The organism is Pseudarthrobacter sp. ATCC 49987 (assembly GCF_009928425.1).
Lineage (GTDB): Bacteria > Actinomycetota > Actinomycetes > Actinomycetales > Micrococcaceae > Arthrobacter.
On sequence record NZ_JAABNS010000001.1, the window covers coordinates 1 to 57671 of the forward strand.

Sequence of the window (57671 nt, forward strand, 5' to 3'; positions counted from 1 at the left end):
GAACTCCTTCCGGGACGTCGCGGCAATGCTGCGCGCGATGCGCTCGGACGTTGCCTGGATCGCCACGGGCATCGCGGCCGGTGCATTCGAGGCGGCACTGCGCTACGTCACGGAACGCCGGCAGTTCGGCCGCACGCTCGGATCCTTCCAGCTGGTCCAGGAAAAACTGGCCCGGATGCTCGGAAACGTCACCTCGGCGCTGTCCCTCGTGGTGCGGCTCACCGAACAGCAATCCAAAGGCATCTACCGGGACCAGGACTCCGCCCTGGCCAAAATGCAGACATCCCTGCTGATGCGCGAAACCGTGGCCCTGGCCCGCGAAGTGGTCGGCGGCAACGGCATCACCCTCGAAACCGACGTCGCACGCTTCCACGCCGACGCCGAGGCCGTCTACTCCTACGAAGGCACCCACGAAATCAACGCCCTCATCGTCGGCCGGGCCCTGACCGGCGAAAGCGCCTTCACCCGCTGACCCCGGCACCCACCAAAACCCGCACACCCCCGCTCCGGCACCGCCGTCGGACAGTTCCCTACCCCATCCAGCCCTCCAGGAGGACACCATGCCCAATCTCGTCGTCGATTTCGACAAACTGCTCACTCTCGCCGGCACCGATCTCGGGGTCAGCGAGTACCGCGAAATCACCCAGGAACAGATCAACAAGTTCGCCGACGCCACCGGTGACGACCAGTGGATCCACGTTGACCCGGAACGCGCCAAGGACGGCCCGTTCGGCGCCCCAATCGCCCACGGCTTTTTCACCCTCTCGCTCATCATCCCTTTCTGGGGCGAGCTGTTCGACGTCGACGGCGTCACCGCGAAGGTCAACTACGGACTGGACAAGGTCCGCTTCACGTCCCCGGTCAAGGTGGGCGCGCGGATCCGGATGCGGGCCACCATCAGCGAAGTGACCGAGGTCAAGGGCGGCGCCCAGATCAAGGTCGCCAACACCATCGAGATCGAAGGCCAGGAGCGCCCCGCAGTCGTCGCGGAATTCCTCGCCCGCTTCTACAAGTAAAAACCCCTCCAGGAACCCTCCCTCTGTTCAAAGGAACAACCATGTCAGGACTCACTCAGCTTCAAGCGATGGGCACCGCCGAGCGACGCAAGGAAGCACGCACGGTCATTGCCTCCAGCTACCTGGGCAGCACCATCGAGTACTACGACTTCCTCCTCTACGCCACGGCCGCAGCGGTTGTCTTCCCGAAGGTCTTCTTCAGCGGCATGGACGACTGGGTTGGCGTTGTGGCCGCCTACGGCACGTTTGCCGCGGGCTACGTGGCCCGCCCGGTTGGCGGAATCATCTTCGGCCACTTCGGCGACAGGATGGGCCGCAAGGGCATGCTGATCATCTCCATGCTGGTCATGGGCCTGGCTTCCACCCTGATCGGGCTGGTACCAGGTGCCTCCGTGGCCGGACCCTGGGGTGCGGTGCTCCTGGTGATTCTTCGCGTCTTCCAGGGCATCGCCGTCGGCGGGGAATGGGGCGGGGCCGCCCTGATGGCGCTGGAGCACTCCGAATCGGGCAAGCGCGGGTTTGCCGCCTCGTTCGTCAACGCCGGGGCGCCCACCGGTGCCGTCCTGGGCACCCTGATCATGGGCGCGTTCTCGGCGCTGCCGAACGACCAGTTCCTCGCCTGGGGCTGGCGGGTGCCGTTCCTGCTCTCCTTCGTGCTGCTGGGCGTGGGCATGTTCGTCCGGCTCAAGGTTTCCGAAAGCCCTATCTTCAAGGCCGCACTGGAACAGGAAAAGGCCGAAAAGGCACAGGCTGACCAGGAAGCCATCCGCCAGGGCCTCACTGCCAAGCGGGATATTCCGCTGCTGCTGGTACTGCGGCGCCCCAAGACCCTGATCTTCACCATGCTGGCCGGCGCCGCCGGCTTCGCCCTCCAGGTGGTCCTGGCGACGTTCTCGGTGACCTACGCCGTCTCCAAGGGCGCGGACCGCCAGGGCGTGCTGTACGCCTTTGCTGCCGCCTCGCTGATCTCCATCGTGTTCGTGATCATGGGCGGCCGGCTTTCGGACAAGGTGGGCAGGCGGCCGGTGATGATCGGCGGCCTGGTTCTCTTCATCATTTACCTGGTGCCGATGTTCCAGCTGCTCTCCTCCAACAACATCATGCTGATCTTCGTGGCGTTCGCCATCGGCCTGATGATCCATTCCACGCTGTTCGGTCCTTTGGCGGCCTTCGTGTCCGAGCAGTTCGGCACCACCTCCCGCTACACCGGCGCGTCCCTGGGCTACCAGCTGGCAACCCTGCTCGGTGCCGGGTTCACTCCGGGCATCGTGGCCCAGATCTTCAAGGACTCAGGCCAGGACACGGCATCGGTGGTCTGGTACCTGGCGGCCATGTCGGTGGTCTCCATCGTCTTCATCCTGCTGACCCGGGAACCGAAGAACAACGACCTCCGCACCGTCCAGGCCTGACCCTTCATCGGGTCCCGTCACGCGGGCTAACCTCACAGTAGAAAGGATTCGCCGTGGAAAATTTTGGCATCGGCTCGTGGCTGCAACGTCGCCGCCCGAAGTCCGGCAGCAAAACCGCCCTGATCAGCGGAGGCCGGGAACTCAGTTATGAACAGTTCGCGGACCGGACCGTCCGGCTCGCCAACGCCCTGAGGGACCGCGGCGTGGCCAAGGGGGACAGGGTTGCCTATCTGGGCGAGAACCACCCGTCCTTCCTGGAGACCCTCTTTGCGTGCGGAACCCTCGGCGCCATCTTCGTCCCGCTCAACACGCGGCTGGCGCCCCCGGAAATCCAGTTCCAGCTGCAGGACTGCGGCGCCGGGACCCTGGTCCATGCCGGCAGCCTCGGCGACCTGGCAGCCCGCGGGTCGGCCGGCACGGCAGTGGCGAGACTCGTCGTCGTCGCCGATTCCCTTGACGGTTCCTCGGCCAGTGCGGCAGGCGGCGGCGTGCAGGCTGCCCGCGGGGCGGACGCAGCGGCGGTGGAGGACTTTGAGGACCTGGTGGCCTCCGGTTCGGACCAGCCGGTCGACGAACCGGTCACGCTGGACGACGGTGCCATGATCCTCTACACCTCCGGTACCACGGGCCGGCCAAAGGGCGCCCTGCTGACCCACGGCAACGTCACATGGAACTGCATCAACGTGATCGTTGATTTCGACTTCTCCTCGCAGGACGTGGCGCTGATGATTTCGCCGATGTTCCACGTCGCGTCCCTCGATATGGGCGTACTCCCGACGCTGCTCAAAGGCGGAACGGTCATCCTCGAATCCAGGTTTGACCCCAGCCGGGTCCTGGCCCTCATCGAGCAGTACAGCGTCACCACTATGAGCGGCGTCCCCACCACCTATCAGCTCATCTGCGAACATCCCGCGTGGGCCTCGACGGACCTTAGCTCGCTGAACAAGCTCACCTGCGGGGGGTCCGCGATCCCGATGCGGGTGCTCGACGCCTATGAGTCCCGGGGCCTGCAGATCGGCACCGGCTACGGCATGACCGAAACCGCGCCTGCAGCCACGGTCCTCCCCGCGGCGCGGTCCCGCGACAAGGCCGGTTCCGCCGGGCTTCCGCACTTCTTCACCGACGTCCGCATAGCCGACCCAATAGCCGGCACCGCGGAGCCCGGAACTGGGGGAGAGATCCAGATCAAGGGCCCAAACGTGATCCCCGAGTACTGGAACCGGACTGACGCCACCGCCGAGTCATACGCGGAGGGCGGCTGGTTCAAGTCAGGTGATATGGGCTACAAGGATGACGACGGGTTCGTCTTCGTCTCGGACCGGATCAAGGACATGATCATCTCCGGCGGCGAGAACATTTATCCCGCCGAAGTGGAGCAGGCCATCACGGAACTCGAGGCGGTGGGAAGCGTGGCCGTCATCGGCGTGCCGGATGAGAAATGGGGTGAAGTGCCCCGGGCCGTCGTTCTTCTGCGCGAGGGTGCCCAACTCACGGAAGAGCAGCTCAGGCGGTACTTGGATGGACGCCTGGCACGCTACAAAATCCCCAAGTCCGTGGTGTTTGTCGATGAGATGCCCCGGACCGCCAGCGGCAAGATCAGGAAGGCCGACCTGCGGAAGCTGAGCGCCATCCAGCCATAACTGGCCGTGGCCTGCGCCCGTCAGTGAATGAGGGCCAGCATGACGCCGACGGCCATGAACAGCACGCCGAACGTCCGGTTGAGGGTGCGCTGGCCGCGGGCATCGTGGGTAAAGCGCTGGAAGGTCTTGGCCGCGGCGGCGAAGAAGAACCACATCACTAGGACGTCGATCACGATCACGGTGGCTGACAGGGTCAGGTACTGCGGCAGGAGCGGGTTCTCCGGGCGGATGAACTGAGGCATAAAGGCGAGGAAGAACACGATCGCCTTGGGGTTCAGCAGGTTGACCCACAGGCCGCGGCGGAACATGGAAAATGCCGGCTCGTTCCGCAGCGCGGCGGCCTTTTCCTGGTCCAGATCGGGTTTGTGCCGGAACTGCTGGATGCCCAGATAGACGAGGTAGGCGGCGCCCGCGTAGCGGATCACGTTGAAGGCGACCGGAGAGCTGGCCACCAGCACCCCGACGCCGAGGGCCACGATCACGATGTGCACCACCAGCGCGGCCTGCTGCCCAAGGATCCCCCAGATGGAACGCCGGAAGCCGGAGTTCAGGGAATTGCTCATGGTGTTGATGGCGCCCGCACCGGGCGTAAAGCTGATCAGGACACCGGCGCCCGCCAGGGCCAGCCAAAGGGAGGGTTGCACTGATTCAGTTTACGGCCGCGGACGGGCCCAGCCGGCCGCCGCTTCACAACACCGTCACACGCCGGCCATTCGCCAGAAATGGCCGCTCTGGCCGTCCCCATAGCGGCCATCTCCGGCAAATGGCGGGCGTGGCCCCCGTATTCATATCCGCCAGCGAACCGGCGAGTGGGAGACAGCCCGGCTGTGGGACGCTACGATGCACTCAACCGTGCGGCATCAGTGCGTGCAGCCAGACTTGGGGAGTCTATGGACCGGATTGTCGGAACGATGCTTGCGGGAGCTGTCGTCCTGGCCACCTCGTCCTGCGCGTTGCCAGGGGCCGGACCGCCGCCAGTATCCGCCACCCAGGCCACAGCCGCAGCGGCCGCCACGCCCCGGACTGCCGGCACCCTATTTGCGGCGAATCCCGGGAGCACCGCGGGCCCGGCGGCCGTGCCGCTGCCCGAGGCGCGGTTCGCCAATCCCGACTACTACGCCATGCCCGGACAAACGATCACCTTCGACGTCTCGGCGTCGCTGCCCCGCGGCGTCAGCATCGCTCAGTACGAATGGGACTTCGACGGCGACGGTGCCATCGATCAGGTGGGGCCGCTCCCCGTGGCTCCCCACAGGTACGCCGCCGCGTTCGAGGGTAAGGCGACGGTGCGGATTACCCATGCCACGGGAGGCTTGTCGACGGCATCGACCGGGGTCCACATCGGCCGGGGGCCGCGGGACGGACTCCCCGCCGCGCCCATCAACGTGAGCGTGGTGGTGACCGCCCACTCGGGCGGCATCAGCACCGTCCAAATATCGTGGGAGCCGGGCGGGCCGGAGCCCTACCGCTGGGGTCTGACCGTTGACGGTTTTCCGGCCGGGATTGTGGAGGGCCACACACGCACCGCGACCATGACGGACGTCCACCGGCTCAAGGACGTGAAGATCGGCGTCGTCGGGTTCACTGAGAACCAAGGCATGGGGGCCTCCGCCGGCGTGACGCTTCCCGCGCTGCCGGATTAGGCGGCTCCGGCGCCAACCGCCTCACGCCCGGGCGATCACCTCGCCGTTGGGGATCAGGAACCAGCCGTCGTCCGTGGAACCCCAGCGGTGCCAGCCGGCCGAAATCCGGGCAAGGTCGGCGGCGTTGGCGAAGCCGTATTCGAGAGCCTGGTCCGCAAAGGCCGAGTGCAGCACGCGTTCGCCCCACACCCGGGCCTGCCAGCGGCGCTGCTGGCCGGTCGCGTAGAGCCAGTTGCTGCTGGAGGGTGCGACGTCGGTGAACCCGGCGGACTGGGCCCAGGAAACCAGGCGTCGGCCGGCGTCGGGCTCGGCGCCGTTCCGGCGTGCGATCCGCTGGTAGAGCTCCATCCATTCATCCAGCTCGGGGACGGCCGGGTACCAACTCATGCCGTGGAAATCTGCGTCGCGCACCGCCACGATCCCGCCGGGCTTGGCGACGCGGCGCATTTCCCGCAGGGCCGCAACAGGGTCCGTGAGATGCTGCAGGAGCTGGTGGGCGTGCACGACGTCGAATGTCTCGTCCTCGAAGTCGAGGTCGTAGATGTTGCCGGCGACGAACTCGACGTTCTGCACGCCCCGCTCGGCCGCGAGGGCGGCCGCCTGGCCGATCACCTCGGGCGAGCGGTCCAGCCCGGTGACCTTCCCGGGGGAGACGAGCCCGGCGAAATCGCACGTGATGCTGCCCGGCCCGCAGCCGACGTCGAGCACCGAAACCCCCGGGGTCAGGTGCGGGATCACAAACGCCGCGGAGTTCTCCGCCGTCCGGGAGGCGTGGGCGCGGACCACAGACTCGTGGTGGCCGTGGCTGTACACATCTTCAGGCTGCTGCGCACTCATAATGAAACGCTACCGCCCCGCACCGGCAAATCCGCGAAAGCGGGGGTAACGGCCGGGAAGACGGCAGGATTTCGCGCGCGGCCGTCCGTTTTGCCGCTTCCGGCCGGGGCGGTTCCGCGGGTGATTAGAGGAGTGAACACCAACAGCAGCAAGCAGTCAGGGCTCGGCCTGTTCCGGGCCACCGGCATCTACGTCGGGGCGATCCTGGGCTCGGGCATCCTGGTCCTCCCGGCCATCGCTGCCAAGGAGGCAGGGCCAGCGTCGCTCCTGGCCTGGACCCTGCTGCTGGTGTTCTGCACCCCCGTGTCCTTCAGTTTCGCTGAGATGAGCCGCCAGCAGCCCGACGCAGGCGGAATCGCCCACTTTGTCACGCGCGCCTACGGACGCCGTGCCGCGGTCGTGGCCGGCTACCTCTTCTACTTCGCCATTCCCTTCGGTGCCCCGGCGACAGCCGTGATCGGCGGCAACTACATCGCCCACGCGCTGGGCGGCGGGCGCGGGACGGCGTTGGTGGCCGCCGCACTGCTGCTGGCCGCCGCTTTCGCGAGCAACGCCGTCGGGATCCGGATGTCCAGCGGCATCCAGCTGGTACTGATGGTATTGCTCGTCGGACTGCTGGCACTGGCCGTCGCCCTGGCTGCACCGTTTGGACGGGCGGGGAACTTCGAGCCGTTCGCGCCGCACGGCTACTGGGCCGTGGGCGGCGCGGCCAGCCTGCTCTTTTTCTGCTTCGCCGGCTGGGAGGCGGTCACGCATATCGCCGGGGAGTTCCGCCACCCGGAACGTGACCTCAAACGGGCCACCTGGCTCACCCTGATTGTGGTCGGTGTGGTCTACCTCGGCGTCGTCTCGGCGTCGGTCGCTGTGCTGGGCCCCGCACTTCCGGGCAGCGAGGTGCCGATCGCGGAGCTGCTCGAAAAGGGACTGGGCGGATTCGCTGCGCCGCTGACCGCCGCCGCCGCGGTGCTGACCTTCGGTCCGGTCAACACCTTTGTCGCCGGCGCCAGCAGGCTGGGGGCGAGCCTGGCGTCCGACGGCGTTTTGCCGCGGGCCCTCGCGCGGGGCGCCGGTCCGGGGGAGGTGCCCACGGCCAGCCTGGGATTGCTGGGCGTGATGACGTTGCTGTCCTTCGGGGCGGCGGCAGCCGGGCTGGTCGACTTGCAGCTCCAGATCGGGGCGGCGTCGGCCTGTTTCACCGCAGTGACGGCGTTTGGCCTGCTCGCCGGGATCCGTTTGCTGCCCACCCGGACGCCGGCCTGGCTCGGAGTCATAGTGGCTGCTGCTGTGATGCTGGCCGTGCTGCTCTTCAGCGGATGGGCACTCGTGGTCCCGCTCGGGCTGGCCGTGGCCGCCATCTTGGCTGGCCGGCCGGGCGCACGGGTATGGCAGTTGGGACGCGCGAAAACGCCAACTAGTGCCGGTCGGCGGGAGCCGGTGCCGGCTGCTGCGCGGCCTCCTGCCCGGCCCTGACCGTCGCCTCGATCATCGAGGACATGAACCGCGTCGCGATGTCCAGTTCCTCCGGAGTGAATTCGGCCATCGCGGCCGCCATGTGCCGGGCCAGCGGCTGGAACATGGCGCCGCCGTCGCGGTAGGCCTTGGGGGTCATGCGGAGCTGGACCTGGCGGCGGTCCGGGCCCTCCCGCTCGCGAATCACGTGGCCGGAGCTGTGCAGCCGGTCGATCAGTGCCGTGGTGGCGGGTGAGCTCAGGTGGAGTTCCTTGCGGAGCACGCCCGGCGTGACGATCTGGTTCCTCGCGGTGTGCTGCATGATCACGGCCAGGGCATTGAGGTCCGTCCGGTGCATGTCGTTGCGGCCGCCGGCGGAATCCACGTAGCGGTTGGCCTCGAGGCTGAATTCCTGAAGCAAGCGGACCAACGGCGGCGGTCCGGAAGGCGGTCCGGAAGATTCGGGGCGTCCCGGCGGATCAACTGTCACGGCGAACCTTCCTCTCTCCTTTGCCTTGCCCACTGCTCCGCAGCAGGCGCCCTCCGGAGTTTACTTCAGCGGACCTCGGCCTCGGACCGGCCCGGCGTCGAAGTATTTCCCAAGAATTGGACCCCACCCGTTTATCTCCATAGTGGAGATAGTCTACTATGGACTCAATTCTACTCCTCCCAGGCATGCACCAGAAGGAACCATGAACAAGACACCACACGGCAGTGCCCGCGTCCCTTTCTGGCTGCGCTGGCTGATTCCCGTCCTGCTCGTCGTCACCTGGCTGGCCATCGCCGGGATCGGCGGGCCCACTTTTGGCCGGCTGAGCGAGGTCTCCTCCAATGACCAGGCGTCCTTCCTGCCGACGGGAGCCGAGGCCACGGAGGTCCGGGACTGGCAGGCCAAGTTCCGGGACACCAATGAGGTCCCAGCCGTCATTGTCATAGAGAGCGACTCGGCCTTCACCCCGGCCCAGCTCGGCGAGGTGGCAGCCCTCAAGGGCAAGCTGGAGGCGCTGGGCGCCGGCAGCACCGTCGTCGGCCCCATCCCGTCCGAGGATGCCAAGGCCGTGCAGTTTGTAGTCCCGATCGAATCGGCCGGCGAAGTGAAGGAAGTCGTCAAGGAACTCCGCGCGGAGGTGCAGGCATCCGCTCCGGCGGGAATGCAGACCTTCGTAACCGGTCCGGCCGGGCTTGCCGCGGACCTCGTCAGCGCCTTCGCGGGCATCGACGGCATCCTGCTGCTGGTGGCCCTTGCCGCGGTTTTCCTGATCCTGCTGATCGTCTACCGCTCGCTGCTGCTGCCGATCGCCGTGCTGTTCACCTCGGTCTTCGCGCTCTGCGCCGCCATCCTGCTGGTTTTCGGGATGGCCAAGCTCGGCTGGATCCAGCTCAACGGCCAGAGCCAGGGCATCCTGTCCATCCTGGTGATCGGTGCCGCCACTGACTACGCGCTGCTCTATGTGGCGCGGTTCCGTGAGGCGCTGACGCACACGACCAACCGGACGGCCGCCGCGCTCACCGCGTGGAAGGCGGCCTGGGAGCCTATCCTGGCCTCCGGCGCCACCGTCATCATCGCGCTGCTGTGCCTGCTCTTGTCCGACCTCAACTCGAACAAGGCACTCGGCCCCGTGGCGGCCGCAGGCATCCTGTGTTCCCTCTTCGCGGCCCTGACCCTGCTGCCAGCGCTGATGGCGCTGCTGGGCCGCGCCGCGTTCTGGCCGTTCCGCCCCAAGCTGCTCCCGGAGACTGAGCGCGAGCCCGAACTCGTCACCGGCCTCGAGGGCCAGAAGGGCTTGTGGCGCGCCACCGGGTCCCTCGTGTCCCGCCGGCCGCGGACTGTCTGGGTCGCCTCCGTGCTGCTGCTCCTGATGGCCTCCGCCGGCGTGCTCCAGCTCAAGGCAAACGGCGTCCCGCAGACCGACGTGATCCTCACCGCCTCCAACGCCGTCGACGGCCAGGACGCCCTGGCCCGTCACTTCGACGCGGGCTCCGGCAGTCCTGCCGTGATCGTCGCTGACGAGGCGAAGGCGCAGGACGTGCTGGCCAAGACCAAAGCGACCGACGGCGTCGGGGCCGCCTACCTGCTGGCCGAAGGCAGCGTTCCGATCGTCCCCGGCGCTCCGGCCGCACCCGGCGCCCCGGCTTCTCCCACGGCTCCTGCGGTGAGGGACGGCAAGGTCCTGATCAACGCGACGCTGGACTTCGCCGCGGACTCCAACGAGGCTGAAAACGTCGTGGTGGCCCTCCGCCAGGAACTGAAGAAAATCGACGACGGCGCCCTGGTCGGCGGAGTGACGGCGACGGCCCTGGACACGAACACCACTGCCCAGCGTGACCTCGTCACCATCATCCCTGTGGTCCTCGCGGTGATCCTGGTGATCCTGATGCTGCTGCTGCGCTCCGTGCTGGCGCCGGTGCTGCTGGTTGCCTCGGTGGTGCTGTCCTACGCCGCCGCCATGGGAGTCTCCGCCTTCGTGTTCAACAACATCTTTGGATTCCCGGGAGCCGATGCCACCGTCCCGCTCTTTGGCTTCGTCTTCCTTGTGGCGCTGGGGGTGGACTACAACATCTTCCTCATGAGCCGGGTCCGGGAGGAGTCCATTAAGCACGGCACCCGGCCCGGCATCCTGCGCGGCCTGGGCGTCACGGGCGGCGTGATCACCTCCGCCGGGGTGGTCCTCGCGGCCACGTTTGCCGCCCTGGGCGTTATCCCCATCATGTTCCTCGTGCAGCTGGCCTTCATTGTGGCCTTCGGCGTGTTGCTGGATACCGTCCTGGTCCGGTCGCTGCTGGTTCCGGCCCTGGCCTACGACATCAGCCCGCGGATCTGGTGGCCGAGCAAGTTGGGGCGCGCGCAGATGGATGCAACCGAGCGTGTCCGCCCGGCCGCCCCGGAGGCGGAATCCGCGGAGGCGGGAATCCGCTAGCCCGCACCCGCGACTGCGCACCCGCCTCGCCCCGCAGCCGCAGCCGCCGTCACTGTTCCTGGTCCCTCCACCAGGCAACGGTGGCGGCGGCTGCTTCCTTGAGCGGCGTGGGCTGCAGCCCCAGGGCCGCTTCGCTGGCGTTCGAGTCCATCACGAAGGGGCGTTCGAACTGGTACAGGGTTTCGGCCAGTTCCCGCGTTCCGGCGGAGAACATGCCCACCGTCCGCAGCACCCACCCGCGGACGGCGGCCACCCGCGGCGCCCGGACGCCGGCAGCGGCGGCGAACGCTGCAGCAATCTTCCGCTGGCTGAGCGCGGGGCCGGTCGGTGCGTGCCACACCCGGTTCCACAGCGCAGGATCCTGAGCTGCCCTGATCATGGCGGCGGCCAGGTCCGGCACATAGGTGAAGGAATGCGGCAGCCCAGCGTTGCCAATTACCATCAGGGGCTTTTCCGCCAGGACCGGCTTCACCATGCGCTCGCCGGCATGCGCGCCGCGGACCCTGGGACCGAAGAAATCGCTCGCCACCACACTCACGGTGTCCGTTGCGGACGCCGCACGGGCCGCGAGCAGGGCGGTGCGGATACCCCGTTTGCCGCCGCGGGCCTCCCGCGGGCCCTTCTCGGTCATCGGCCGTTCCGGCTCGCTGTAGGAGTACAGGCTTTCCGGAAACACGACGACGGCGCCGGCCTCGCCCGCCGCGGCAAGCACCACCTCCTCGGCGCCGGGCAGTTCCTCCGCCCAGACCTTTGCGCTGTACTGCGATCCGTGGATGCAGTGGAACACGGCTTTGGCGCCCCGGAACAGCTCGCCGAGCCGCGCAAGGTCGGACACATCGACGGCCGTCTTTTCGATCAGCGGGTTGTCCGGTCCGGTGCCGGAGCGGGTGAGCACCCGCACCCGGTGGCCCGCTGCGGCGAGCTGTTCGGCCACCGTCCAGCCGACGGGGCCGGCGCCCGTGACGACAAACAGGGCAGTGGCCGGGGCCTCGGGGGATACGGACTGGGACAAGGTGTTCTCGCTTTCGTTGTGGTCGCACGGGCCGCGGCGGCCCGGGCTGGGGCTGGATTGGCCAGGCCGCAACCTGAACCTGAGAGCACTGCTCTCTGAATTCAGGATGGATCCGGCTGGGGCGAAAGTCAAGAGCAGTGCTCACATTTGTTGACACTGCTCTGCTTTGTGGAATGCTGGAGCCATGCCGCAGACCACTGACCTGGCCGTGAAGCCTCCCACTCCCCGCGAGCGTGCCCGGGCACGGACCATCGAGGACATTGTGCGCCTCGGCCGGGAGCATCTGGCAGTGCACGGGGCTGCCGCGCTCTCCCTTCGCGCCGTGGCGCGGGATCTCGGCGTGGTCTCCTCGGCGGTCTACCGGTACGTGGAGAACCGCGAAGAGCTGCTGACCCTGCTGCTCATCGACGCGTACAACGAACTCGGAGACGAAGTCGACACCGCCGTCGCTGCCCTGCCCGTGACCGACTTTGCCGGGCGGTTCAGCGCACTGGGGTCCGCTGTGCGGCGCTGGGCGCTGCGCGAACCGGCCCGCTATGGGCTCCTCTTCGGCAGCCCTGTGCCCGGATACCAGGCGCCGGTCGAGCGGACCACGGCGCCGGGTACCCGGGTGATCTACGCCCTGATGGCGCTCCTGGACGGCGCCTACCGGGCCGGGCGGCTGGCCGCGCCTGACGGTCAGACCGTCGTCGTCCCCGCACTTTCCGCCGACCTGGAGCGGATCCGCAGCGGGATGGGACTCGCGGTGCCCGACGGGCTGCTGGCGCGCGGTGCCCTCGTCTGGACGTCCCTGTTCGGAGCCATCAGCTTCGAGGTTTTTGGCCAGTACGGCGCGGACACCTTTAGCGCCCCGGATGAACTCTTCGCCCACCATCTGACCGTGCTGGCGGACCTCGCAGGCCTTGAGCAGCCAGCGACCCAGGCCGGCCGGCAAGCCGCCGATCACCCGGAATAGCCGATGCCCCGGGGTTTTCCTTGCCCCCTGTTGTCTCCCGGTGGCGCTCGATAGACTGCCCCTGCGCCTGCCTGGGCGCGCCGAGGCTTCCAGGAAGGATCCAACCATGTCCGAAAACAGCGAGTTTGATCGAACAGCAGCGGAACCCGAAGAGCAGGCCGCGGAAGGCCAGTATGTCGAGGGGGACTACGGCACGGCCGGCACCGCCGGGGAGAACCCGCCCGAGGCCAAAGAGGGCGAATACCCCACCGGCGACTACGGGGCGGCCGGCACCAGCGGCGCCACCGCCGTCGGCGCGGAGGAAGGCGGTTACCCCGAAGGCGATTACGGCGCGGCGGGTGGCACCGCCGCGACGCCGGCTGACGCCGAGGAAGGCGAATATCCCGAAGGCGACTAAGGTACCGCCGGCGCCTCGCGCGCCGCTGGGCGGGGCGCTGATGAGGTGCCCGCACGGAACGCAGTGGAGCGGAACGCAGACACCGACGAAGCTGACCGCGGGGAGCGCTGACGGCGGACTTCGCGCACAGCGAAATACCCGGCGGCTGGCCGCACTGTTGGCCGGGTACTCCCCGGATTCCGGGGGAGAGCGACTTCCAACGAGCGGGCCGCGCCGTCCAAAATCCAAAGTTGAGCGCATGACGCTCAACTTTGGATTGACTTTAATCGGGGTCTGAGTAAAGTTGAGTGCAGATCGCTCAATCACCGTCGGATCCTTTGCCGTTAGAGGCATTGCGGTCCGCGGCCATCCCGGCGAGTTTCCACGGAAAGTAAGGACGCAACACATGTCACGTGCAGTAGGTATTGACCTCGGAACAACCAACTCCGTCGTCTCCGTTCTCGAAGGTGGCGAGCCCACCGTCATTGCCAACGCCGAGGGTGGCCGCACCACGCCGTCGGTTGTTGCATTCTCCAAGTCCGGCGAAGTGCTGGTTGGCGAAATCGCCAAGCGCCAGGCCGTCAACAACATTGACCGCACCATTGCTTCCGTCAAGCGCCACATGGGCACCGACTGGTCCGTCGCCATTGACGACAAGAAGTACACGGCGCAGGAAATCTCCGCCCGTATCCTCATGAAGCTCAAGAACGACGCCGAGTCCTACCTCGGCGAGAAGGTCACGGACGCCGTGATCACCGTCCCCGCGTACTTCAATGACGCCGAACGCCAGGCCACCAAGGAAGCCGGCGAAATCGCGGGCCTCAAGGTCCTGCGCATCGTCAACGAGCCCACCGCGGCCGCCCTGGCCTACGGCCTGGACAAGGGCAAGGAAGACGAACTCATCCTCGTCTTCGACCTCGGCGGCGGCACCTTCGACGTCTCCCTCCTCGAGGTTGGCAAGGACGAAGACAACTTCTCCACCATCCAGGTCCGCTCCACCGCGGGCGACAACCGCCTCGGCGGCGACGACTGGGACCAGCGCGTTGTCGATTACCTGCTGAACCAGCTCAAGGTCAAGGGCATTGACCTGTCCAAGGACAAGATTGCCCTGCAGCGACTGCGTGAGGCCGCGGAGCAGGCCAAGAAGGAACTCTCCTCCTCCTCGAGCACCAACGTCTCGCTCCAGTACCTCTCCGTCACCCCCGACGGCCCCGTGCACCTCGACGAGCAGCTGACCCGCGCCAAGTTCCAGGACCTCACCAAGGATCTGCTCGAGCGCACCAAGAAGCCGTTCCACGATGTCATCAAGGAAGCCGGCATCCAGTTGTCCCAGATCGACCACATCGTGCTGGTCGGCGGTTCCACCCGCATGCCTGCCGTCTACGACCTGGTCAAGGACCTCGCCGGCGGCAAGGAGCCGAACAAGGGCGTCAACCCGGATGAGGTCGTCGCCGTCGGCGCCGCACTGCAGGCCGGTGTCCTGAAGGGTGAGCGCAAGGACGTCCTCCTGATCGACGTCACCCCGCTCTCCCTCGGCATCGAGACCAAGGGCGGCATCATGACGCACCTGATCGAGCGCAACACGGCCATCCCGACCAAGCGCTCCGAGACCTTCACGACGGCGGACGACAACCAGCCGTCCGTGGCCATCCAGGTCTTCCAGGGCGAGCGCGAGTTCACCCGCGACAACAAGCCGCTGGGCACGTTCGAGCTGACCGGCATCGCGCCGGCCCCGCGTGGCGTCCCGCAGGTTGAGGTCACCTTCGACATCGACGCCAACGGCATCGTGCACGTCTCGGCGAAGGACAAGGGCACCGGCAAGGAACAGTCCATGACCATCACGGGCGGTTCCAGCCTCTCCAAGGAAGACATTGACCGCATGGTCAAGGACGCCGAGGAGCACGCAGCAGAGGACAAGGCCCGCCGCGAGGCAGCCGACACCCGCAACACTGCCGAGCAGCTTGCCTACTCCGTGGACAAGCTCATCGCTGACAACGCCGACAAGCTGCCGGAAGAGGTCAAGACCGAAGTCCAGGCCGACGTCGACGCCCTCAAGGCAGCGCTCGAAGGCACCGATGACGCAGCCGTCAAGACCGCGTTTGAGAAGCTGCAGGCTTCCCAGACCAAGCTCGGCGAGGCCATCTACGCCCAGGCAGGTTCCCCGGACGGCGCCACCGGCGCCCAGGGTGCCCCCGCCGGCGAGCAGGCAGCGGGAGCCGACGAGGACATCGTCGACGCCGAGATCGTTGACGAAGACGAGAAGAAGTAATCATGCCGCATCACGGTAACGAAGAAGACCACGGTTCTTCCGAGAGCCGTCGCGACGCCGAACAGCGGGAGAACGAGCCGCAGAAGCCGATCATCCACGACAACCGCAAGGTTGACCCGAAGACCGGCCAGGCCCGCCACCCCGACCAGGAGCGCGCCGCCGCGGCAGACTCCGACTCCGGTTCCGGGGACGCCCTGTCCCAGGCCGAGGACATCCTCAACAGTGTGGACGTTCCGGCCGCGGATTCCGTGGCCCAGGGTGCTGACGGCGCGGAGGCGGAGGAGCTCAGGAATGACCTCCGCCGCCTGCAGGCCGAGTACGTCAACTACCGCAAGCGCGTTGAACGCGACCGTGCCGTGGCAGGGGAGATGGCCGTCATCGGCGTCCTGAACTCCCTGCTGCCGGTGCTGGACGACGTCGACGCCGCCCGCCAGCATGGTGACCTCACGGACGGACCGTTCGCCGCGATCGCCGCCAAGCTGGAGAACGCGCTGAAGACGTACGGCCTGGTGCGCATCGATGAGACCGGCGTGGAGTTCGACCCGACGATCCACGAGGCCCTCATCCAGCAGCCGGGCACGGATGTCGAAATCGACACCGTCAGCCAGGTCCTGCGCTCCGGGTACAAAACCGGCGACAGGGTCCTGCGGGCAGCTCAGGTCATCGTGGCCGTCCCGGCCTAGCAGTACGCCATCGAAGTGACAGTTCGCGCCCGTGTTTCGACCAAACATTGGCGCGAACTGTCACCTCGGCACACAGATTTGAAAGGAAACGCCATTGGCTAGCCAGGACTGGGTGGACAAGGACTTTTATAAGATCCTTGGAGTCGCCAAGGACGCTTCCGACGCCGACATCAAAAAGGCCTACCGGAAGCTCGCGCGGCAGCACCACCCGGACACCAACGCGGGGAATGCCGCTTCGGAGAAGAAGTTCAAGGACATCTCCGAGGCCTACTCCGTGCTTTCCGATGCCGACGAGCGCCAGCAGTACGACGCCATCCGGGCCATGGGCGGCGGTGCACGCTTCGCCCCCGGCGGAGGCGGCGGGGCTGCCGGCGGGGCCGGGTTCGAGGACCTCTTCGGCGGGCTCTTCACCGGCGGCGGGGGACGGCACTCCGGCAGTTACAGCACGGCCGGCGGCATTCCCCCCGAGTTCGCCGACCTCTTCGGCGGCGGTGGCGGCGGCTTCGGCGGCGGGGGCCAGTCCTTCCAGCGTGCACCGCAGAAGGGCGCCGACCGGACGGCGTCCACCTCCATTTCCTTCGCCGGTTCCATCCGGGGCACCACCATCGGCCTGCGTGAACCGGACGGCGAGGTCATCGATGTCCGCATCCCGGCCGGCATCAAGGACGGCCAGAAGGTGCGCGTCCGGGGCAAGGGCCAGTACGGTCCGGCCGGCTATGGGGATCTTATGGTCACCGTCTCAGTGAAGCCGCACGATTTTTACGTCCGCGACGGCGACAACCTGCGCATCCACGTTCCGGTCACCTTCCCGGAGGCAGCCCTGGGCGCCGACATCGAGGTTCCCACGATCGACGGCGACAATGTCAAGGTGCGCGTGCCTGCCGGCACGCCGTCGGGCCGCACCCTCCGCGTCAAGGGACGCGGCGTGAAGCACACCAAGGCCACCGGGGATCTGCTGGTGACCATCGACGTCGCCGTCCCGCGGAAGCTGAGCAAGGAAGCCGAGGAGGCCGTCAAGACCTTCGCCGCGGCCACCGCCGGTGAGGACGTCCGCGCCGAACTGGCAGCCAAGGCCCGGCTCTAGGAACGGACGCCTGCCATGGCCATCGAGTACGAGCAGCCGATCTTCGTCATCTCCGTTGCCGCGGAACTGGCGGACATGCACCCCCAGACGCTCCGGCAGTATGACCGGCTGGGCATCGTCTCGCCCAGCCGGGCCCCCGGCAAGTCGCGGCGGTACTCTCAGCGGGACATCAGCATGCTCCGCGAGGTGCAGCGGCTCTCGCAGGAGGGCGTGTCCCTCGAGGGCATCAAGCGGATCCTCCAGCTGGAGAACCAGGTGGCAGCCCTGCAAAGGCGCGTCACCGAGCTGACTGAAGAACTGGACCGCCGGCCCCGCGCCCTCGATTCCCGCATCTTCGCCGCCGGAGCCGCGGGCGACGTCGTGAGCCTGGCCCGCGGCAAGCGCCCCCGGGCACGGTCCCAGGCGCTGGTGGTGTGGCGGCCGCGCGGGATCGAAGACTGAATCCTGGCTTAACGCAATGAGTGCCCGGGACCCCTGAGGGTCCCGGGCACTCATTGCGTCAGAAGCGTGAAGCGGTGGTGCTGGTGAACTTGTCGGTGGGAAGAGCGTTGCCGGCGGCATCGGTGATGCCGGAATCGGGTGTGAATGAAGGCGCGGCGGCCGGCTGGGCCGTGGTGTTCGCAGCGCCTCCTGTCGAGCGGGTTCCGAGCGTGATCGTCAGCGCCTTGGCAACGGCGTTCCAGCTCAGTGACGAGCCGTTGGAGCCGTTGCCTCCGTAGCTGAGAGTGCCCGAGCCATAGTAGGTCCCCGCCAACGCCACCGTGCCGATTCTCGACGTCGCGCAGCCCGCGCTAGTCACTGTGACGCTGAGGACGTTGCTGGAACTGACATTGACCATGACCACACCGTTCCCGCTCACGGTCCCGTCGGCCCCGGCTGTCCACTTGCTGCAGATTGTTGAGGCGTCCATGGACTCGGAGAAAGTGATAATGACTTTGTCCTTGGCATCCAGCACACCGATACTGCTTCCGCTGCCTCCGCCGTCAGCCAGCGCCACCGTTGACACCGCAGGCGCCGCGACGTCCTTGACTGAGGTCGTCGTGCCGGGCGTCGCGGGATTGCCTTGGTTGCCCGCGGTGTCGGTAGCGACCGCGCGGTAGGTGATGGTTCCGGGGTTCAGGGACGACAGGTTGACGGTGGCGTTCCAGGCACCTGAGCTGTTCGCCGTCGCGGTCGCGGGGACCGAGTGCGCTGCGCCAACGTCGGTCACAGCCAGGGCGATGGATGCCCCCGGCTCGGTGCTGCCGTTGACCGGCACCGCAGCGACATTGCCGCTGTAGACGTAAGTGGGGGCAACCACGGAAGGAGCGCCTGGCGGCGTGGTGTCCACGGCGGCACCGCCGCTGCGGACGCTCTCGGCTCCCTGCCACTGCGCGAGCACCGGGGTGACCGTGTAGTACCAGGTGCCGGTCGGGACGCCCTGGTCGGTGCAGCCCGGTCCGGCCGTGACCGTGCCTGAGCACGTACCGCCGGTAGCGACTTTGGTGCCGCCCGAGGCGGAGGCATAGCGTGCCACCGTGTATCCGGTGACAGCGCGGCCGGCGAGGGTGGTGGTGGCGTTCCATGCCAGCGTGACATTTCCGCCGGACACTGTGGCGGTCGGCGTGGCGCCGGTGCGCAGAGCGTCTGCGCTGGCTGACGCGGAACCGCCAGTTGACGCGGCCGTCCAGAAGGCATTGGCCCCGGGGCCAGCCCACGAGAGGAGGGCGGCGCCGGTAAGGATGACTGCGATGCGGCTCCGGGTTCGGGAGCGTGCCTCGCGCCTGTTGTGACGGCTCATCGTCGTGCCTCCACTTTGACGGGAATCTTGAAGGTCGCGCCCTGGCAGGCAGACTGTGACTGGGCGGACATGCTCGCCGCACCCGGGAGGGTGACAAACACCGAGGACTTCGCCGGGATGGTGACGGCGGGTGCGAGCGGTGTGGCCGGGGCCGTGAAGGAAACCCCGGTGGTGGTGCATCCGGCATGGGCGGCATCGGCCGTGGCCGCCGCGCTGGCGGCCACCGAGTACAGCGTTACCGCGAAGGCGTTGGGGTTGCTGGTCCGGAGGATGACATCTGCGGTGCCGCCCGGGACCATGCTGGTGCTGTTCGAGTCGCCTGCCACCGACGCGTCGACGCTGATTTGCATGGTGCCTGCGGCTGCGGCGCCGATACCCGAGCCCGTGCTGGCCCAGTACGCGTAGGCCGTGCCCCCGCCGGCCAGCAGGCAGAGCGCGACGGCACCGGCCGAGGCGGTTCCAGCGAGTTTGGTGCCCTGCACCAAGGATCGTGTGGATCGCATGTCAGTTTCCCTGCCCTGATCCCGAGTACGCCAGCTGGAGGACTGCGCCTTTGCAGCCGTCCTGGAGACGTGGAGTGTCGAGCATGGCGATCCGGGGCCATTGGGCCGGGGGAACGCCAAGCTGTGAGAGCGAGCTGTTGCCGGACGGGACTGTCAGGGGATAGCGCCCGCTGTACTGCGCCACGGCATAGTCCTGTGCCGTGCAGGGCAGGTTCGCCGCGATTGCCTTCGACGTGCGGACCACACCCGTGATCGAGACGGTCAGATTGCCGACGTCGATCCCCTTATCCGGGTTGTTGAATCCGAGGTCCAGGGACCGGCTCGTCCCGGGGGCGAGAAGGCCCGACACATCGCCGGCGAGCCCGAAGACGCGCAGGGGCGCCTTGACCCGGAACTGGACCTTGACGGCTGCCGACTGCAGGGAGCCGCTCTGGCCCGTAAGCGTCAGATCGTAGTCTCCAGCGGCTGTAGCGGATGCCGTGGATACGTTCATGCTGAGCTGGGCTGTGTTCCCGGCCGTCAGCTTGACGGACGACGGCGAGAAGCTGGCCGCTGCCTCCGCGGGGACACCGGTGACTCCCAGTAACACTGTGCCTGCGAATCCGCCGGTGGAACTGACGGTTGCGGAATAGCTCGTGGCCTGTCCCTGGTCCACGTTCCGGGTGGACGGCGTGACCTGCAGCAGGATTCCGGGCTTTTGCGGGGCCGACTGCTGCCCGGCGGCGTAGAGTGTGCCCGCGGGCAGGAAGATGGCCAGCAAGCCAATCATGAGGGCACGGCCGGCGAGGCCCGCATGACCCCTGGCGAGCCGGAAGAACCGCAGTGGATGCAGCATTACCTATCCTCCTTCGACCGGGCGCCTTGGGCGGGTCGTGGTGTCGGCGGTGACTGGTGGGTTGCTGTGCGGCGGCCCGAAGGCCGCCCCGGCGGGCCGGGTGTCCGGCCCGCCGGGGACACCAGCTACACGCTGCCGACAGTGACCGTGACGACGGCTGACTTGCAGGCATCCTGGTTGGCGGCGTCATTGAGGAACGCCAGCGTTCCCGACCCCACCTGGGTGCCCGTGCTGTTCGCCCCGACTGCAGTGTTCGACGTGTCGGCGCTGACTGTGAACCAAGCCGGCAGGCATCCGGCCACGCTCGTGGTCACACTTGCGGTGAGGGCGCCGACGACGGTGCCGGTGTTGGAGCTGTTATCTGCCGTGTACGTGACGGGCACCGAGTTGCCCGGGGCCAGGCCGGCGGCGAAGCTGGCATGCAGGGTCACGGTGCCGCCGCCGGTGGAGTTGGCGGCGGTGCCGGTGCCGGTGCCGGTGGTGGTCCAGTAGGCGTAGGCCGTGCCGCCGCCGACTGCCACGAGGGCAACCGAGGCTGCAACGGCGATGACCTTGCTCTTCTTGGTGAGCTTGCGCATTTGTGAGACTCCTTCTGTGGGGCACCCGGACAGAGGAGTCAACAGGCAAGAGCCGCTTTCCCCCCAATCCTGCGGTTGCCATCGCTGAATCGAATGGCCTCATCGTTTCCTCGAAGCGGGGGCTTCACAACACGTAGTGGTACCTGTCTATTGCGGCGTGGACTACTTGCCTCGACGCAGAATTACTGGAATTCAGGACACCGGGTGGTCGCGAAAGGACGTACCCGCAATCCCGGCCCGGGCGCGGCGGGAAAAAGCTTGCCGGGACCAGAAAGTGGCCCCGGACCCCGGCCACCAAGTGTTCCGGCGCACTGAAGTGAGTACATCTTCAGGTGCGCCACGTAGCAGCGCGGCTGAAACTCGAGTACCTTCCTCGCGGGACCCCGCGGACGGCCACCCTGTTGAATTGGGGTTGCCAGCCAGTTGAGCCGGCAAGTCGGACAGTGGTAGATGCCGGGGGGCACCGCATGTTGAAGCACTTCACGTTTGATCCAATGTGGCCGGGAAAGTCGGCGCCTGGACCTGCACTGATCGCGGGCAGGCCATGAACTCCGGGCTCAGTGCCCTGGCCCTTATCGCCGGATCCCTGCCCGGCTCAATCCTTTTGTCCCTGGGCCAGACCGTCGTCGTCGTGTGTGTCTGCTTCGACATGGTCCGTGCGCTCTCGGTGCCGCGGTCCCACCGCCGGTACGTGGCAAACACGGTCTTCACGACGCTGGCCTGGCCCTCGATCCTGATCAGCGCGGTCACTGTGCTCATCGATGCCGCCAGCGGGACATGGCAGGACGTCGCGGGCGGAGTCTTTGTGATGGTCATGGTGATCTTCCGGTGGCGCAACGGCGGCGATGAGGACAGCTGGTGGAAGGGCAAGGGCAAGAAACTGGCCGACTGGTTCCGCAACCAGACCGCTTCCCGGTCCGTGACTGCACCCGCCGCGGCCTAACCTAGCGTTGCTATGGCAGCCCGACGTTCCCTAGTGGCGGATCGTCAGTAGCTGGCGGGGGTGCTGGCGGCCTCAGCCACCGGGTCCGGTGGGATGAATTCGGCAGCGAGTGCTTCGGAGCCGCGGGCCAGCAGGGCGACGTCGGCTCCGACCAGGATGAAGTTGGCGCCGTTGGCCAGGTAGTGGCGGGCGGTGTCGGGGTTGAAGGCATTGACGCCGGCGGGTTTCCCGGCCGCTGTAGCGGCGGTGAGGCAGTGTTCGACGGCGGCCCGCACCTCTTCGTGTTCCTGCTGTCCCAGCAGACCCATGGACGCGGCAAGGTCGGAGGGCCCCAGGAAGATGGCGTCCACGCCGTCCACCGCCAGGATGTCCTCGACCGCGTCGACAGCGGCGGCGGATTCGATCTGGACGGTGACGCTGATGGTTTCACCGGCCCGGGCGAGGTAGTCCGGGACGCGGTTCCAGCGGGCGGCGCGGGCCAGGGCGGAGCCGACACCGCGCACCCCGTGCGGCGGGTAGCGGGTGGCGGCCACCGCGGCTTCTGCTTCGGCGGCTGAGTGGACCATTGGGATCAGCAGGTTCTGGACGCCCAGGTCCAGGTACTGCTTGATCACCACGGTGTCGTTGACCGGGGGCCGGACCAGGGTGTGGATGGGGTAGCCGTGGATGGCCTGGAGCTGGGCGAGGATGGATTCGAGCCCGTTGGGGCTGTGTTCGGCATCCACTAACAGCCAGTCCAGGCCGGACCCGGCGCAGAGTTCGGCCACCAGCGGGCTGCCCGAGCACACCCACATCCCGGCCAGCGGGCGGCCGGCAGCGCCGGTTTGGTTGCGCAGGGCGTCCCGGAAGGTGTTTTGAGGTTCTATTCGAAGCGGCATGTCACAACTCCCAGTGGTCCGTAGTCTGCGTGGACGGTGTCGCCCTTGGACACCCACATCGGCCGGGTAAAGGAACCGGCCAGGATGATGTCGCCGGCTTTCATGCTGTCCCCGTGGGCGGCGATCTTGTTGGCCAGCCAGTGCACCCCGTTGGCCGGGTGGTCCAGGACCCCGGCGGCAACACCGGTCTCCTCCACCGTCTGATTCTTGTAGAGGATGGCGGAGACCCAGCGGAGGTCCACGGCGTCGGGCTTCACCGGGTTGCCGCCGATCACCATGGCCCCCATCGCGGCGTTGTCCGAGATGGTGTCCACGATGGTCCGGCCCTCCATCTCGATCCGGGAATCCAGGATCTCCAGGGCCGGAACCACGTAGTCCGTGGCCCGCAGGACATCGAAAATGGTGCAGCCGGGGCCTTTGAGCGCGTCTTTGAGGACAAACGCCAGCTCCACCTCCACCCGCGGGTGGGTGTACTTGTCCCACTCCACCGAGCAGCCGGTCTCGAGCACCATGTCATCGAAGATGGCGCCGTAGTCCGGTTCGGTGATGCCGGTGGCAGCCTGCATGGCCTTCGACGTCAGACCGATCTTCCGCCCCACCAGGGTCCGGCCGGCTTCCTCGCTGCGGCGCCGCCACAACTGCTGGACCGCGTAGGAGTCCTCCACCGTCATATCCGGGTAGCGGGCAGTCAGGCGGGGAACAGGCTTCCGGTTGCGGCCGGCTTCGAGCAGTTCGTCCGCGATGGCCTCAATCGTTGTGGCATCCAGCATGGCTACAGCTGCGCCCCGAGCTTGAACCCGGTTTTCTCGCCGGCATGGCCGTCCTCTTCCTTGCGGGTGTAGGAGAAGCCGTCGGCACCCACGGTCACTGCCATTTCGCTCTTTTCCTCGCGGATGATGACCGGCTGCGGATTGCCGTCCAGGTCCAGGACCAGGGAGGCCTCGGTATACCAGGACGGGACGACGGGGTTGCCCCACCAGTCGCGGCGCTGGTTGTCGTGCACGTCCCAGGTGATGACGGGGTTGTCCGGGTCGCCGGTGTAGTAGTCCTGGGTGTAGATCTCGATGCGGTGGCCGTCCGGGTCCAGGATGTACAGGTAGAAGGCGTTGGAGACGCCGTGCCGGCCCGGGCCGCGCTCGATCCGGTCGGAGATGCGCAGCGCGCCCATTTTGTCGCAGATCTGGATGATGTTGTGCTTCTCATGGGTGGCGAACGCGACGTGGTGCATGCGCGGGCCGTTGCCCCCGGTCAGTGCGGTGTCGTGCACGGTCTGCTTGCGGTGCATCCAGACGGCGTAGGTGACGCCGTCGGAATCCTGGATGTCCTCCGAGACCCGGAAGCCGAGGTCCTCAAGGTACTTCCGGCCGCGCGGGACGTCCGGGGTGACCTGGTTGAAGTGATCCAGCCGGACGAGTTCGCCGGCGGAGTAGAGGTCGTAGCGCTGGGTGAGGCGTTCGACGTGCTCCACGTCGTAGAAAAACTCGTAGGGGAAGCCCAGCGGGTCCTCGACGCGGACGGAGTCGCCAATGCCCTTGGTGAAGCCTTCCTTGCGGCGTTCGGTGCGGCAGCCGAGTTCCTTATAGTAGGCCTCGGCGGCATCGACCTCGGCGGGGGACTTCACCCGGTAGGCGAACGCGGCGACGGCGGCGATGGGTCCCTTGCGCAGCACAAGGTTGTGGTGGATGAACTCCTCCAAGGAGCGCAGGTAGATGTTGTTCTCGTCTTCCTCGGTGACGTGCAGGCCAAGGAGGTCAACGTAGAACTCGCGGGACTTGGCCAGGTCCGTGACCACGATCTCCATGTAGGCGCAGCGGACGATGTCCGGTGCCGGGACGGAGGGGGTCGGGATGAAGTTGGTCATGGTCATCTCTCTTCTTTGAAAGGGGGGGCAGGACGCGGGTTAGGCGCCGAATTTGGGAGTGTGGACGGTGCCGAGGGTGATGTGGACGGCCTGCTGGTCGGTGTAGAAGTCGATGGAGCGGTAGCCGCCCTCGTGCCCCAGGCCGGAGGCCTTGACGCCGCCGAAGGGGGTGCGGAGGTCGCGGACGTTGTGGCTGTTGAGCCAGACCATGCCGGCCTCGACGTTCTGGGAGAAGTTGTGCGCCCGGGTCAGGTTCTGGGTCCAGATATACGCCGCGAGCCCGTACTTGGTGTTGTTCGCCAGGGCGAGTGCTTCGTCGTCGGTATCGAACGGGGTGATCGCCACGACCGGGCCGAAGATTTCCTCCTGGAAGATCCGGGCGTCCGGTGCGACGTCGGCGAATACGGTGGGCGCGATGTAGTTGCCCTCCGGCAGGTGGGCCGGGCGGCCGCCGCCGGCCAGCAGCCGGCCTTCGGTTTTGCCGATTTCCACGTAGGAGGCCACCTTGGCATAGTGCTCCGGGTGGACCAGGGCCCCGACCTCGGTCTTGGGGTCGTGGGGGTCGCCGACCACGATGTTCTTGGCCCGGGCGGCGTACTTGTCGCAGAATTCCTCATACACGGCACGCTCCACCAGGATCCTGGAGCCGGCCGTGCAGCGCTCGCCGTTGAGCGAGAAGACGCCGAACAAGGCGGAATCGATCGCGGCGTCGAGGTCGGCGTCGGCGAACACCACGCACGGCGACTTGCCGCCGAGCTCCATGGACAGGCCCTTGAGGTTTTCCGCGGCGTTGCGGAAGATCGTCTGGCCGGTGGTGGTTTCGCCGGTGAAGGAGATCAGCGGCACGTCCGGGTGCTTCACCAGCGCGTCGCCGGCTTCCTCGCCGAGGCCGTTGACGAGGTTGAAGACGCCGTCGGGCAGGCCGGCGTCTTTGAAGATGGTGGCCCAGAGCGAGGCGGACAGCGGGGTGAATTCGGCCGGCTTGAGGACAACGGTGTTGCCGGTTGCCAGCGCCGGGGCGAGCTTCCAGGACTCGAGCATGAACGGCGTGTTCCACGGCGTGATGAGGCCCGCGACGCCGATCGGCTTGCGGTTGACGTAGTTGATCTGGGCGCCAGGGACTTTCATGGCGTCGTCGAACTGGGCCACGATCAGGTCCGCGAAGAACCGGAAGTTCTCCGCCGCGCGCAGCGCCTGGCCCTTGGCCTGGGTGATCGGCAGGCCGGTGTCGAAGGTTTCGAGCTCGGCGAGCCGTGCCTCCTGGGCTTCGACGGCGTCGGCGATCCTGTTCAGGACCCGGGAGCGTTCCCGCGGCTTCATCCGCGGCCACGGCCCGGTGGTGAAGGCCTTCCGGGCGGCCGCGACAGCGAGGTCGATGTCCTCTTTCTGCCCGGCGGCGGCGGTGGCGTAGTTGGTGTTGGACACCGGATCCAGGACGTCGAAGGTCTTGCCGCTCAGGGAGTCGACGAATTCGCCATTGATGTAGTGCTGGATGTGGGTGGGAAGGTCCTGCGGAACGTAGTGGGTTGTAGCTTCTTCGGCAGTGAACGTCATTGTCTTTCCTTACTGCTGGGGCGTGTGCTGGTCGGTTGCAGCGGCCTGGGCGAGGTAGGCGTCCAGGGTGGCGGAGCGGTGGAGGCGGGCGGCCTTTTCGATCTCGTCGGAAGTGGCGCCCGACTCGATGAGCTTCAGGAGTGCCTCGTGTTCGTCGACCGATTCGTGGGCGCGGCGGGGGACGAAGCGGAACGTGGAGGACCGCAGCGAGGCGAGCCGGTTCCAGCCACGGTGGACGAGGTCCAGGATGTGGGGGTTGGGGCAGTGCTCGAACAGCATGCTGTGGAAGTCCTGGTTCAGCCGGGTGAACCGGACGGGGTCGAAGTGCTGCAGGCATGCGCGCATCTCGGCGTTGACGGCGCGGGCACGGGCTATGTCCGCCGGCCCGATCAGGGGAGCAGAAAGGGCCGTGGCGGCACCTTCCACGATGCTGAGGGTTTGCATCGTGTAGAGGTACTCGGTGGGGTCGATCCCGGCGACGGTGGCGCCGACGTTCCGCTCGAATGTCACCAGCCCTTCGGCCTCGAGCCGGCGGATGGCTTCGCGGACCGGCACCACACTGACGCCCAGATCCTCGGCGATCTTCGCCAGCACCAGCCGGTAGCCGGGGGAGTAGGCCCCGTCCACGATCCGGGCCTTGACGGCCGCGTAGGCCTGCTCGGACTTGCTGACTGTGTGCGCGGCGGGGTGAGTACCTGTGTTTGTGCCTGTGGCAGTCGCCGTGTCAGTCATTGGCTTTGCCTGCTTCCCATTCCTCGTACTTGGTCCGCCATGCGGTGTTCAGCGGGTAGAGGCCGTCCACGCTGTGACCCTGTGCCACCATCTCGGCGATGAAGACTTCCTCGCGTTCCTGGGCGATGGAATCGTCCGCGAGTTCTTCGGCCAGGGCCGGCGGGATCACCAGGATGCCGTCCGCGTCCGCCACGATGATGTCCCCGGGCTGCACGGTGGCGCCGCCGCAGGCGATCGTGATGTCCGTGTCCCACGGGATGTGCCGGCGCCCGAGGACTGCGGGGTGCGGGTTGGCGTAATAGGTGGGCATGTCCATCGCAGCCACGGCGGAGAAGTCACGGACGCCGCCGTCGGTGATGACGGCGGCGGCGCCTCGGACCTGGGCGCGGAGGGCCAGGATGTCGCCGATGGTGCCGGTGCCCTTTTCGCCGCGGGCCTCCATGACGAGGATTTCGCCCTCGTTGACCGAGTCGATGGCCTTCTTCTGGGCGTTGAAGCCGCCGCCGTGGGTCTTGAAGAGGTCCTCGCGGTTGGGCACGTAGCGCAGGGTCCGGGCCAGGCCCACGATCCGCCTGTCCGGGCGGGTCGAGGTCAGGCCGTCGATGCTGACGTTGTTCAGGCCGCGCTTGCGCAGCTGGGAGGACAGGGTGGCCGTGCAGACGCTTTCGAGCTTCGCCTTCAGCTCCGGCGACAGGACATGTCCGACGGCGGCGAGTCCGGCCGCTTCACGCGAGCCGTAGGCTTCCTCCCGCTGGAGGTCATCGGTCCTGGGCTGCGCGCCGAAGTCCGCGAACGGCGTCGTGCCCTCCTCGACCCGGGTGACCAGGCGGCCCGTGGAGAAGCCGGCAGCGGCGGCGCCCGCCGTCGTGCTTTCGGTGCTGACTTCAACTTCGACGACGTCGCCCGGCTTGGCCACGGAGGCCCCGGCGGGGGTGCCGGTGAGGATGATGTCGCCTTCCTCGAGGGTGAGCAGCTGGGAGAGATCAGCGACCAGGCGGGCAAACGGGAAGAGCAGGTCACCGGTGGTGTCGTCCTGGACCAGGTCGCCGTTGTGCCAGGTGCGGATCCGTAGTTGTGCCGGGTCGACGGCGTCCGCGGCGATCAGTCCCGGGCCCACCGGCGTGAAACCGTCGCCGCCCTTGGACCGGAGGTTGGAGCCCTTGTCGGCGTAGCGGAGGTCGTAGACGCCAAGGTCGTTACTGGCCGTGATCCACCCGACGTGGTTCCAGGCGTCCTCGATGGCCACGCGCCGGGCCGGCTTGCCGATGATGAGGGCGATCTCGCCTTCGTACCCGAGGAGTTCGCAGCCGGCGGGACGTTCCACCGTTGAGCCGCTGAGCGCCAGGGAGGAGGATGGCTTCAGGAAATACGACGGCTGCCCGGGTGTCCGGCCGCGCTGCGCTGCCCGGCTGGGGTAGTTGATGTGGACCGCAATGACCTTGCGCGCTGCGGCCAGGAGGTGGTCGGTGACCTGTTCCAAGAATTACTCCTCATCGAGTACGAAATCGTATACGAAAACTATTGCCCAGGAATCGTGGGACGTCAACCCCTTGCCTGGGGGAGTTTTCCGGGTACTTGTAACCCGCGTCATATCTGCCGTACAGTTTTGCCTGGAGATATGAGTTCTATTATCGAACGTCAAGTTCTAATATCGAACACCCCGACGGCGACAGTCCGCCACACCACGAAGTGCCACACAGCGAAGTGAGGAAAGCCCGTGCAGTTCCACCACCACGGTTACGTATCCGGTGACCCGCGAGTCCAGCCAGCTGCCGGCGTCGGCATCGATCGGCCCACAGAACTTCCTGACGAGGTCGACGTGCTCATTGTGGGCACCGGACCGGCGGGCGTTGTCACCGCCGCGCAGCTGTCCCAGTTCCCGGGCCTCACCACCCGGATCGTGGAGCGCCGCGACGGGCGGCTCCCCATTGGCCAGGCCGACGGCATCCAGGCCCGGAGTGTCGAGACCTTCCAGGCCTTCGGATTCGCCGAGCGGATCATCGCCGAGGCCTACCGCATCACCGAGATGGCCTTCTGGAAGCCGGACCCCGCGGACCCGTCCCGGATCGTCCGGGCCGCCCGCGCCGTGGACGACACGACAGGCATCAGCGAGTTCCCGCACCTCATCGTCAACCAGGCCCGCGTCCTGGACTACTTCGGCGAGTTCATGGCGAACGCGCCCACCCGCATGGCGCCTGACTACGGCCTGGAGTTCCGGAGCCTCGAGGTCTCCGACGCAGGCGAGTATCCCGTCACCGTCACCCTCGTCCACACTGCCGGCCCCGATGAGGGCCGGGAGCGCATTGTCCGGGCGAAGTACGTCGTCGGCGCGGATGGCGCCAGGAGCAAGGTCCGGGACTCGATCGGCTGCACCCTCGCGGGCGACCAGGCCAACCACGCCTGGGGCGTCATGGATATCCTCGCCGTCACGGACTTCCCGGACATCCGCACGAAGTGCGCGATCCAGTCCGGCACCGGCGGCAGCATCCTGCTGATCCCGCGCGAAGGCGGCTACCTGTTCCGCATGTATGTCGATCTTGGCGAGGTCGACGGGAACGACAAAGGCGCCGTGCGCAGCACCACCATCGAGCAGATCATTGCCCAGGCGAATGAGATCCTCCACCCCTATACCCTCGACGTCCGCAATGTTGCCTGGCACAGCGTGTATGAGGTCGCCCACCGCCTCACTGACCGGTTCGACGACGTCCTGCCGGACCAGCTGGGCACGCGCACGCCGCGCGTGTTCATCACCGGCGACGCATGCCACACGCACAGCGCCAAGGCCGGCCAGGGCATGAACGTTTCCATGCAGGACGGCTTCAACCTGGGCTGGAAGCTCGGGCACGTGCTCGAGGGCCGCAGCCCGGAAAGCCTGCTGTCCACGTATTCGGCCGAGCGCCAGGTCATCGCGAAGAACCTCATTGACTTCGACAAGGAGTGGTCGACGCTCATGGCGAAGAAGCCCGAGGAATTCGAAAGCCCCTCGGAGCTCGAGGACTTCTACGTGAGCACCGCCGAGTTCCCGGCCGGATTCATGACCCAGTACGCCCCGTCCATGCTCGTCGGCGAGGCCGACCACCAGGACCTGGCTGCCGGCTTCCCCATCGGCAAGCGCTTCAAGTCCGCGTCCGTTGTGAGGGTCTGCGACACCAACCCGATGCACCTGGGCCACCACGCCACGGCGGACGGGCGGTGGCGCATCTACGTCTTTGCCGACGCAGCAGCGGCCGGTGCCCCGTCACCCACCACGGACTTCGCCGACTGGATCGCGACCGCGCCGGACTCCCCGCTCGCCGCCACCCCCAGGGGGGCCGACCTCGACGCGTGGTTCGACGTGAAGGTGATCTACCAGCAGGACCACACGGGTGTCGACATCGGCGCGGTCCCCCCAGTGTTCAAGCCGCTGGTGGGCCCGTTCCAGCTCACGGACTACGAGAAGGTCTACGCCACCGATCCGACGGCGGACATCTTCGAGCTGCGCGGCCTGGACCGCGGCGGCGTCGTTGTGGTGGTCCGCCCGGACCAGTATGTGGCCAACGTCCTGCCCCTCACGGCGACGGCGGAGCTCGGCGCGTTCTTCGCGCCCCTCCTGCAGGCAGGCAACCGCACCCCCGAGCTCCAGGACCACGCGGGCTAAGCACCGGTCCGGGTACCCCTGCGCGCTGCGGGAAACGTCCCGTGACACGGCAAAGGCTGAGCGCTACGGGTATACCCGCAGCGCTCAGCCTTTTGCGCGTCGCCAGCCCGGATCCGTAGCGGATTCCTAGGCGGGTCCCGCCTGCGCGGCGAGGACCTCAGCTTGCGGCTGCTTGTCCGGTCCGGTACTCGGCTGCGGCATAGACGCCCAAAATGCGCACTTCGGTGGTGAAGAAGTCCAGCTCCTCAAGGGCCAGGCGGACGGGCAGGTCCTCGGGGTGACCTTCGACGTCGGCCATGAACATGGTGGCAGCAAACTCGTCGCCCACCATGTAGCTTTCCAGCCTTGTCATGTTCACGCCGTTCGTGGCAAACCCGCCAAGCGCCTTGAATAGGGCAGAAGGAACGTTCCGGACCCGGAACAGCAAACTGGTCACAGCCGCTTCCGGCAGCGCCTCCCGGGACGGCAATTCCTTTTCCGGCGCCAGGACCACGAACCGGGTGGTGTTGGACGGGTCATCTTCCACCCGCGAAGCCAGCACCTGCAAGCCGTAGATCCGGGCAGCGAGCGGGGGAGCGAGGGACAGCTTGGTCGGATCATTCCACTCCCGCACTTCACGGGCAGAACCGGCGGTATCGCCGGCAATAACAGGCTTCAGGCCGGCACTGCGGATCAGCTTGCGGCACTGGCCCAGGGCATGGATGTGGCTGTGGACCTCAGTGGCCCCCTCGATGGTGCTGCCCGGGATGCCCAACAGGTCAAAATGAATCGGAAGAAAGTACTCGCCCACTATCTGCAGACCGGATAGCGGCAGCAGGACGTGGATGTCAGCCACCCGGCCGGCGATCGAGTTCTCAATAGGAATCATGGCCAGGGCAGCCTCCCCGCCGGATACCAGCTCTAAGGCATCCTCGAAGCTGGCGCACGGGACGCTTTCCAGCTCGGGAAACATCTGCGCGCACGCAATATTGGAATTGGCGCCGGGCTCACCCTGGTACGCAATCTTCTTGACCATGGTCGGTATGCTGTCATGCCGGGAGCCCTAGTGCCCAAACGGTTCGCGTTCAGCGTCACAAGCCGGGGGTTCCGCGACATCGAGCCCCAGTCATCTGGGATACCCGGAGGCCGGGGCAAACTCCCCCGGCCTCCGCCGTCGCAGGTTACCCCCGGCCGGTCAGCCGTTGATGACCTGGGGTACGCCGAGGGCCTTGAGTCCTTCGACGCCGAATTCCAGGCCGTAGCCGGATTGCTTGGCGCCGCCGAAGGGGATGCGCGGGTCAACGGCGCCGTGCTTGTTGATCCAGACGGTGCCTGCCTCGAGCCGGGCCGCGACCGTGCGGGCTTCCGCCGGATCGGCGGACCAGACGGAGGCGCCGAGTCCGACGTCGAGTCCGTTGGCCATAGTGACGGCCTCGTCCACCGTGCGGTAGCGGATGATGGGCAGGGCGGGGCCGAACTGTTCCTCGGCCACCAGCGGATTGTTGTTGTCGATGTCGGCCACCAGGGTGGCGGGGTAGAAGTAGCCGGGCTGGTCCGTGGCCGGGTCGCCGCCGAGCAGGATCTTGGCCCCGGAATCGCGGGCGTCCTCTACCAGCCGGGCCACGATGTCGAACTGCTGCTTGTTCTGCAGCGGGCCCAGCACATTCCCCTCGTCGAGGCCGTTGCCCATGGGCATCGCGGCGGCGACCGCGGTGAGTTCCTCGCAGACGGCATCGTAGATGTCGCCGTGGACGTAGAGGCGCTTCAGGGCCGCGCAGGTCTGGCCGGTGTTGATGAAGGCGCCCCAGAAGAGGCCCTCCGCGATAGCCTTGGGGTCGGCGTCGGGCAGGACGATGCCTGCGTCGTTGCCGCCGAGTTCCAGGGTGAGGCGTTTGACCGTGTCCGCGGAGGACCTGATGATGGCTTTGCCCGTGGCCGTGGAGCCGGTGAACATCACCTTGCCGATCGTGGGGTGCTCGGCCAGCCTTGCGCCGACGTCGCGGCCGCCGGAGACGACGGTGAGGAGGCCTTCGGGCAGTTCCTCGTTGAGGACTTTCGCCAGGGCCAGGACGGACAGCGGGGTGTATTCGGACGGTTTGACCACCACGGCGTTGCCCATCCGGAGGGCCGGTGCGATCTGCCAGATGGTGATCATCATGGGCCAGTTCCAGGGCCCGATCGCCCCGACGACGCCGATGGGCCGGTAGTGCAGTTCGGCGCGGGTTTCGCCGTCGTCCACCACGGTCTCCGGCTCCAGGACGGTGGCGGCAGCCGTGCGGAGCCAGGCGGCGCAGGCGCCGACCTCGAACCGTGCATTGGGGCCGTTGAGGGGTTTGCCCTGCTCGCGGGAGAGCAGGCGGGCGAGTTCCTCGGCAGAGCGTTCGACGGCGTCGGCGGCCCTCAACAGTGCGGCGCTCCGCGCGTCATGGCCCAATGCCGCCCACGCGGGTTGGGCGGCGGCTGCAGCGGCAATGGCCCGCTCCAGGTCCTCCAGCGTGTGCACCGGCGCTTTGCCGACGACAGTGCCGGTGGCGGGGTCAAGGATGGTCCGGGTGTCGCCGGTGTCAGGGGTGATCGAGGCCAGAAGGGCGTCGTAAGTTTCCATGGGGTGTACTCCACATCGAGTAGTTGGCCGTACTGTCATGTCCGAGTGTCCTCCGGTGTGCGGCGCGCAGTCTTGTCTTTGCGCGAACTGCAGTTGACCCAGTGCGAAGGATCGCGGCGGCCTTGGATGCCGTTGCGCTGAGGAACAACAAACGATCGCTGATCGACAAAAGGGTGACAGGCGTCACCTGCAATGCTGGATTGCACGGTGCAAGACACCTCTCCCTTTCTCACACCGCCAATCCCCAGACTCATGACCGTTAAGAAGGATCCGATGAGTATTTCAAAATCCGAGCCCCGGACCGCGGAAGACAATCCCCGCGCCGAGCACTCCACCGCCCTGCGCGCCGGCAGCGTCGGCGTCATGGGCATTCTCTTCTTTGTTTTGTCCGCCCAGGCGCCATTGACCGGAATCGTCGGGGCGTCGCCGCTGGCCGCGGCCCTCGGCAACGGCCCCGGAGCGCCCGGTGCGTACCTGGTGGTGGGTATCGTCATCGTCATCTTTGCGGTCGGGTTCGTGGCGATGAGCCGCAAGATCCAGGCCAACGGCGCGTTCTACGCCTATGTGACCGCCGCCTTTGGGCGCAAGACCGGAGCGGGAGCCGCGTGGCTCGCGCTCCTGGCCTACAGCACAGTCCAGGCCGCAATGTACGGGCTGTACGGCGCGGCGTTCTCGGGGCTCCTCGGGTCCGCCGGCGTCGTGGTTCCCTGGTGGCTGCTGGCCGTGGTCACGATGGCCGGCGTGCAGATGCTCGGATCCCTCAACATCGAACTTGGTGCGCGCGTCCTGGCGGTACTTGTTGGACTCGAAGTCGCCATCCTGCTCATGTTCGGCATCACTGTGCTGCTGCGGGGCGGCGGCCCGGAGGGAATTTCGCTCGCGGCGTCCTTCTCTCCCGCGGCGATCGCCACCGGAGCCCCGGGCGTCGCCATCATGTTCGCCGTCGCCTCCATGTTCGGCTTCGAATCCACGGCCATCTACTCGGCCGAGGCCAAGGATGCCCACCGCACAGTGGCCCGTGCCACCTACCTGTCGGTGGGGGTCATCTCGGTGTTCTTCGCCTTCATCTCGTGGATGCTGGTCAGCTACTACGGCCCATCGCGCGTCATGGACGCCGCGGGGGCGGCGCTCGAATCAGGCGACTCCACCTCCTTCGTGCTGACACCGATGGTGGAACTCTTCGGGCCGTGGGCCGGGATCGCCACCGGCGTCCTGCTCGTGACCTCGCTGCTGGCCGGCATCATCGCCTTCCACAACGGCATCAACCGCTACCTCCATTCGCTGGCACTGCGCGGGTCCATGCCCGGCGTCGTCGCCCATACCAACCGGCACCGTGCCCCCGCCGTCGCCGCACGGATCCAGACCGTAATCGCGTTCCTGCTCATGGCGCCGTTCGCCCTGCTGTCCCTGGACCCGGTCCTGACCCTCTTTTCCTGGTTCAGCGGGCTGGCCGTGGCCGCGCTCCTGGTCCTGTACATCCTGTGCTCCCTGGCCGTCGTCGCGTATTTCCGGCGCGAAAGAGTGGCCGGCCAGGTCTGGCAGACCAAAGTGGCGCCGATACTCGCCACCCTGCTTCTTGGCTGGGTTCTGTCCCTCGTGGTCAGCAACTTCACGGCGCTGATTGGCGGCAGCACCGAAACGGCCATGGGCCTGCTGACCGCTGTCCCCGTAGTGTTTGCGGCCGGCGTCTTGGTGGAAGTCGGCGTCGAGCGCAAGGCCGCCCGGGCCGGGGTCCCCGCGTAGCGGCCGGCATTAAATGCTGGGGGCGGTGCCGGACGGATCCGGCACCGCCCCTTCTGCAGCCCGCTGGCGGTGCCGGCGGCCGGTGCGGCTGAGCAGCGGCGCCTGCCTGCGGGAGCGGACCGTCGTTTAGGCGCCGCGCCGCCAGTCGCTGGGGGATTCGCCGAAGGCGTCACGGAAAGACCGGCTGAAGTGGGCCGCATCCAGGAAACCCCAGCGCGCGGCCACGGCCCCCACCGGCATGCCGGCCAGGAGCGGATCCCGCAGCTCGCGGCGTGCCCCTTCCAGCCGCTGGGTCCGGATCCAGCTCGCCACGGTGGTCCCGGATTCATGGAAGACGTTGTGCAGGTGCCGTGTGGAAATGAAATGGGCCGCCGCGATGGACGCGGGCGACAGCAGCGGATCGGCCAGCCGGGCGTCGATGTACTCGCGGACGGATGCCGCCAGGAGGGCCTGCGGCCGCATCCGGTCCGCGGACATGTCCAGTTCCGAATGCAGCATCGTGGAAACGAGATCGAGGGCATTCGCGGCAAGGCGGGACCCGCTGGGGCCGCTCAGGGCATCCAGGTTCTCGGCAAGGTGGGCGATGAACGGCCCGACGATTGCGGCGAGGCCTGAGCCGGCGGCCATCCGCACGGCCGAAAGCTCCGCGATGCAGTCCGGCGGCAGGGACAGCGCGTCCCAGGGAAACATCACCACCATGAGCCGGGCGTCGCCCTCGAAGGCAAGCGTGTAGGGGCGGCTGGTGTCATAGATAGAGAGGTCGCCCGGCTGCAGGACGGCCTCGCGGTTGTCCTGGATGAGGAGCCCGGTGCCCTGCATTTGGAGATTGAGCTTGAAATAGCGCTGGTCGGACTGCGCAATGAGCGCCGGCGTGCGGTGGACCTCATGGCTCGTGGAGGACACCTCGACGACCGCCACGCGGTCCAGCCTGCGGGCCCGCAGGCGGCCGCGGAAGTTTTCCGCATTCTTGCTCGACGCGGCCAGGGGAACGAAGGACTCCGCGACGAGGTGCCGCCAGTGGTCGAACGAGGTTGCCGGGCTGGTGCGCAGGGCCTGGCCGGCGGGACTGAAGGAGGGGCGGGCTGCAACTGCGGTCATCGAGGATCCTGACGCCGTCGTATTTCAGGGAGTGTGTCATGGGACACAGTCCTTTCAGGGTAGCGCCGCGGCCCGCCGGTGTCATCTTTTTTCGACAGCTGGCGAAAAAAGATTGCACGCAGGGTCAGCGGGCCAGCAGGGTCAGGAACCCTTCCAGCTGTTCATTCAGCCCGAGCTCCAGCTGGCCTTCCGGGGCGAGCGCCGCCGCGATCTGCGCGCCGAGGAGGAGGTTGAGCAGCTGTCCGGCCAGTGCGGCGTCGTCGACGGCGGTGGCAACTGCGCCGGCCTGCCGCGCCTCGGCAAGGTACTGCCGCATCGCCGCAAGCCACTGTTGCATTGATTCCCGGTGGATCCGGGCCTTGCCGGGATCGTTGATGGCCTTCTGCCAGAACGGAATGACAATCCGGGCCTCGTTGATCCGCTCCTCATCCAGGGGCAGCACCTCGACGCAAAACGCCTTCAGGGCCGCGAGTCCAGCCAGTCCGGCGGTCACCGTCGCGATGCGCTCGTTGGTGCGGTTGAAAACGTGCCCGAATGCGAAGGTCAGCAGGTCATCCTTCGTGGGAAAGTACGGCTTGAGGGCCCCGTTCGCAAAGCCGGCCTCAAGGGCAATTTCCCGCATCGTGGCACTTTCAATGCCGAGCCGGGCGATGATCCGCCACGTGGCGTCGACGAGTTCAAGCCGCCGCTGGTCGTGGTCGACAATCTTTGGCACCGGACAGCTCCCCAGGAATATTTTGCGTCGGACTCTTGTGGCACAGCTTACGTTTCCGTATTCTCTACAACTATAGAAAATAAAGTTCTGACCCGCCAGGGTCCCCGAACGAAGGCCGCCATGATGACCGTACAAACTGACACACGCACCCCGTTTAGTCCGTACAGCCTGGCCGCGGGCGCTGAAATCACGGCAGTTCAAGGCATCCTGCGCTCCGCGGGGCTGCTGGGCGACACCAAACGCATCGCGTACCTGGGCCTGCTGGATCCCGCCAGGAATGCGCCGGAGGGAAGCGAGGACCGCAGGTTCCGGGTCTTCGTCCATGACGTGTCCGGAGGGCGCCCGGCCGACGTGACCGTCTCGGTGTCCAGCAGCGCGGTGATATCCGTCGTCGAGCTGGACACCGCGGTGGCCGGTGAACTCCCCGTCCTGGAGGAAGAGTTCGAGCTCGTCGAGGAGCTTCTGGCCACGGACGAGTGCTGGCTTGAGGCGCTGGCCAACCGCGGCCTGGACGTCAGCAAGGTCCGCGTTGCCCCGCTGTCTGCCGGCGTCTTCGAGTACCCGGAGGAAAAGGGCCGCCGCATCCTTCGCGGGCTGGCTTTCGTGCAGGATTTCCCCGAGGACAGCGCCTGGGCCCACCCCGTGGACGGTCTCGTGGCGTACGTCGATGTGGTCAGCAAGGAAGTCACGCAGGTGCTGGACCTGGGCGCCATGCCGATTCCCGCAGAGCACGGCAACTACACGGACCCTGAGCTCACCGGTCCGCTCCGCACCACGCAGAAACCCATCAACATCACCCAGCCGGAAGGGCCCAGCTTCACCGTCACCGGCGGCAACCACATCGAGTGGGAAAAGTGGAGCCTCGACGTCGGCTTCGATGTCCGCGAAGGGGTAGTACTGCACAACATTGCGTTCCAGGACGGCGACCGGAAACGGAGCATCATCAACCGGGCGTCCATCGCCGAAATGGTGGTCCCGTACGGAGATCCCTCGCCGATCCGGTCCTGGCAGAACTACTTCGACACCGGCGAGTACCTCGTGGGCCAGTACGCCAACTCCCTGGAGCTGGGCTGCGACTGCCTCGGCGAGATCACCTACCTCAGCCCCGTCATCAGCGACGCCTTCGGCAACCCCCGCGAGATCCGCAACGGCATCTGTATGCATGAGGAGGACTGGGGGATCCTGGCCAAGCACAGCGACCTCTGGACGGGCATCAACTACACCCGCCGCAACCGCCGCCTGGTGATCTCCTTCTTCACCACCATCGGCAACTACGACTACGGCTTCTACTGGTACCTCTACCTCGACGGAACCATCGAGTTCGAGGCCAAGGCCACCGGCGTCGTCTTCACCTCCGCCTACCCGGAGGGCGGATCGGCCAACATCTCCCAGCTCGCCCCGGGTCTGGGCGCACCGTTCCACCAGCACCTGTTCAGCGCACGCCTGGACATGGCAATCGACGGTCTCACCAACCGGGTCGAGGAAGAAGACGTGGTCCGGCAGGCGATGGGCGAAGGCAACGAACGCGGCAACGCCTTTTCCCGGAAGCGCACGCTCATTGCCCGCGAATCCGAGGGCGCGCGCGAGGCCGACGCCCGCAACGGCCGGACCTGGGTCATCTCCAACCCGCAGTCACGGAACCGCCTCGGCGAACCCGTGGCGTACAAGCTCCACGCCGAAGGCCAGCCCACCCTGCTGGCGGACCCGGAGTCCTCGATTGCCCGGCGCGCCGCGTTCGCCACGAAGGACCTGTGGGTCACCCGGCACGCCGACGCGGAGCGCTACCCCACCGGCGACTTCGTGAACCAGCATTCCGGGGGAGCGGGGCTGCCGGCCTATGTTGCCCAGGACCGGGACCTGGACGGCCAGGACATCGTGCTCTGGCACACCTTTGGCCTCACGCACTTCCCGCGTCCCGAGGACTGGCCCATCATGCCCGTGGACACAGCCGGCTTCAAGCTGCGCCCGGAAGGCTTCTTTGACCGCAGCCCCGTGCTGGATGTGCCGGCGAATGCACAGCCGGCCGGTGGCCACTGCCACAGCTGAGCCATGACCGTCGCAGGGGGCCTGGGCGGCCGCGCCGGCATCGTCTTCCATTCCCGGATCTGCGCCGCCGTGACAGCGGCGTCGTGCCTGGCGCACCTGTGGCTGGTGGCCGCGAACCAGCACGGGACGTGGCTGAACCTGCTGATGCTCGCCATGGTGGCGGTGTGCCTGCCGTGCGCCGCGCACATCTGGCGGCAGGGACGGGCCGGCGCCCTGCGGCAGGTCATGGCCTCGGCACTGGCGATGACCGGGGTGCACGCGGTCCTGCTCCTCGGGGCCGGAGCCGGCGCCTCGGCACATGTCCACCAGGGCGCGGCCACCGCAGCAGCCGGAGCGGCACCCCCGGGCGCCGGGGCGCTGCTGGCGGTCATTGCGCTGGAAATGACGACGGCGCTGCTCGCCGCGACGCTCCTGGCCCGGCTCCGGGAGCGTCAGGCGTGGGAACGCGCCAGCCACGAACTCAGTCGTTAAACAGCCCGGCCAGGTCCTCCGCCGTGAGTGCCCCACCGGAGAGCGCGTCGCCTTCCATGACGTCGGCGAACAGCTGGGACTTCCGGGCCTTGAGCGCCATGACCTTTTCCTCGATGGTGTCCTTGGCGACGAGCCGGTACACCATGACGTTGCGGGCCTGCCCGATCCGGTGCGTGCGGTCCACTGCCTGCGCCTCCGAGGCCGGGTTCCACCACGGGTCCAGCAGGAACACGTAGTCCGCCTCCGTGAGGTTCAGGCCGAAGCCACCGGCTTTGAGGCTGATCAGGAACACCGGGGCGGCGCCGTTCTTGAACTCATTGACGACGTCGGTGCGGTTGCGGGTGCTGCCGTCGAGATAGCAGAACTCGATGTTCTCCTCGACGAGCCGCTCGCGGACCTTGCCCAGGAACCCGGTGAACTGGCTGAAGATGAGGGCGCGGTGCCCTTCCGCCACCAGGTCCTCCAGCTGTTCGAAGAGCACGTCGAGCTTGCTGGACCGGACCCCCGAGAGCGAGGGATCGATCAGCGAGGGATCCAGGCTGAGCTGCCGCAGCAGCGTGAGGGACTGGAAGATCGTGAAGCGGTTCTTGTTGACGTCGTCGATCAGTCCCAGGATCTTCTGGCGTTCGCGCTGCAGGTGCGTCTGGTAGACCTTCTGGTGCCGCGGGTTCAGCACAACCTCGAGGATCTGCTCCTGCTTGGGCGGAAGGTCGTGGATGACCTGTTCCTTGGTGCGCCGCATCATCAGCGGGCGGACCCGACGCCGGAGCTTGTCCAGCTGGGCCTTGTCGCCGTTCTTTTCAACCGGCTTCTGGTAGGACTCGGCGAACCGCTTCGGGCTGGAGAAGAGCCCCGGCGCCACAATCGAGGTGAGCGCCCAGAACTCCATCAGGTTGTTCTCCAGCGGGGTGCCGGTGATCGCGAGTTTGAACACCGCCGGAAGCTTCCGGGCACACTGGTAGGCCTTGGACTGGTGGTTCTTGACGAACTGGGCCTCGTCCAGGACCAGCCCGGCCCACTCCTTGGAGGCGTAGGCCTCGTAGTCGATCCGGAACAGGGCGTAGGACGTAATGACGATGTCCGCACCGGCCATCGCCTCCGTGGGGCTTGAGCCGCTCTTGGCGAAGGTTTCGCTGATGGCGCGCACGGTCAGACCGGGCGCGAACCGCGCGGTCTCCGCCTCCCAGTTGCCCACGACACTTGTGGGGGCCACCACCAGAAAAGGCGCAGCACCGGGCGCAGCACCGGGCGCAGCGCCAGGCACCGTGGCGGCAGCGCTGCCGTCGGCAGCTGCAGCGGGAGCAACTGCCGCGTCCTTAGCGGCGCAGATCAGCGCCAGCGCCTGCACGGTCTTGCCCAGGCCCATGTCATCGGCCAGTACCCCGCCGAGTCCGTGGCGGTAGAGGAAACTGAGCCAGTTGAAGCCCTCCAGCTGGTACGGGCGAAGCTCGGCATTGAGGGTTGCCGGCAACGGCAGGCCCTTCGCGCCGCCTTCCAGCAGCCCGCCGACAGCCTCGCGCCAGGCCGCGGCCTGCTGGTCCACAATGCCGAGTTGCGCCAGTTCGTCCCAGAGCCCGGCCTGGAATCGGCTGATCTGCAGTGGGGCGTCCTTGTTGTCCTGCAGTTCCCGGGCCTCTTCAATCAGGGCCCGGAGCTGGTGGAGTTCGGGCAGGTCCAGAGAGAAATAGGCCCCGCTGGGGAGCAGCATCTTGGTCTGGCCGGCCGCCAGCGCGGAGAAAACGGCCGCGAAGGACACCGGCTGGCCCTCCAGGGAAATCTGGATGCCCAGGTCGAACCAGTCCCGCTGCTCGGTGGCCTTCGTGGAGATGGACACGACCGGCGCCTCTTCGGCCTCCCGGTAGTCGGCGATTTCGCCGGCCGTGTCCACCGAAACGCCGGGGACCTCGCGGAGCCCCGGGAGCAGCTCCTCGGTGAACGCCAGGGTGTCCAGGCCGCTGAGTTCCGCCGAGGCTGACAGCCGCGGCGTTCCCCAGCCTCCCGTGGCCGACTCGCCTAAGGCTGGAACCACATCCCAGGGCTGCCCGACTGCCTCAAGGATGCGGGCCTCGGCAGGGTCGTCGCGGTAGCCGTGATCGCCGGGGTGGCGCCACAGCGGCTGGGCCGTGACGAGCTTGCCGGACTTGTAATGCCATTCCCAGTGCAGCCGGACCCGGTGGTCGGCGCCGTAGTTGGCCAGCAGCGACAGGGTGGGTACGGCCAGCTGGGGCAGCTCCACGGACTCGTCGGAGGCTGTGACCCGGGCGCTCTGCTTGAGCTTGGGATAGAAGCCGGTCAGGAAACGGCTCTCGTCCCGGGCCGGAATGTGCAGCGTGGTTCCGGCCGTGACGAAGGTCAGGAGTTCCTCACTGAGGCCGCCTTCGAGCGGGGCGAGCGTAATGACGGCGTCCGTCGGTGCGGCTCCGGGCAGTGCGTCCGGGCCGGAGGTCAGGAAGATCCCGTGGGCGGGGCGTCCGATGGTCCCGACGGAGGCCGGATCGACCACCTCCCCCTCAACGGTGATGGTGGGGGCGAGCGACAGCCCGCCGTCGTCCGCGTCGCCGGCAGCCGGCAGCACAACGGTGCCGTCCGCCTCGGCGGGGACCGGCGCGGCGCCGAAGCGGGCCAGGTTGAGCCCGACGGATGCCGGCTGCTCAACGAACCGCACGGGTTCCGCCCCGCGGCTGTGGACGAGGGCGACGCCGATCTTCCGGGCCTGGGCCAGCAGGCTCCACAGGTTCTTGCCAGCGTAGGTGTTCAGGCCCAGCCACAGCCCCGTCCCCGCGTGCTGACGGTTCGCCAGGGCGGTGTGTGACGCGAGGAACTCCTGCATCCACTCGACGTGGGCCTCGTTGCACTCGCGCCGGTAGCTCAGGTAGCTCAGGGTGTTCCAGGAGACGTCGCCGCGGATCCATTTTCCCTTCGCGCCCATGATCACCGGACGGGCCTTAAGCTGGCGGACGCTGCGCAGCGGGTCGCGGCGCCCGGTGTAGGAGAAGTGCGGGGCGGGTTCTTCAATTTCGAACTGGAGTGCCAGCGGGATGCCATTGGTGGACTGCGTGATTCCCGGCTGGGCAATCAGCGGGCTGAGCGCCTGTTCCCAGTCCGGCACGTCAAGCACCGGGGCCGGCCGGGACAGTCGGCTGACGTCGGCGGGGGCCAGCAGCTGGACACGGATCGCAGGGTTGTCCTCGGCCGCGAACAACAGGGCGGCAACATGCTTGCAGTCCTTCCGGACCGGGCAGCTGCACACCCCCACGGTGCAGCTCCAGCCGCCCGCCTTCCGGACCAGCTTCGCCGTCGTCGAATACGGCACATCGGAGCCGCCACGCACCTTGCCGAGCATGAGACCGGTGGCGGCGTCGAAGGACATACCCGAAACGCGGCTCCCCATGGCGTAGGCAAGTCCGGCCGCCAGGGAGCGGTCGTTGATCGCGGGAGTCTGTATTGCCAGTGCCGCACTCTCGTCCGGATGGGATGGCATGTGCGCACTACTTTCAGCAGTTGGTCATCTGATCCATCTTAGCGAGCCTGGCGGGACTCCCCGAACCCATGGGACAAGGGACCACAGTGAGTGCTTCGTCTACTGGACCATGACCGGTGCCGGGCGCGCTGTGTCGAAGAGGCGCGCGGCCAGCCGGAGCAGGTGTGCAGGTGCATCTGCCTCGCCGCCGTCGTTTTTGTGTCCGAGGAACACAACCGTCCCGCTGACGGTCTCCTCGAGATGCAGACCTGCTTCGCGGATCAGCACTTCGGCCCGGACGTTCAGGGGCAGGGGGATGAAGTCTGCCTCGTCGTTCAGATAGGCGTGCCAATCCATGCAACTGATTGCTCCGACGTTTCCTTCAACCAGGGTCTGCCGTGTGGCAAGAGCCGTGTCGATCTCCTCGACGCGAATGGGGTGGCTCAGGCGGGCCGGGATAATCAGGGCGGTACGAGTCTGGCGCATGACCGGGTCTTTCTGTGTTTGAACAATCGACAATTTCCACAGGCCTGAAACGCGGTCCAACCGGAAATCACCCGGTGCCCGGTCGGAGCATTGTGAAACGCCCGGTATCGTCCGCTTGGCGTGCATTTAATCGTTTAGCGCGAACTTGGACCGACGCCCTGGTGGCTTGCGTCTCCGCCTGTCACCGTGACCTGCCTGCCGCTGGTGCATCAGGGCTTAGGTGTCACCTCTGGCTTTTTCGCGGCTTTGCGAACAGCATTTCGCTGGTTTCGTTTTTTGCCTTTTTCTCGGCTCTCTTTTCGAGAATCGACTTTCCCGTTTTCTTGGCATTGACATTTCTGGGAGACTTTCCTGACAATGGAATCACGCCTTTCTAAACGCTATCTACCCATCACCATACCTACTTATATTTTAAATGCCAGTCCACGTGTTTAGGGCGGATTATGGACCGTGCTGGGACCCAAAAGAGCCCGGGATTTAAACGTCCGAACGAAGGCACAACCTGAAGAGCGTTGGCCGGGTCACCCAAACTTCGCCGGACGTTCAGCTGCGGCTCAACCGCAGCGCCGGCGGTGCCACGTACCGTGAAAGGGATCGGAGCACCACCCGCCTTAAGCAGTGAGGATTTTCCATGAGCAACGGCCTTTCCACCACCCTGCCCGCCACCGGTTACGCGACGGTCCTGCCGCGGGCGGTCATCAACGGCAGCGACGCGGACGTCGTTGACGCAAACGTGGACGTGGTCAATGCCATGTACGCGGAGTTGCTCGACATCGAGGAAATCGCGCCGAACGCGCTGCGCAGCTACTACGTCGACTTCTACCTGACGCAGTCGCTGGGCGGCGGGTTCGCCCAGTACGTCTTTACCGCGCCCGAACGCCAGGACATCGACGCCTACATCCGGGCCGGGCTCGAAAGCATGGGGGCCGCCGCTCACCTGGACCTCTTCAACCGCACCGTGGCTGCCTTCGATTCCCTCTCCGAGGAGGAAGCAGACGCGTATCTTGATGGGGACGCGGATCTGGACAGCGGCACGGACGGCGTCCCGGACGTGGTCGGACTCCTGGAAGAGCTCGACAGCGAGTTCGAAACCCTGCTGGAGACCGAAGACATCATCGCGCTGAACGCCGCGTGGCTCCGGGACCTGGCAGACCTCCTGGTCCTGGACGAGGAGGAGCTCGACCGCCACATCGCCGAGCGTGTGTCCCGGATCCCGAACCTGGCGGAGCGCCAGGCCGAGGCCGCTGAAGGTGATCTGCTCGACATGCCGGAATTCGAAATGATCATCCGCGAGCTCTGCGACGTGGCAGGCCACACCCTCCTGAAGATCACCATGGGCGACCCCAACTATGACCACGAGGGCCAGACCACCCTGGCCTGGCATTTCACCACGGACCAGGGCGAGTTCCTCATGCTCGAGGACGAACGCGAAGCGGTCATGATCCACCCGGAGAGCAAGGAGATTCTGGCCGCCGTCGAGTTCGAGGTCGAGGACGACTGAGCCCGAACAACTGCCACCGGCCGCGGCCGGCGGCAGTGATGGCCGGCAGTTAGTACCCGGAGGTGCCGGTGATCATGTCACCTGAGGGGGCCACGAGGTACCAGACGCTGCCCACACCCTGGCCCCGGATGTCCCCGGCCGCCGCATCCTTGGCGTAGTAGTACACGGGCATCCCGTTGATGGTCAGCTGCTTCTTGCCCTCCGGGGTGGCGATGGTGCCCACGGTGCCGGTGACGCCGTCGACCGTTGGCGTGTCACCGGCGGCGAGGGCCGGAGGCCATGCGGCGATGCACCCGCCGGTGCAGGTGCTCGTCCCGGAGTCTTTGACGTCCTTCGTGTAGAAGTAGACGCTCATGCCTTTGCCGTCGACGACGATCCTGCCGGCGGTGGAATCCGCGACCTTGAGATCCGGCCCGGCCGCGGCCGGTGCAGAGGTGGAAGCCGGAGCCGAACCCGCTGCGGCACTGCCGGGCGGCGTCGTGGCGGCCGCCGGCGTCGTGGACGTGGCAGTCCCGCTGGTGCCGGCACAGCCGGAGAGCAGTGCGGCGAGGGCGAAAGCGGACAGGCCAATGCTGAGGTGCTTTTTCATGTGCTGCTCCTTGAGTCGAACCGGCCAACTGGCCAGGCCGGCGCTAACCGTTACGACGCCTCCGGAGGAAGAATGGTTCACAGGACTGCGCCCCGGAACCCGTACGTGAACCGTTCCGGCGATCCGCACGTCATAGGGGGAACAGGCGCACAAACCCACCCGGGGAGGACGGTCATGTCGCTCGACGAAGACGTGGTGGCGGCGATTTACCGCGACCACGGGCCGGCGCTCAGGCGTTTCGTCCTGAGTGCCTGCCGGGATCCGCACATGGCGGACGACGTCGTGCAGGAAACAGTGCTGCGGGTCTGGCAGCAGGCCCCCCAGATCACGGGAAGCCTGCGCAGCTACCTGTTCCGGACGGCCCGCAACATCATGATCGACAACTACCGCAAGGCCCAGCGCCGGCCCCGCGAGGCGACAGAACGGGACCTGGCAGACCCGGCCGACGGCGAGGAACGCGTGGACGAACTCCTCAACCGGGTACTGATGGAAGAGGCGCTGCTCCGGCTCAGCGCGGAGCACCGGGACGTTCTGGTGGCCCTCCATTACCGCCGCTACACCGTGCAGGAGGCATCGGTCAGTTTGAATATCCCCAGCGGAACAGTGAAGTCCCGCGCGTTCTACGCCGTGCGGGCCCTCCGGACGATCCTTGATGAGATGGGGGTGCAGCGGTGAGCGCCACGGACCTGCACCAACTGCTCGGCGCCTACCTGCTCGGCGGGCTGGAACCCGAGGAGGCCGCCGCCTTTGAGCAGCACCTGGGCAGCTGCGCGGACTGCCGGCGTGAGCTGGACGAGCTGGCCAGCCTCCCGGCGCTGCTGGACGCGCTCCCGGTGCCCGACGCCGTCGCCCTCGGCGCCGCTGCCGCCACCACCGGGCGGAAACCGGCGACGCCGGAACCGCCGCCGTCGGGCCCCACGCCTGCCGTCATGCCGCGGCAGCTTCTCGACGAACTGTCCACACGTCGCCGGAGAATACGACGCCGGTGGACCGCAGCGCTCGCCGCAGCGGCAGCGGGCTGCCTGGCTCTCGGAATCCTGGCGGCGCCGCTGGTCAATCAGCCGCCCAAGCCGGACGCCAGCTACTCCGTCCAGGCCGGCGACGGGCTGCAGTTCACGGTGGGGATGGTCAAAAAGACCTGGGGCACTGAGCTCGCCGTCGAAGGCCGGAGCCTCCCGGTGGACGGGACCCTGTCGCTGTGGGTGAAGGCCAGCGACGGCGGCGAAGACCGCGCCTGCGCATGGACGGCAACGCCGAGCGGGAGGGTCAGGATCACCGGAGCCACGCCCCTGCAGCTTGCCAACATAGCCAGCGTTGAGATGCGGAACGGGCAGCAGCAGACCATGGCCGTCATCGCCGTGCCGCGGGAATAACAGCGGCGACGCCCCCGGGACTGGAAAGCCGGCCCGGAGTTTGCAGCTGGTGCGTGCCCTGACTCACACGGCAGGGCGATCACCTCATGAAGCGGGATGACGGACCGTCGTCGTAATTTCCTGCGCCGTGTGAAGCCACGTTGCGCTCTGCGTCCGCAGGTTTCGCCTGGTATTGGGAACCGGAAGCAACGGTGGTTGATTGGGGGAAAGCCTCGAAAGGAAACTGCCATGACGGATCATTCTGACCTGAGCCCGCAACGGCTCCGTCACGTTTTGGGTCATTTCGCCACCGGGTTGACGGTGATCACCGCTGCCACAAGTGACGGCCCTGCCGGGTTTACCTGCCAGTCCTTTTCTTCCCTATCGCTGGAGCCCGCCCTGGTGACTTTCAGCCCGGCCCGGACGTCCTCGACCTGGCCGCTGCTGCGCGGGGCAGGGAAGTTCACAGTGAACATCCTGGCCCAGGAGCATCAGCATCTGGCCGCCCAGTTCGCCCGGTCGGGAACCGAAAAATTCGCCGGAGCCGACCACGCGCCGTCCCCGCTGGGCAACCCTGTGCTGCCCGAGGCCCTGGCCTGGGTGGACTGCGAACTCCATCAGGAATACGACGGCGGCGATCACACGATCGTGGTCGCCGCCGTCCGCTCCCTCAGTGCACGCACGGACGCGGAACCCCTGCTCTTCTACAGGGGCAACTACTACGGCGTTCAGCTCCGCGACGCGCTGCTTCCCGGCGCCGCCTGACCACGGCAGGCACGCCGCCTGCCGTGGTCCCACTGCGCCCGGCTAAACCCGCAGCGGAGCCAGGTCGTTCGGCTTCACTGTTGCTGCGGCCGACAGGTCGCTGAAGGCACCGCGATAGCGCGTTGCGGGGTGGGTTGGCTCCAGCTTCGGGCCACGGCCGAAAACCTTCTCACGCAGCGTGCCCGGCGCGTACTCCGTCTGGGCCAGGCCGCGGCGCTGCAACTCGGGCAGCACGCCCTGGATGAAGTCCGTGTAGGACCCGGGGATGATCTGGTTGATGATGTTCACACCATCGATCCCGGCATCCTGCCAGCGTTCCAGTTCGTCCACAATCTGATCCGGGGTGCCGGCGATCTGCTGGGCCTTGGCACGGTAGCGTGCCAGGTCACCGATCGTAGGCTTGCCGCCGGGCACGGACGCAATGGCGGCTTGAAGAACACCCTGGGCGCCCTCGGTCTCGACGTCGCCCAGCGGGGTATCGAGCGGGAGGCCGCCCAGATCGACGCCGATCCCGCCGCCGATATGCGCGATGATCGTGTGGAGATCCAGGTACTCGTCGTATTCGGCCTGCTTGCGGGCGACCTCTGCCTCGGTGCTGCCGATTACGAAGGACAGTCCGCCAAAGATCTTGACGTCGCCGGCGGCCCGGCCTGCCGCGGCTTCGAGGGCCCGGATCGAGGCAGTTTGTTTCTTGACGTAGTCAACGTTGGGCGCAAAGAGGAAGGTTGCCTCCGCGTTCTCCGCAGCGAATTTCTTGCCGCGGGCGGAACTCCCCGCCTGGAACAGGAACGGCGTGCGCTGCGGGCTGGGTGCGACCAGGTGTGGGCCGTCAATGGAGTAACGGGTCCCGCGGTGGTTGACCTTGTGGACCTTCGACGGATCCGCGTGGATGCCGCGGACCTTGTCGGCCAGCAGTGCGTCGTCGTCCCAGGAACCCTCCCAGAGCTTGTAGACGGCCTCGGTGTATTCCTCGGCCCAGTCGTACCGGTCGTCGTGCGGAGTGAGCCCGGCGTTGCCGAAGTTCCGGTGGGCGTTCTCCAACACACTGGTAACGATGTTCCAGGCGACACGGCCATTGGAAATATGGTCCAGGGTCGACAGCTGACGGGCCAGCTGGAACGGATCCGACTGGATCACCGAGCTCGTCATGGCGAGGCCAATATCCTTGGTCACCGCGGCCAGTGCGGAGCAGAGCACCAGCGGATCGTTCGAGGGGACCTGAAGCCCCCGCTCGACCAGCGAGGCCCAGCCGCCCTCGTGGTCACCGTACAGCCCCACGACGTCGGCGAAGAACATCGCATCGAATTTCGCCTCCTCCAGCTCGCGGGCCAGATCGACCCACAGCTGCAGCTCGTTGAAGCGGTGCTGCTGCGCCTCCGGATGCCGCCACTGGCCCCCCAGGATGTGGGTGGTTGTGTTCATCACGAAAGCGCTCAGGAGCAGCCGGGGACGTTCGTCAAAGGTCCCCATCAGGAATCGCTCCCCTGGCTGGACGTGGTTGCCGGGACCGCGTCGCCGATGCTGTGGAGGCCCGTGGGGATGGTTCCGTTGATGTGATAATCGCCGACGGACCGCGCCTTGAACACCACCGGGTTGTGGGTGGCTACCGTCCGGGCGTTGCGCCAGTGCCGGTCCAGCCCCTTGCCGCGGCTGGTCGACGAAGCGCCGGTGACATCGAACAGCTCATTCGCCGCGGCCAGAACCAGGCCGGGGACGCTCACATGGGCCTGCTGCACCCCCAGCTCGGCCCGGACGAAGGCCGCCTCCACCTCAAGTCCCAGCGAAGGGTCGACGGCGGCATCCAGATCGCGTGCGGCTGCCACCACGATGGACTCGGCGGCGTAGACGCCGGCGGCGATCTGGCCAACGCGTTCCTGGATCAGCGGATCGTCCCGGAACAGCGAACCTGACCCGGTGTTGAACGTGCGGGTGCGCTCGCGGACCAGCTGGCTGGCGTCGCGAAGAGCCGCGTGGCCGATTCCGACGAGTACGGTCAGCAGTGCGAGCTGGAAGAACGCCGGTTCCAGCGTGCTGGTGACCTTGCGCTGGATGATGTCCCCGGCGTCGACCTCCACGTCCGCAAAGATGGCCGTTCCGGTGCCGGTGAGCGGCTGCCCGAACCCGTCCCAGTCGTCAAGGATCGTGACTTTGGGGTCGTTGACGCGGACCAACGCGTACTGGCGGCCCTCACGGCCTTCCGTGCTCGCCATGACCACGACCCAGTCGGCGAAGATGCTGCCCGTTGTGTAGTACTTTTCGCCCTTGAGCAGCCAGCGGCCCTCCTCCTCGCGAAGCTTGGTCTGGGTGGTGCCCAGGGCGTTGCCGGAGCGTTCCGTGGCGGCGTTGCCGAAGATCTCCCCGGCGAGTACGCGGGGGAACCAGCGGTTGCGGAATTCGATGGGCTGCAGCGCAATCGTTTCCACGAACGAGAAGTGGGACCGCAGCAGGTGTGAAACGTTGGAGTCCGCGGCGGCGAGTTCGATCAGCAGCCGGCTCAGGTGCTCATAGCTGACGGGGTCCCCGCCGTGCGCGGCGGGGACCCGGATGGTGGTGAATCCGCTTTCCTTCAGCCAGGCAACGGGCTCGAACGGCAGGACGTGGTTGGACTCGCGTTCCAGGGCACCTTCTGCGATCCGCGCGAAGACATCCTGGAAGCGGGCGGCCAACGCCGCGTAGCGGGCCTCTCCGCTGAGTTCTCTTACTTCTGTCGAGACAGTCATCTTGTTCCTAACGTTGAAGGGGGACTGACGTTCTTAGTGGCCGGTTGCCGCAACGAGGTCGCGCAGGCGGTGGCCAGGGTTGGAATCGAGCAACAGACGTGTGTAGTCGCTTTGCGGGTTGGAGAAGACCTGCGCAGTCGGGCCGACTTCCCGCAGCTGGCCCCGACTCATCACGCCGACGTCTTGGGCGAAGCGTTCAACAACGTGCAGGTCGTGGGAAATGAACAAGTATGAAAGTCCCAGGTCGCGTTGCAGGTTTTCGAGCAGGACCAGAATCTGGGCCTGCGTCAGGACGTCCAGGGCGGAGAGGGCCTCGTCAAGCACGATGGTGCGGGCGCCAAGCGCGAGGGCCCGGGCGATCGCCACGCGCTGGCGCTGGCCGCCGGAGAGTTCCTTGGTCCTGCTGCCGGTGACGCGTGCGGGGAGGTTCACCTGGTCAAGGAGTTCGGCAACCCGGGCACAACGTTCAAGGCGCGACCCGACACGGAAATTCACCAGGGGTTCGGCGACGATGTCTCGAACGGTTAGCCGCGGGTCGAGCGCCGAATCCGGGTTTTGGTACACCAGCTGCAGGGAGCGCCACAGCTCCCGTTTGTCCTTTCCCTGGGTCGACGTGACATCGTTCCCGTGAACCATCACGGTGCCCGACGTCGGGTCCAGCAGCCGCATGATCATGCGGGCCGTTGTGGACTTGCCCGAACCGGATTCGCCGACCAGCGCGAAGGTGGTTCCTTGGCGCACCGCAAAATTGACGTCATCCACGGCGCGGTGTTCAGTCTCGCCCCGGCCGAAGACCTTGGTGAGGCCGCGGACTTCGATCGCAGCAACCGGTTCCTCGCGGGCCGTATCCACGTCGGCCCGGTCAGTCTTAGGGGCGGCAGGATAGGCCTCCCGGAGCAGCCTGACCGTGTAGTCGTCCTCCGGCTGCGCCAGGATGTCGGCGACCGGACGGTCTTCAAGGATCCTGCCCTGCCGCATCACCACGATCCGGTCGGCCAGATCGGTTGCGACGGCCAGGTCATGCGTCACGAAGATGACGGCCGTCCCGTGGTCCCGCGCCAGCCTGCTGAAGACCTCGAGCACCCGGCGCTGCACGGTGACGTCCAGCGCCGAGGTCGGCTCATCCGCAATCAGCAGCTTCGGTCCCAGGCTGAAGGCGATCGCGATCAGGACCCGTTGCTTGAGTCCGCCGGAGAGTTCATGGGGGTACTGCTTCAGCCGCTCCGCGGGGCGGTCGATGCCCACCAGTTCGAAGAGCCGGATGACCTCCGCCCGGATCTCGCTCTTGGAGCGCCTGCCTTCTTCCGGGTGCAGCCGGAAGACCTCGGCCACCTGGGATCCGACCGTCTTCACCGGATCCAGCGACGCGCCGGGATCCTGCGGAACCATGCCGATCTTACGTCCACGGATTTTCTCCATTGCACGTTCAGAAAGCCCGGTCAGCTCAATGCCGTCGAACACGATGGTTCCGGCAGAGACCGCGGCCGCTTCGGGGAGAAGGCCGATGAGCGATTTGGCGAGTGTGCTTTTTCCGGAACCGGATTCACCAACGACGGCAACGATTTCGCCCGGTTTGAGGACCAGCTCGAGTGAATCTGCGGCCACGACCGCCCCTGGTCCGCGGCCGTATTCGACGTGCAATCCGCGCACCTCAAGCAGGGGTCCGGGTTCGGCTTTGGGATTTACTGTGTTGATGGTCATGGGGCTCCTGACTAAAACCGGAAGATCTTGAGAAGTTGGCGTCCGAGACCGGCCAAGAGCACGACCGTTAGCACGATGACCAGGCCCGGCAGGCTGGTCATCCACCACGCGCCAGCGAGGTATTGCCGACCCTCAGAGATCAGCAAGCCCCATTCCGGGGTGGGCGGAGGGGCACCGAAGCCGAGGAAGCCAAGTCCGGAAATTGCGAGAATGGCAGCTCCAAGGTCGACTGCCAGCAGTGCGAGCACCGGGCCGCAGGAGTTCGGCAGGACATGCTTCCAGACGACGGACCAGTACGATCCCCCGTTGAGGAAGGCGGCCTCGACGTAGTCCAGGTTGCGCACGCGCAGGACTTCCGAGCGGACCACGCGGGCGAACGAGGCAATCGAGGCGATGCCCACGCCGACGCCGAGCGAGATTGGTCCGGGCGCGAACGCCGTCACGATGATCAGGGAGATCAGGAATCCCGGCACCGCCAGGAGCACGTCCACGAGGCGCATGGTGCTCGAATCCGCGGCCCGGCCGGCCGTCGCAGCAAACAGGCCCAGGGCCGTTCCCACCACGAATCCGATCAGGACAGCGAGCCCTGCGGTGAGCAGGGTCTGCGAGGTGCCATGCACGACCCTCGCGTAGACATCCCGGCCCAAGTGGTCGGTACCGAACCAGTGCCCGGCACTTGGCGGCTGGAACTTCTGCTTCGGAATGCCGCTGATGGGGTCGAAGGCGCTGAAGAGGCCCGGCAGAAATGCCCACCCCAGGACGATCAGCAACGGAAGGACGGTCAGCCACAGGCCCGCCGAGCGCAGGATGCTTCTTTCGCGCTTTCCCGGGCCAATCGCTGCGGCGCTGCCACCGGCAGGAGGCAGCGCGGCCTCATCAATAGGATCTGTTGGTAGTAGGTTGAGGCTCACAAGGTTCTCCGTTCGGTCTCAGGCAGCCAGTGCTCGTGGCGAGCCGTGGGCACTGCTCTTGAGGATGCGGGGATCCAGCAGCGGATACAGCAGGTCGACGATCAGGTTCACTGCAACGAACGCCGACGCCGTCAGCAGGACCAGGCCCTGGACCAGCGGGACATCCTGGACGGTGACGGCCTGGAGGACCACCGAGCCAAGGCCGGAGCGGGCGAAGACGGTCTCCGTGATGACGGAACCGGCAAGCAGGGTTCCGACCGTGATGCCGGCAATGGTCATTGCCGGACCCGCAGCATTCTTCAGGGCGTGGCGGTAGAAGATCCATGCGGGGGACGCGCCCTTGGCCCGCAGTACGTCGATAAACGGTTGCTCATAGACGTGAGTGATGCTCTTGAGCAGTACCTGCGCGATCGGGGCGGAAACGTGAAGGGCCAGGACAAGGACGGGAACTGCCAGCGATGCAAAGGAACCGTCCGGGAACAGGGACATCACACCGAGCTGGATGGACAGCAGCTGCAGCAGCACCAGCCCGAGCCAGAACACCGGAACCGCTGCGAACAACGGCGGGAGATTGGTGATGAAGCGCTGCAGCGCCGTCGAGCGGCTCAACCAGGCCGCGGCCACGAGGGCCACAGCCAGGACGACGGCCAACACGAAGGCACTGGAGGCCAGCGCCAGGGTGGATCCGGCCACCGCGCCGATGCGGGTCGCCACCGACTGTCCGGAGGCCAGGGAGTACCCGACGTCTCCACCGAGCAACTGCCCAAGCTGGTTGAAATACTGCACCAGCAGGGGCTGGTCGTAGCCGTATTGGGCCTTCATGGCATCAATCGTTGCCTGGTCAGCCGCGGCGTCCGCCGAGAGGAAGATCGTGACCGGATCGCTGGGCAGCAGCTGTATTGCCAGGAAGACGAGCGTGTACGCCAGCCAGATGACAAGCAGTGCCTGTCCGAGGCGCCGCGCAAAGTAAAGACCCATGACGACCTACTTGCCGGTCTTCCAGGCACCCTGGAAAATCGGTGCGGTGCCGGAGGTGAATTCGACGTGTGACTTGGCGTTGGCGCCGTAGACCTGGACTTCGTCCCAGAGAACGAGGGCCAACGCCTGGTCGACAACCAGCGTGCGCTGTTCTTCGGCGACGAACTGCTTGTGCGCTGCTGCGCTGGTGGCGGCGCGTTCCGTGGCGAAGAGCGCATTGAGCTGCGGGTCCGCGTTCAATGTCTGCGTGTTGGTGACCGGGCCGAAGACCGGCCCCAGGCCGCCGTAGGCGAACTGCCGCGTTCCGAAGAATTCCACGTTGGGGTCCTTCATGGAAGTCGCCAGGAAGGCGTTGTCCGCCGCGCGGTTGACCAGCTTCACGCCGATCTTGCGCCACTGCTGCTCGATCAGTTCGAAAGCGGGCTTGATGACCACGGAGTTGTTGGATGACGTGACGGTGACTTCGAGCTTCTGGCCGTCCTTGGCGCGGATGCCGTCGGAGCCAACTGCCCAGCCGGCCTCATCCAGCAGGTTCTTGGACTTCTCCGGGTTGTAGGCCAGGTCGGCGGAGAGATCAACGAAGTCTGGTGCTTCACGGTTCAGGATGGAGCCGGCGAGTTCGTAGCTGTCGGAGAGCACCGTGTCCTTGAGCGTCGGCCGGTCGATGCCGAGCTGCAGTGCCTGGCGGACCTTCGCGTCCGCCAGCTTGCCGCTGCCGACCCGCGCCGCCGCCATGTTTGCGGTCAGGTCAATGCCCTTGGCCGGCAGGACCTGGTTGCCGCTCCCGGCGAGGGCAGTTTCGTCGGCCGGCTGCAGGCCGCGGACCAAGTCAACCTGGCCGGTCTGCACGGCCCCCGCGCGGTGGGCCACTTCCGGCAGGTACTTCACGACGACCTTGTCCAGATAGGCGGCCCCCTGGTTGGCGGCACCCTCCGGAGCCCAGGCGTAGTCGGAACGCTTGGCCAGGACGATTTCCTCATCGGCCTTCTCTGATTCGAAGGTGAAGGGACCCGATCCGGAGATTTTCGCGATGGCCGACTGGGCGGCGTTGTCCAGGGTGAGGGTCTTCGGCGACACGAGTCCGGCGGTGACGGAGGACGTGGCGCGCAGGAAGTTGGCGTCGGGGGAGGACAGGGTTACTTCCACCTGGTCCTCGCCGGTGACCTGCGAGGACTCGTAGGTGGAGAAGTCAACGTTCGGCTGGATCTTGGCGCTCTCGATACCCTTGCCCAGGGCCTCGAAGTTTGCCTGGACTGCCTTGGCGTCAAGCGGCGTTCCATCGCTGAAAGTCACTCCGGGGCGGATTGTGAAGGTGAACTTGGTCTGATCCTCACTCGCGGTGAACTTGCTGGCGATCCAGGGGACAAGCTCGCCCTTCTTTGCATCGAAATAGGTCAGCCGGTCCAGCACGCTGTTCAGGACGTTCGCCTTTTCGTAGAAGCGCGCCGCCTGGGTCTGGAAGTTGTTAATCGGGGTGACCTCGGCGAAGACGAACGTTCCGCCCTGCACCGGCTTTCCGTCCGCGCCGGCCTGGGATGCCGACGTGCCGCCAGCACCGCCGCAGGCACTCAAGGCCAGGGCTGCCGCGCCCATCAGTGCCAGTAAACGCAGCGGGTGGCGCCTGCTCTTCGAACTCGTGGCGGGCGTGAGTGATTCAGGGGTATCCATCGCGGATCCTCTCGGTCGTGACCGGGGGACGCCAAAACCGTACGAGTTTGTCCGACACAGCACGGGGCCGGGCCGGTGGAACCTGGGATCTTGGCAATCTCCATCGGTCCTGGCATTAGCACCTTGCCCTTGCGGGTGGTTGCTACGGCGTCATCGAGCCAGGTCTCTCAGCCGATCTGGATGGTCTTTATTCGTCACGAAGGACATTTTTCGGTTCCGCGACCGTTGCGGGTGGCGGCAACATCCACTTTGTTGCAGAATCTTCGATTTCCCAACAATGACGACATGTTCTGCAACAAACGATCACACAGAGCCACATCCCGCCTCATGGCGCCATGATTGCGGCCGAAGGTCAGCGACGTTCGGCAGCCGTGCACGACGGCGTCGAGCCCCGGCTCAGGAGGCGGGGCGTGCCAGGGGTTGACCGCCGCGAAGGACCGCGGCGAGCCCGAAGTCTGCGTCGACCGCCACAATGTCGGCCCGCATGCCGGCCTTCAGGCTCCCGATCTCGGCCTCAAGGCCCAGGATCTTGGCCGGGACCAGGGTCGCCGATTTCACGGCGTCGGCAGGGCTGACCCCGGCCCCGATCGTGCGGCGGACAACTTCCAGCAGGGTGGCCGTGCCGCCGGCGAGGGCGCCGTTGCTCTTCAGTGCCGCCACGCCGTCGCGCACCACCACGGCGGCAGGACCGAGCGCGTAGTCGCCGTCGGGCAGGCCGGTCGCCGCCATGGAATCGGTGACCAGGACGACGTTGCCGGCGCCGACCAGCTCGAAGACCATCCGGACCGTCGCGGGGTCCAGATGGACGCCGTCGCCGATGAGTTCCACAGCGACGGTGCCCTGGGCCGCGAGGCGCAGGCATGCCGCCACAGGGCCGGGACTTCGGTGGTGGAGCGGCGGCATCCCGTTGAACAGGTGTGTCACCGTCGGCCGCCGGCCCGTTCCGGGCCCGGAAGCACCGGAGTTAGTAGCGTTCAGGGCTCCGGCGCGGGCGCGCAGGGACGCGGCCGCGCTGGTCAGGGAATCCACGGTGGTTTGGGCGTCGGCGTCGGTGTGGCCCAGCGACGGCGTGACGCCATTCGCGGCGAGCATGCTGACCAGACCGTCGGCGCCCGGCAGCTCGGGGGCATACGTCATGGTCTTGAGGGTGCCGCCAGCCGCATCCAGCAGCCGGCGGAGCAAATCGGGGTCCGGGGCCCGCAGCCATTGCGGGTCCTGTGCCCCGCAGCGGGCCTGGGCGAGGAACGGGCCTTCGGAGTGGATGCCCGCGATGAGGCCCTCGTCCGCGAGTTGCCTCAGCACCCCGACTCCCCTCACGAGCTCCTGCCCTGACGCCGTGACGAGGCTGGCCAGCAGTGTGGTTGTTCCGTTGCGGTGCAGGAAGCTGACGGCGTCGCGGCACGCGTGGCTGTCGCCGGTGGGAAAGCCGCCGCCTGCCGCGCCGTGGCAGTGGAGGTCGACGAGTCCGGGAAGGATCGAGCTGCCCGGCGGAAGCTTGAGTTCCTCCGCAACGGGGAAGCGGGCCGCGTCGAAGCCGCTCCGGGGGCCGGCGTAGGCGATTCTTCCGTCTGCCACCGCGACCACGGAATCAGCCGTGGCAGCGCCGTCCGAGATCAGTGTCCCGGCCAGGATGTAGGCGGAGCCGACGACGGGTTCGTGGGTGTCCGGTCGGTGCGCGTCGGGCATTACATCTTGGCCAGTTTGGCGCGCACCATCATGAAGATCCCGTAACAAATGAGGCCAGCTCCGACCGCAGCCAGGATGTACATGCCGAACGGCTGGTCACGGAGGGCCCTGAGGCCGCCGTCGAGCCCGGTGGACTCCTCGGGGTGGGCTTTGATCGTGGCGACAATGACCAGCAGCCCCACGAGAAGCAGGACAATGCCTTTGGCGGCGTAGCCGACGACGCCGAGGACGGTCACCGCCGTCCGTGCCTTGTGCGAGGCGGGGAGGCGGAGGTGCTTGGCGAAGGACTGCCGGAAGCCGCGGATGGCGTAGACGATTCCGGCGACTGCGACGCCCGCGCCGACGGCGAGCAGGAGTGCGTAGCCTCCCGGGGCCTTCAGCACGGAGGCTGTGAGGTCGCTGGTGGAGCTGGTGTGGTCCTTGCCGGCGCCGCTGGCGAAGGAAAACAGGGTGAGGGCGAGTCCGGCGTAGACGACGGCTTGGAGGGCGGCCTTGGCCTTTTTCCCCAGTTTCTTTTTCGCCGGCAGGTGCTCGAAATCGAAGATGGCATCACTGGTTTGCCAGATCGCGAGGGCGACGCAGGCGGCGAAAGAGCTCCACAGCAG

The 57671-nt window shown here is 66.9% G+C and carries 51 protein-coding genes and 1 riboswitch (1 of these 52 running past the window's edge); of the genes, 22 read left to right on the forward strand and 29 right to left on the reverse strand.

Annotation, left to right across the window (positions count from 1 at the left end):
• The 4 genes from GXK59_RS00005 to GXK59_RS00020 all read left to right on the forward strand — a co-directional run.
• Positions 1-472: acyl-CoA dehydrogenase family protein (locus GXK59_RS00005; RefSeq protein ID WP_272927695.1), on the forward strand; the 472-nt coding region annotated here is incomplete at its 5' end.
• 88 nt (positions 473-560) lie between these two features.
• Positions 561-1016, forward strand: a complete 456-nt coding sequence (locus tag GXK59_RS00010; protein WP_160663309.1) for a MaoC family dehydratase — start codon at positions 561-563, stop codon at positions 1014-1016.
• A gap of 41 nt (positions 1017-1057) precedes the next feature.
• A complete protein-coding gene (locus GXK59_RS00015) occupies positions 1058-2425 on the forward strand; it encodes an MFS transporter (RefSeq protein WP_160663311.1) in 1368 nt (455 codons plus the stop codon).
• 53 nt (positions 2426-2478) lie between these two features.
• Positions 2479-4065 carry an acyl-CoA synthetase gene (locus tag GXK59_RS00020; RefSeq protein WP_160663313.1) on the forward strand — a complete coding sequence of 529 codons (1587 nt, stop codon included), beginning with the start codon at positions 2479-2481 and terminating at the stop codon, positions 4063-4065.
• 20 nt (positions 4066-4085) lie between these two features.
• Here the strand turns inward: GXK59_RS00020 and GXK59_RS00025 are convergent, their stop codons facing one another.
• The gene (locus GXK59_RS00025; RefSeq protein WP_160663315.1) at positions 4086-4709 is read right to left on the reverse strand and encodes a LysE family transporter; all 624 of its coding nucleotides are present in this window, start codon (positions 4707-4709) and stop codon (positions 4086-4088) included.
• Between the two features lie 246 nt (positions 4710-4955).
• On the opposite strand from GXK59_RS00025, the gene GXK59_RS00030 reads away from it, so the two are divergent.
• Positions 4956-5708, forward strand: a complete 753-nt coding sequence (locus tag GXK59_RS00030; RefSeq protein ID WP_160663317.1) for a PKD domain-containing protein — start codon at positions 4956-4958, stop codon at positions 5706-5708.
• A 21-nt stretch (positions 5709-5729) separates the two neighbouring features.
• On the opposite strand, the gene GXK59_RS00035 is transcribed toward GXK59_RS00030, so the two are convergent.
• A complete protein-coding gene (locus GXK59_RS00035) occupies positions 5730-6545 on the reverse strand; it encodes a methyltransferase domain-containing protein (protein WP_160663319.1) in 816 nt (271 codons plus the stop codon).
• A gap of 132 nt (positions 6546-6677) precedes the next feature.
• On the opposite strand from GXK59_RS00035, the gene GXK59_RS00040 reads away from it, so the two are divergent.
• Complete coding sequence (locus tag GXK59_RS00040) at positions 6678-8015, forward strand: APC family permease (RefSeq protein WP_237393707.1); 1338 nt, start codon at positions 6678-6680, stop codon at positions 8013-8015.
• On the opposite strand, the gene GXK59_RS00045 is transcribed toward GXK59_RS00040, so the two are convergent.
• On the reverse strand, positions 7957-8484 hold the full coding sequence (locus GXK59_RS00045) for a MarR family winged helix-turn-helix transcriptional regulator (protein WP_160663323.1): 528 nt from the start codon (positions 8482-8484) through the stop codon (positions 7957-7959). The genes GXK59_RS00040 and GXK59_RS00045 overlap by 59 nt on opposite strands.
• 202 nt (positions 8485-8686) lie before the next feature.
• On the opposite strand from GXK59_RS00045, the gene GXK59_RS00050 reads away from it, so the two are divergent.
• Positions 8687-10912 (forward strand): MMPL family transporter, encoded by a 2226-nt coding sequence (locus GXK59_RS00050; protein WP_237393708.1) that lies wholly within the window; start codon positions 8687-8689, stop codon positions 10910-10912.
• A gap of 49 nt (positions 10913-10961) precedes the next feature.
• Here GXK59_RS00050 and GXK59_RS00055 read toward each other — a convergent pair whose 3' ends face one another.
• Entirely contained in the window at positions 10962-11885 is a 924-nt protein-coding gene (locus tag GXK59_RS00055) for an NAD-dependent epimerase/dehydratase family protein (protein ID WP_160668895.1), read from the reverse strand.
• Positions 11886-12108: 223 nt separating this feature from the next.
• Between GXK59_RS00055 and GXK59_RS00060 the strand changes: the two genes are divergently transcribed.
• The 6 genes from GXK59_RS00060 to GXK59_RS00085 all read left to right on the forward strand — a co-directional run bounded on the left by GXK59_RS00060 (position 12109) and on the right by GXK59_RS00085 (position 17732).
• Positions 12109-12879 carry a TetR/AcrR family transcriptional regulator gene (locus GXK59_RS00060; protein ID WP_160663325.1) on the forward strand — a complete coding sequence of 257 codons (771 nt, stop codon included), beginning with the start codon at positions 12109-12111 and terminating at the stop codon, positions 12877-12879.
• A 106-nt stretch (positions 12880-12985) separates the two neighbouring features.
• A complete protein-coding gene (locus GXK59_RS00065) occupies positions 12986-13276 on the forward strand; it encodes a hypothetical protein (RefSeq protein ID WP_160663327.1) in 291 nt (96 codons plus the stop codon).
• Positions 13277-13661: 385 nt separating this feature from the next.
• Positions 13662-15524 (forward strand): molecular chaperone DnaK, encoded by a 1863-nt coding sequence (gene dnaK / locus GXK59_RS00070; RefSeq protein ID WP_160663329.1) that lies wholly within the window; start codon positions 13662-13664, stop codon positions 15522-15524.
• Positions 15525-15526: 2 nt separating this feature from the next.
• Entirely contained in the window at positions 15527-16207 is a 681-nt protein-coding gene (locus tag GXK59_RS00075; protein ID WP_202129031.1) for a nucleotide exchange factor GrpE, read from the forward strand.
• A gap of 94 nt (positions 16208-16301) precedes the next feature.
• Positions 16302-17291, forward strand: a complete 990-nt coding sequence (locus GXK59_RS00080) for a DnaJ C-terminal domain-containing protein (RefSeq protein ID WP_202129032.1) — start codon at positions 16302-16304, stop codon at positions 17289-17291.
• Between the two features lie 15 nt (positions 17292-17306).
• On the forward strand, positions 17307-17732 hold the full coding sequence (locus tag GXK59_RS00085; protein ID WP_160663331.1) for a heat shock protein transcriptional repressor HspR: 426 nt from the start codon (positions 17307-17309) through the stop codon (positions 17730-17732).
• Between the two features lie 58 nt (positions 17733-17790).
• Here the strand turns inward: GXK59_RS00085 and GXK59_RS00090 are convergent, their stop codons facing one another.
• From GXK59_RS00090 to GXK59_RS00105, 4 genes are all read right to left on the reverse strand, one after another.
• Positions 17791-19071 (reverse strand): hypothetical protein, encoded by a 1281-nt coding sequence (locus tag GXK59_RS00090; protein WP_160663333.1) that lies wholly within the window; start codon positions 19069-19071, stop codon positions 17791-17793.
• Positions 19068-19574 carry a hypothetical protein gene (locus tag GXK59_RS00095; protein WP_160663335.1) on the reverse strand — a complete coding sequence of 169 codons (507 nt, stop codon included), beginning with the start codon at positions 19572-19574 and terminating at the stop codon, positions 19068-19070. Before GXK59_RS00095 ends, GXK59_RS00090 begins: the two co-directional genes overlap by 4 nt.
• Before the next feature lies 1 nt (position 19575).
• Complete coding sequence (locus tag GXK59_RS00100) at positions 19576-20409, reverse strand: COG1470 family protein (protein ID WP_160663337.1); 834 nt, start codon at positions 20407-20409, stop codon at positions 19576-19578.
• A 125-nt stretch (positions 20410-20534) separates the two neighbouring features.
• Positions 20535-20987: a hypothetical protein gene (locus GXK59_RS00105; protein ID WP_160663339.1), complete on the reverse strand. Its 453-nt coding sequence runs from the start codon at positions 20985-20987 to the stop codon at positions 20535-20537.
• 496 nt (positions 20988-21483) lie between these two features.
• Here GXK59_RS00105 and GXK59_RS00110 point away from each other — a divergent pair, with 496 nt between their 5' ends.
• Positions 21484-21930, forward strand: a complete 447-nt coding sequence (locus GXK59_RS00110; RefSeq protein WP_337248049.1) for a hypothetical protein — start codon at positions 21484-21486, stop codon at positions 21928-21930.
• Between the two features lie 44 nt (positions 21931-21974).
• Here the strand turns inward: GXK59_RS00110 and GXK59_RS00115 are convergent, their stop codons facing one another.
• The 6 genes from GXK59_RS00115 to GXK59_RS00140 are packed head-to-tail and all read right to left on the reverse strand — an operon-like array spanning position 21975 to position 28435.
• Positions 21975-22808, reverse strand: a complete 834-nt coding sequence (locus tag GXK59_RS00115; protein ID WP_202129033.1) for an HpcH/HpaI aldolase family protein — start codon at positions 22806-22808, stop codon at positions 21975-21977.
• Positions 22793-23578, reverse strand: coding sequence for a 2-oxo-hept-4-ene-1,7-dioate hydratase (gene hpaH, locus GXK59_RS00120; protein ID WP_160663341.1), 786 nt, complete (start codon positions 23576-23578; stop codon positions 22793-22795). The genes GXK59_RS00115 and hpaH overlap by 16 nt, the downstream gene beginning before the upstream one ends.
• 2 nt (positions 23579-23580) lie before the next feature.
• Positions 23581-24669, reverse strand: coding sequence for a 3,4-dihydroxyphenylacetate 2,3-dioxygenase (hpaD, locus tag GXK59_RS00125; RefSeq protein WP_160668900.1), 1089 nt, complete (start codon positions 24667-24669; stop codon positions 23581-23583).
• A 39-nt stretch (positions 24670-24708) separates the two neighbouring features.
• Positions 24709-26223, reverse strand: coding sequence for a 5-carboxymethyl-2-hydroxymuconate semialdehyde dehydrogenase (hpaE, locus tag GXK59_RS00130; RefSeq protein WP_160663343.1), 1515 nt, complete (start codon positions 26221-26223; stop codon positions 24709-24711).
• Between the two features lie 9 nt (positions 26224-26232).
• Positions 26233-26955, reverse strand: coding sequence for a GntR family transcriptional regulator (locus GXK59_RS00135; protein WP_160663345.1), 723 nt, complete (start codon positions 26953-26955; stop codon positions 26233-26235).
• Positions 26948-28435, reverse strand: coding sequence for a fumarylacetoacetate hydrolase family protein (locus GXK59_RS00140; protein WP_160663347.1), 1488 nt, complete (start codon positions 28433-28435; stop codon positions 26948-26950). Before GXK59_RS00140 ends, GXK59_RS00135 begins: the two co-directional genes overlap by 8 nt.
• Positions 28436-28672: 237 nt before the next feature.
• On the opposite strand from GXK59_RS00140, the gene GXK59_RS00145 reads away from it, so the two are divergent.
• A complete protein-coding gene (locus GXK59_RS00145; protein WP_160663349.1) occupies positions 28673-30592 on the forward strand; it encodes an FAD-binding monooxygenase in 1920 nt (639 codons plus the stop codon).
• Between the two features lie 157 nt (positions 30593-30749).
• Here the strand turns inward: GXK59_RS00145 and GXK59_RS00150 are convergent, their stop codons facing one another.
• Together GXK59_RS00150 and GXK59_RS00155 are read right to left on the reverse strand one after the other, a co-directional pair.
• Positions 30750-31607 carry a prephenate dehydratase gene (locus GXK59_RS00150; RefSeq protein WP_160663351.1) on the reverse strand — a complete coding sequence of 286 codons (858 nt, stop codon included), beginning with the start codon at positions 31605-31607 and terminating at the stop codon, positions 30750-30752.
• Between the two features lie 159 nt (positions 31608-31766).
• Entirely contained in the window at positions 31767-33176 is a 1410-nt protein-coding gene (locus tag GXK59_RS00155; RefSeq protein ID WP_160663353.1) for an aldehyde dehydrogenase family protein, read from the reverse strand.
• Positions 33177-33449: 273 nt separating this feature from the next.
• On the opposite strand from GXK59_RS00155, the gene GXK59_RS00160 reads away from it, so the two are divergent.
• Positions 33450-34919 (forward strand): APC family permease, encoded by a 1470-nt coding sequence (locus GXK59_RS00160; protein ID WP_160663355.1) that lies wholly within the window; start codon positions 33450-33452, stop codon positions 34917-34919.
• Between the two features lie 126 nt (positions 34920-35045).
• On the opposite strand, the gene GXK59_RS00165 is transcribed toward GXK59_RS00160, so the two are convergent.
• Both GXK59_RS00165 and GXK59_RS00170 read right to left on the reverse strand, forming a co-directional pair.
• Positions 35046-36017, reverse strand: a complete 972-nt coding sequence (locus GXK59_RS00165) for a helix-turn-helix domain-containing protein (RefSeq protein ID WP_160663357.1) — start codon at positions 36015-36017, stop codon at positions 35046-35048.
• Between the two features lie 124 nt (positions 36018-36141).
• A complete protein-coding gene (locus tag GXK59_RS00170) occupies positions 36142-36732 on the reverse strand; it encodes a TetR/AcrR family transcriptional regulator (protein ID WP_160663359.1) in 591 nt (196 codons plus the stop codon).
• A gap of 120 nt (positions 36733-36852) precedes the next feature.
• On the opposite strand from GXK59_RS00170, the gene GXK59_RS00175 reads away from it, so the two are divergent.
• Both GXK59_RS00175 and GXK59_RS00180 read left to right on the forward strand, forming a co-directional pair.
• Positions 36853-38778 carry a primary-amine oxidase gene (locus GXK59_RS00175; protein ID WP_443094251.1) on the forward strand — a complete coding sequence of 642 codons (1926 nt, stop codon included), beginning with the start codon at positions 36853-36855 and terminating at the stop codon, positions 38776-38778.
• A 3-nt stretch (positions 38779-38781) separates the two neighbouring features.
• Complete coding sequence (locus tag GXK59_RS00180) at positions 38782-39249, forward strand: hypothetical protein (RefSeq protein ID WP_160663363.1); 468 nt, start codon at positions 38782-38784, stop codon at positions 39247-39249.
• Here the strand turns inward: GXK59_RS00180 and GXK59_RS00185 are convergent.
• On the reverse strand, positions 39239-42730 hold the full coding sequence (locus GXK59_RS00185) for a DEAD/DEAH box helicase (RefSeq protein WP_160663365.1): 3492 nt from the start codon (positions 42728-42730) through the stop codon (positions 39239-39241). The two genes, GXK59_RS00180 and GXK59_RS00185, sit on opposite strands and share 11 nt — an antisense overlap.
• Before the next feature lie 99 nt (positions 42731-42829).
• Entirely contained in the window at positions 42830-43195 is a 366-nt protein-coding gene (locus GXK59_RS00190; RefSeq protein WP_160663367.1) for a DUF3846 domain-containing protein, read from the reverse strand.
• Between the two features lie 631 nt (positions 43196-43826).
• Between GXK59_RS00190 and GXK59_RS00195 the strand changes: the two genes are divergently transcribed.
• A complete protein-coding gene (locus tag GXK59_RS00195; RefSeq protein WP_237393709.1) occupies positions 43827-44696 on the forward strand; it encodes a DMP19 family protein in 870 nt (289 codons plus the stop codon).
• Positions 44697-44745: 49 nt separating this feature from the next.
• On the opposite strand, the gene GXK59_RS00200 is transcribed toward GXK59_RS00195, so the two are convergent.
• On the reverse strand, positions 44746-45285 hold the full coding sequence (locus GXK59_RS00200; protein WP_160663369.1) for a COG4315 family predicted lipoprotein: 540 nt from the start codon (positions 45283-45285) through the stop codon (positions 44746-44748).
• Between the two features lie 174 nt (positions 45286-45459).
• Between GXK59_RS00200 and GXK59_RS00205 the strand changes: the two genes are divergently transcribed.
• From GXK59_RS00205 to GXK59_RS00215, 3 genes are all read left to right on the forward strand, one after another.
• Positions 45460-45960 carry a sigma-70 family RNA polymerase sigma factor gene (locus GXK59_RS00205; RefSeq protein ID WP_160663371.1) on the forward strand — a complete coding sequence of 167 codons (501 nt, stop codon included), beginning with the start codon at positions 45460-45462 and terminating at the stop codon, positions 45958-45960.
• Positions 45957-46658, forward strand: a complete 702-nt coding sequence (locus tag GXK59_RS00210) for an anti-sigma factor family protein (protein WP_160663373.1) — start codon at positions 45957-45959, stop codon at positions 46656-46658. The genes GXK59_RS00205 and GXK59_RS00210 overlap by 4 nt, the downstream gene beginning before the upstream one ends.
• Before the next feature lie 228 nt (positions 46659-46886).
• A complete protein-coding gene (locus GXK59_RS00215) occupies positions 46887-47402 on the forward strand; it encodes a flavin reductase family protein (RefSeq protein WP_160663375.1) in 516 nt (171 codons plus the stop codon).
• Positions 47403-47444: 42 nt separating this feature from the next.
• On the opposite strand, the gene GXK59_RS00220 is transcribed toward GXK59_RS00215, so the two are convergent.
• The 8 genes from GXK59_RS00220 to GXK59_RS00255 form a co-directional block, all read right to left on the reverse strand.
• Positions 47445-48872, reverse strand: a complete 1428-nt coding sequence (locus tag GXK59_RS00220; protein ID WP_160663377.1) for an NtaA/DmoA family FMN-dependent monooxygenase — start codon at positions 48870-48872, stop codon at positions 47445-47447.
• Positions 48872-50122: an acyl-CoA dehydrogenase family protein gene (locus GXK59_RS00225; RefSeq protein ID WP_160663379.1), complete on the reverse strand. Its 1251-nt coding sequence runs from the start codon at positions 50120-50122 to the stop codon at positions 48872-48874. Before GXK59_RS00225 ends, GXK59_RS00220 begins: the two co-directional genes overlap by 1 nt.
• Positions 50123-50155: 33 nt before the next feature.
• On the reverse strand, positions 50156-51823 hold the full coding sequence (locus tag GXK59_RS00230) for a dipeptide ABC transporter ATP-binding protein (protein WP_160663381.1): 1668 nt from the start codon (positions 51821-51823) through the stop codon (positions 50156-50158).
• Between the two features lie 11 nt (positions 51824-51834).
• Positions 51835-52734, reverse strand: a complete 900-nt coding sequence (locus GXK59_RS00235; RefSeq protein ID WP_237393710.1) for an ABC transporter permease — start codon at positions 52732-52734, stop codon at positions 51835-51837.
• A gap of 18 nt (positions 52735-52752) precedes the next feature.
• Positions 52753-53712 (reverse strand): ABC transporter permease, encoded by a 960-nt coding sequence (locus GXK59_RS00240; protein WP_160663383.1) that lies wholly within the window; start codon positions 53710-53712, stop codon positions 52753-52755.
• 6 nt (positions 53713-53718) lie between these two features.
• Positions 53719-55380, reverse strand: a complete 1662-nt coding sequence (locus GXK59_RS00245) for an ABC transporter substrate-binding protein (protein ID WP_160663385.1) — start codon at positions 55378-55380, stop codon at positions 53719-53721.
• 97 nt (positions 55381-55477) lie between these two features.
• A riboswitch (SAM riboswitch) is annotated at positions 55478-55567 on the reverse strand.
• 209 nt (positions 55568-55776) lie between these two features.
• Positions 55777-57066, reverse strand: coding sequence for an N-acetylglucosamine-6-phosphate deacetylase (locus GXK59_RS00250; protein ID WP_160663387.1), 1290 nt, complete (start codon positions 57064-57066; stop codon positions 55777-55779).
• A protein-coding gene (locus GXK59_RS00255; RefSeq protein ID WP_160668903.1) for a DUF1206 domain-containing protein crosses the window boundary here: on the reverse strand, positions 57066-57671 show its 3' portion. Its footprint extends 201 nt past the window's final position; the window shows 606 of its 807 coding nt (coding positions 202-807); the start codon falls outside the window, past its right edge; the stop codon is at positions 57066-57068. The genes GXK59_RS00250 and GXK59_RS00255 overlap by 1 nt, the downstream gene beginning before the upstream one ends.

Bases quoted from the DNA above. Each gene is read 5' to 3' on its own strand.
- GXK59_RS00035 (WP_160663319.1), bottom strand. From the start codon at position 6,545: ATGAGTGCGCAGCAGCCTGAAGATGTGTACAGCCACGGCCACCACGAG.
- GXK59_RS00135 (WP_160663345.1), bottom strand. From the start codon at position 26,955: ATGACTGACACGGCGACTGCCACAGGCACAAACACAGGTACTCACCCC.
- GXK59_RS00100 (WP_160663337.1), bottom strand. From the start codon at position 20,409: ATGCTGCATCCACTGCGGTTCTTCCGGCTCGCCAGGGGTCATGCGGGC.
- hpaH (WP_160663341.1), bottom strand. From the start codon at position 23,578: ATGCTGGATGCCACAACGATTGAGGCCATCGCGGACGAACTGCTCGAA.
- GXK59_RS00085 (WP_160663331.1), top strand. From the start codon at position 17,307: ATGGCCATCGAGTACGAGCAGCCGATCTTCGTCATCTCCGTTGCCGCG.
- GXK59_RS00050 (WP_237393708.1), top strand. From the start codon at position 8,687: ATGAACAAGACACCACACGGCAGTGCCCGCGTCCCTTTCTGGCTGCGC.
- GXK59_RS00240 (WP_160663383.1), bottom strand. From the start codon at position 53,712: ATGGGTCTTTACTTTGCGCGGCGCCTCGGACAGGCACTGCTTGTCATC.
- GXK59_RS00155 (WP_160663353.1), bottom strand. From the start codon at position 33,176: ATGGAAACTTACGACGCCCTTCTGGCCTCGATCACCCCTGACACCGGC.
- GXK59_RS00245 (WP_160663385.1), bottom strand. From the start codon at position 55,380: ATGGATACCCCTGAATCACTCACGCCCGCCACGAGTTCGAAGAGCAGG.
- hpaE (WP_160663343.1), bottom strand. From the start codon at position 26,223: ATGACGTTCACTGCCGAAGAAGCTACAACCCACTACGTTCCGCAGGAC.
- GXK59_RS00090 (WP_160663333.1), bottom strand. From the start codon at position 19,071: ATGAGCCGTCACAACAGGCGCGAGGCACGCTCCCGAACCCGGAGCCGC.
- hpaD (WP_160668900.1), bottom strand. From the start codon at position 24,669: ATGACCAACTTCATCCCGACCCCCTCCGTCCCGGCACCGGACATCGTC.
- GXK59_RS00060 (WP_160663325.1), top strand. From the start codon at position 12,109: ATGCCGCAGACCACTGACCTGGCCGTGAAGCCTCCCACTCCCCGCGAG.
- GXK59_RS00220 (WP_160663377.1), bottom strand. From the start codon at position 48,872: ATGGGGACCTTTGACGAACGTCCCCGGCTGCTCCTGAGCGCTTTCGTG.
- GXK59_RS00160 (WP_160663355.1), top strand. From the start codon at position 33,450: ATGAGTATTTCAAAATCCGAGCCCCGGACCGCGGAAGACAATCCCCGC.
- GXK59_RS00250 (WP_160663387.1), bottom strand. From the start codon at position 57,066: ATGCCCGACGCGCACCGACCGGACACCCACGAACCCGTCGTCGGCTCC.
- GXK59_RS00185 (WP_160663365.1), bottom strand. From the start codon at position 42,730: ATGCCATCCCATCCGGACGAGAGTGCGGCACTGGCAATACAGACTCCC.
- GXK59_RS00150 (WP_160663351.1), bottom strand. From the start codon at position 31,607: ATGGTCAAGAAGATTGCGTACCAGGGTGAGCCCGGCGCCAATTCCAAT.
- GXK59_RS00225 (WP_160663379.1), bottom strand. From the start codon at position 50,122: ATGACTGTCTCGACAGAAGTAAGAGAACTCAGCGGAGAGGCCCGCTAC.
- GXK59_RS00205 (WP_160663371.1), top strand. From the start codon at position 45,460: ATGTCGCTCGACGAAGACGTGGTGGCGGCGATTTACCGCGACCACGGG.
- GXK59_RS00010 (WP_160663309.1), top strand. From the start codon at position 561: ATGCCCAATCTCGTCGTCGATTTCGACAAACTGCTCACTCTCGCCGGC.
- GXK59_RS00175 (WP_443094251.1), top strand. From the start codon at position 36,853: ATGATGACCGTACAAACTGACACACGCACCCCGTTTAGTCCGTACAGC.
- GXK59_RS00115 (WP_202129033.1), bottom strand. From the start codon at position 22,808: ATGCCGCTTCGAATAGAACCTCAAAACACCTTCCGGGACGCCCTGCGC.
- GXK59_RS00015 (WP_160663311.1), top strand. From the start codon at position 1,058: ATGTCAGGACTCACTCAGCTTCAAGCGATGGGCACCGCCGAGCGACGC.
- GXK59_RS00030 (WP_160663317.1), top strand. From the start codon at position 4,956: ATGGACCGGATTGTCGGAACGATGCTTGCGGGAGCTGTCGTCCTGGCC.
- GXK59_RS00180 (WP_160663363.1), top strand. From the start codon at position 38,782: ATGACCGTCGCAGGGGGCCTGGGCGGCCGCGCCGGCATCGTCTTCCAT.
- GXK59_RS00095 (WP_160663335.1), bottom strand. From the start codon at position 19,574: ATGCGATCCACACGATCCTTGGTGCAGGGCACCAAACTCGCTGGAACC.
- GXK59_RS00215 (WP_160663375.1), top strand. From the start codon at position 46,887: ATGACGGATCATTCTGACCTGAGCCCGCAACGGCTCCGTCACGTTTTG.
- GXK59_RS00075 (WP_202129031.1), top strand. From the start codon at position 15,527: ATGCCGCATCACGGTAACGAAGAAGACCACGGTTCTTCCGAGAGCCGT.
- GXK59_RS00190 (WP_160663367.1), bottom strand. From the start codon at position 43,195: ATGCGCCAGACTCGTACCGCCCTGATTATCCCGGCCCGCCTGAGCCAC.
- dnaK (WP_160663329.1), top strand. From the start codon at position 13,662: ATGTCACGTGCAGTAGGTATTGACCTCGGAACAACCAACTCCGTCGTC.
- GXK59_RS00200 (WP_160663369.1), bottom strand. From the start codon at position 45,285: ATGAAAAAGCACCTCAGCATTGGCCTGTCCGCTTTCGCCCTCGCCGCA.
- GXK59_RS00165 (WP_160663357.1), bottom strand. From the start codon at position 36,017: ATGACCGCAGTTGCAGCCCGCCCCTCCTTCAGTCCCGCCGGCCAGGCC.
- GXK59_RS00065 (WP_160663327.1), top strand. From the start codon at position 12,986: ATGTCCGAAAACAGCGAGTTTGATCGAACAGCAGCGGAACCCGAAGAG.
- GXK59_RS00105 (WP_160663339.1), bottom strand. From the start codon at position 20,987: ATGCGCAAGCTCACCAAGAAGAGCAAGGTCATCGCCGTTGCAGCCTCG.
- GXK59_RS00195 (WP_237393709.1), top strand. From the start codon at position 43,827: ATGAGCAACGGCCTTTCCACCACCCTGCCCGCCACCGGTTACGCGACG.
- GXK59_RS00230 (WP_160663381.1), bottom strand. From the start codon at position 51,823: ATGACCATCAACACAGTAAATCCCAAAGCCGAACCCGGACCCCTGCTT.